The organism is Pseudomonas sp. GM_Psu_1, from assembly GCF_026544185.1.
GTDB lineage: Bacteria > Pseudomonadota > Gammaproteobacteria > Pseudomonadales > Pseudomonadaceae > Chryseomonas > Chryseomonas oryzihabitans.
In genome coordinates this window covers 221,546-279,216 of sequence record NZ_JALNUX010000001.1, presented here as the reverse complement: position 1 = coordinate 279,216, position 57,671 = coordinate 221,546, and the positions used below count along the sequence as shown (strand labels likewise).

Annotated in this window: 47 protein-coding genes and 1 tRNA gene (2 of these 48 running past the window's edge); 21 read left to right on the top strand and 27 right to left on the bottom strand. The window is 60.4% G+C overall.

The window, feature by feature from the left end; all coding sequences use genetic code 11:
• A protein-coding gene (locus tag OXS31_RS01305; RefSeq protein ID WP_044342499.1) for a sigma-54-dependent transcriptional regulator crosses the window boundary here: on the bottom strand, nt 1–1,268 show its 5' portion. Its footprint begins 250 nt before the window's first position; 1,268 of the gene's 1,518 nt are visible here — the first part of the coding sequence; its start codon is at nt 1,266–1,268; its stop codon lies beyond the left edge, outside the window.
• 88 nt (nt 1,269–1,356) lie between these two features.
• Here OXS31_RS01305 and OXS31_RS01300 point away from each other — a divergent pair, with 88 nt between their 5' ends.
• From OXS31_RS01300 to OXS31_RS01290, 3 genes are all read left to right on the top strand, one after another.
• A complete protein-coding gene (locus tag OXS31_RS01300; RefSeq protein ID WP_027597356.1) occupies nt 1,357–1,791 on the top strand; it encodes a MarR family transcriptional regulator in 435 nt (144 codons plus the stop codon).
• A 145-nt stretch (nt 1,792–1,936) separates the two neighbouring features.
• Nucleotides 1,937–2,353, top strand: coding sequence for an organic hydroperoxide resistance protein (locus tag OXS31_RS01295; protein ID WP_027597355.1), 417 nt, complete (start codon nt 1,937–1,939; stop codon nt 2,351–2,353).
• Nucleotides 2,354–2,421: 68 nt separating this feature from the next.
• The gene (locus tag OXS31_RS01290; protein WP_027597354.1) at nt 2,422–3,447 is read left to right on the top strand and encodes an alpha/beta hydrolase; all 1,026 of its coding nucleotides are present in this window, start codon (nt 2,422–2,424) and stop codon (nt 3,445–3,447) included.
• A 56-nt stretch (nt 3,448–3,503) separates the two neighbouring features.
• On the opposite strand, the gene OXS31_RS01285 is transcribed toward OXS31_RS01290, so the two are convergent.
• Entirely contained in the window at nt 3,504–4,412 is a 909-nt protein-coding gene (locus OXS31_RS01285) for a LysR family transcriptional regulator (RefSeq protein WP_267397351.1), read from the bottom strand.
• A gap of 105 nt (nt 4,413–4,517) precedes the next feature.
• On the opposite strand from OXS31_RS01285, the gene OXS31_RS01280 reads away from it, so the two are divergent.
• The 3 genes from OXS31_RS01280 to nfsB are packed head-to-tail and all read left to right on the top strand — an operon-like array spanning nt 4,518 to nt 7,339.
• A complete protein-coding gene (locus OXS31_RS01280; RefSeq protein ID WP_042134713.1) occupies nt 4,518–5,525 on the top strand; it encodes a zinc-binding alcohol dehydrogenase family protein in 1,008 nt (335 codons plus the stop codon).
• Nucleotides 5,525–6,673 carry an L-dopachrome tautomerase-related protein gene (locus OXS31_RS01275; protein ID WP_267397342.1) on the top strand — a complete coding sequence of 383 codons (1,149 nt, stop codon included), beginning with the start codon at nt 5,525–5,527 and terminating at the stop codon, nt 6,671–6,673. Before OXS31_RS01280 ends, OXS31_RS01275 begins: the two co-directional genes overlap by 1 nt.
• 18 nt (nt 6,674–6,691) lie before the next feature.
• Complete coding sequence (gene nfsB, locus OXS31_RS01270; protein WP_027600607.1) at nt 6,692–7,339, top strand: oxygen-insensitive NAD(P)H nitroreductase; 648 nt, start codon at nt 6,692–6,694, stop codon at nt 7,337–7,339.
• Nucleotides 7,340–7,782: 443 nt separating this feature from the next.
• Here the strand turns inward: nfsB and OXS31_RS01265 are convergent, their stop codons facing one another.
• Together OXS31_RS01265 and OXS31_RS01260 are read right to left on the bottom strand one after the other, a co-directional pair.
• Complete coding sequence (locus tag OXS31_RS01265; RefSeq protein WP_267397337.1) at nt 7,783–8,784, bottom strand: LLM class flavin-dependent oxidoreductase; 1,002 nt, start codon at nt 8,782–8,784, stop codon at nt 7,783–7,785.
• Nucleotides 8,768–9,178, bottom strand: coding sequence for a helix-turn-helix domain-containing protein (locus OXS31_RS01260; RefSeq protein WP_044342493.1), 411 nt, complete (start codon nt 9,176–9,178; stop codon nt 8,768–8,770). Before OXS31_RS01260 ends, OXS31_RS01265 begins: the two co-directional genes overlap by 17 nt.
• Nucleotides 9,179–9,373: 195 nt before the next feature.
• Here OXS31_RS01260 and betI point away from each other — a divergent pair, with 195 nt between their 5' ends.
• The 3 genes from betI (at nt 9,374) to betA (ending at nt 13,529) form a co-directional block, all read left to right on the top strand.
• Nucleotides 9,374–9,961: a transcriptional regulator BetI gene (gene betI, locus OXS31_RS01255; RefSeq protein WP_007159951.1), complete on the top strand. Its 588-nt coding sequence runs from the start codon at nt 9,374–9,376 to the stop codon at nt 9,959–9,961.
• 263 nt (nt 9,962–10,224) lie between these two features.
• Entirely contained in the window at nt 10,225–11,697 is a 1,473-nt protein-coding gene (betB, locus tag OXS31_RS01250; RefSeq protein WP_267397324.1) for a betaine-aldehyde dehydrogenase, read from the top strand.
• 89 nt (nt 11,698–11,786) lie between these two features.
• Nucleotides 11,787–13,529, top strand: coding sequence for a choline dehydrogenase (betA, locus tag OXS31_RS01245; RefSeq protein WP_027597346.1), 1,743 nt, complete (start codon nt 11,787–11,789; stop codon nt 13,527–13,529).
• A 149-nt stretch (nt 13,530–13,678) separates the two neighbouring features.
• Here betA and OXS31_RS01240 read toward each other — a convergent pair whose 3' ends face one another.
• On the bottom strand, nt 13,679–14,026 hold the full coding sequence (locus OXS31_RS01240) for a hypothetical protein (RefSeq protein WP_144954514.1): 348 nt from the start codon (nt 14,024–14,026) through the stop codon (nt 13,679–13,681).
• A gap of 117 nt (nt 14,027–14,143) precedes the next feature.
• Here OXS31_RS01240 and OXS31_RS01235 point away from each other — a divergent pair.
• The 3 genes from OXS31_RS01235 (at nt 14,144) to OXS31_RS01225 (ending at nt 18,472) form a co-directional block, all read left to right on the top strand.
• Nucleotides 14,144–14,219, top strand: a tRNA-Thr gene (locus OXS31_RS01235).
• A 123-nt stretch (nt 14,220–14,342) separates the two neighbouring features.
• Nucleotides 14,343–16,334: a DUF4214 domain-containing protein gene (locus tag OXS31_RS01230; RefSeq protein WP_267397318.1), complete on the top strand. Its 1,992-nt coding sequence runs from the start codon at nt 14,343–14,345 to the stop codon at nt 16,332–16,334.
• Nucleotides 16,335–16,471: 137 nt separating this feature from the next.
• On the top strand, nt 16,472–18,472 hold the full coding sequence (locus tag OXS31_RS01225; RefSeq protein WP_260984947.1) for a DUF4214 domain-containing protein: 2,001 nt from the start codon (nt 16,472–16,474) through the stop codon (nt 18,470–18,472).
• A gap of 58 nt (nt 18,473–18,530) precedes the next feature.
• Here the strand turns inward: OXS31_RS01225 and OXS31_RS01220 are convergent, their stop codons facing one another.
• The 11 genes from OXS31_RS01220 to OXS31_RS01170 all read right to left on the bottom strand — a co-directional run bounded on the left by OXS31_RS01220 (nt 18,531) and on the right by OXS31_RS01170 (nt 35,906).
• Entirely contained in the window at nt 18,531–19,922 is a 1,392-nt protein-coding gene (locus OXS31_RS01220) for a TolC family outer membrane protein (protein WP_258196411.1), read from the bottom strand.
• Between the two features lie 7 nt (nt 19,923–19,929).
• The gene (locus OXS31_RS01215) at nt 19,930–21,249 is read right to left on the bottom strand and encodes an HlyD family type I secretion periplasmic adaptor subunit (RefSeq protein WP_267397314.1); all 1,320 of its coding nucleotides are present in this window, start codon (nt 21,247–21,249) and stop codon (nt 19,930–19,932) included.
• Nucleotides 21,246–23,012, bottom strand: coding sequence for a type I secretion system permease/ATPase (locus OXS31_RS01210; protein ID WP_108581671.1), 1,767 nt, complete (start codon nt 23,010–23,012; stop codon nt 21,246–21,248). Before OXS31_RS01210 ends, OXS31_RS01215 begins: the two co-directional genes overlap by 4 nt.
• Nucleotides 23,012–23,923 carry a DUF1796 family putative cysteine peptidase gene (locus OXS31_RS01205; protein WP_267397310.1) on the bottom strand — a complete coding sequence of 304 codons (912 nt, stop codon included), beginning with the start codon at nt 23,921–23,923 and terminating at the stop codon, nt 23,012–23,014. Before OXS31_RS01205 ends, OXS31_RS01210 begins: the two co-directional genes overlap by 1 nt.
• Nucleotides 23,924–25,279 (bottom strand): polysaccharide pyruvyl transferase family protein, encoded by a 1,356-nt coding sequence (locus OXS31_RS01200; protein ID WP_267397308.1) that lies wholly within the window; start codon nt 25,277–25,279, stop codon nt 23,924–23,926.
• A gap of 74 nt (nt 25,280–25,353) precedes the next feature.
• Nucleotides 25,354–27,438 (bottom strand): glycosyltransferase family 1 protein, encoded by a 2,085-nt coding sequence (locus tag OXS31_RS01195; RefSeq protein WP_267397306.1) that lies wholly within the window; start codon nt 27,436–27,438, stop codon nt 25,354–25,356.
• Nucleotides 27,428–28,924, bottom strand: coding sequence for a glycosyltransferase (locus tag OXS31_RS01190; RefSeq protein WP_267397304.1), 1,497 nt, complete (start codon nt 28,922–28,924; stop codon nt 27,428–27,430). The genes OXS31_RS01195 and OXS31_RS01190 overlap by 11 nt, the downstream gene beginning before the upstream one ends.
• Nucleotides 28,914–31,289 (bottom strand): glycosyltransferase family 2 protein, encoded by a 2,376-nt coding sequence (locus tag OXS31_RS01185; RefSeq protein ID WP_267397302.1) that lies wholly within the window; start codon nt 31,287–31,289, stop codon nt 28,914–28,916. Before OXS31_RS01185 ends, OXS31_RS01190 begins: the two co-directional genes overlap by 11 nt.
• The gene (locus OXS31_RS01180) at nt 31,282–33,780 is read right to left on the bottom strand and encodes a glycosyltransferase family 2 protein (RefSeq protein ID WP_181084811.1); all 2,499 of its coding nucleotides are present in this window, start codon (nt 33,778–33,780) and stop codon (nt 31,282–31,284) included. The genes OXS31_RS01185 and OXS31_RS01180 overlap by 8 nt, the downstream gene beginning before the upstream one ends.
• Nucleotides 33,781–33,884: 104 nt before the next feature.
• Nucleotides 33,885–34,997, bottom strand: coding sequence for a DUF4214 domain-containing protein (locus OXS31_RS01175; RefSeq protein WP_144954547.1), 1,113 nt, complete (start codon nt 34,995–34,997; stop codon nt 33,885–33,887).
• Between the two features lie 24 nt (nt 34,998–35,021).
• On the bottom strand, nt 35,022–35,906 hold the full coding sequence (locus tag OXS31_RS01170; RefSeq protein WP_258196410.1) for a cell wall-binding repeat 2 family protein: 885 nt from the start codon (nt 35,904–35,906) through the stop codon (nt 35,022–35,024).
• A gap of 322 nt (nt 35,907–36,228) precedes the next feature.
• Here OXS31_RS01170 and OXS31_RS01165 point away from each other — a divergent pair, with 322 nt between their 5' ends.
• Nucleotides 36,229–37,335, top strand: a complete 1,107-nt coding sequence (locus tag OXS31_RS01165; protein WP_144954553.1) for a glycosyltransferase — start codon at nt 36,229–36,231, stop codon at nt 37,333–37,335.
• Nucleotides 37,336–37,345: 10 nt separating this feature from the next.
• Here the strand turns inward: OXS31_RS01165 and OXS31_RS01160 are convergent, their stop codons facing one another.
• Genes OXS31_RS01160 through OXS31_RS01130 form a run of 7 tightly spaced genes read right to left on the bottom strand, consistent with a single transcriptional unit; the run spans nt 37,346 to nt 46,397 of the window.
• The gene (locus tag OXS31_RS01160; RefSeq protein ID WP_267397847.1) at nt 37,346–38,482 is read right to left on the bottom strand and encodes a glycosyltransferase family 1 protein; all 1,137 of its coding nucleotides are present in this window, start codon (nt 38,480–38,482) and stop codon (nt 37,346–37,348) included.
• 5 nt (nt 38,483–38,487) lie between these two features.
• Nucleotides 38,488–39,384 (bottom strand): NAD-dependent epimerase/dehydratase family protein, encoded by an 897-nt coding sequence (locus OXS31_RS01155; protein ID WP_144954559.1) that lies wholly within the window; start codon nt 39,382–39,384, stop codon nt 38,488–38,490.
• Nucleotides 39,385–39,398: 14 nt separating this feature from the next.
• Nucleotides 39,399–40,430, bottom strand: a complete 1,032-nt coding sequence (gene gmd / locus OXS31_RS01150; RefSeq protein WP_144954562.1) for a GDP-mannose 4,6-dehydratase — start codon at nt 40,428–40,430, stop codon at nt 39,399–39,401.
• Between the two features lie 57 nt (nt 40,431–40,487).
• Nucleotides 40,488–43,016, bottom strand: a complete 2,529-nt coding sequence (locus OXS31_RS01145; RefSeq protein ID WP_267397287.1) for a glycosyltransferase family 1 protein — start codon at nt 43,014–43,016, stop codon at nt 40,488–40,490.
• Complete coding sequence (locus tag OXS31_RS01140) at nt 43,016–44,392, bottom strand: FkbM family methyltransferase (protein WP_144954568.1); 1,377 nt, start codon at nt 44,390–44,392, stop codon at nt 43,016–43,018. Before OXS31_RS01140 ends, OXS31_RS01145 begins: the two co-directional genes overlap by 1 nt.
• Nucleotides 44,389–45,606 (bottom strand): ABC transporter ATP-binding protein, encoded by a 1,218-nt coding sequence (locus tag OXS31_RS01135; protein ID WP_144954571.1) that lies wholly within the window; start codon nt 45,604–45,606, stop codon nt 44,389–44,391. The genes OXS31_RS01140 and OXS31_RS01135 overlap by 4 nt, the downstream gene beginning before the upstream one ends.
• The gene (locus OXS31_RS01130) at nt 45,603–46,397 is read right to left on the bottom strand and encodes an ABC transporter permease (RefSeq protein ID WP_144954574.1); all 795 of its coding nucleotides are present in this window, start codon (nt 46,395–46,397) and stop codon (nt 45,603–45,605) included. The genes OXS31_RS01135 and OXS31_RS01130 overlap by 4 nt, the downstream gene beginning before the upstream one ends.
• A 480-nt stretch (nt 46,398–46,877) precedes the next feature.
• Here OXS31_RS01130 and OXS31_RS01125 point away from each other — a divergent pair, with 480 nt between their 5' ends.
• Complete coding sequence (locus OXS31_RS01125) at nt 46,878–48,590, top strand: DUF4214 domain-containing protein (protein WP_144954578.1); 1,713 nt, start codon at nt 46,878–46,880, stop codon at nt 48,588–48,590.
• Nucleotides 48,591–48,600: 10 nt separating this feature from the next.
• Here OXS31_RS01125 and OXS31_RS01120 read toward each other — a convergent pair whose 3' ends face one another.
• The 4 genes from OXS31_RS01120 to OXS31_RS01105 all read right to left on the bottom strand — a co-directional run bounded on the left by OXS31_RS01120 (nt 48,601) and on the right by OXS31_RS01105 (nt 51,077).
• Entirely contained in the window at nt 48,601–49,059 is a 459-nt protein-coding gene (locus tag OXS31_RS01120; RefSeq protein ID WP_144954581.1) for an Lrp/AsnC family transcriptional regulator, read from the bottom strand.
• A 60-nt stretch (nt 49,060–49,119) separates the two neighbouring features.
• Nucleotides 49,120–50,451 carry a VOC family protein gene (locus tag OXS31_RS01115; protein ID WP_144954584.1) on the bottom strand — a complete coding sequence of 444 codons (1,332 nt, stop codon included), beginning with the start codon at nt 50,449–50,451 and terminating at the stop codon, nt 49,120–49,122.
• Between the two features lie 107 nt (nt 50,452–50,558).
• A complete protein-coding gene (locus OXS31_RS01110) occupies nt 50,559–50,807 on the bottom strand; it encodes a hypothetical protein (RefSeq protein WP_144954587.1) in 249 nt (82 codons plus the stop codon).
• Between the two features lie 69 nt (nt 50,808–50,876).
• Nucleotides 50,877–51,077, bottom strand: a complete 201-nt coding sequence (locus tag OXS31_RS01105; protein WP_027597328.1) for a hypothetical protein — start codon at nt 51,075–51,077, stop codon at nt 50,877–50,879.
• 198 nt (nt 51,078–51,275) lie between these two features.
• Between OXS31_RS01105 and OXS31_RS01100 the strand changes: the two genes are divergently transcribed.
• From OXS31_RS01100 to OXS31_RS01070, 7 genes are all read left to right on the top strand, one after another.
• Complete coding sequence (locus tag OXS31_RS01100) at nt 51,276–53,090, top strand: ATP-binding protein (RefSeq protein WP_074583222.1); 1,815 nt, start codon at nt 51,276–51,278, stop codon at nt 53,088–53,090.
• Nucleotides 53,091–53,121: 31 nt separating this feature from the next.
• Nucleotides 53,122–54,555, top strand: coding sequence for a sigma-54 dependent transcriptional regulator (locus tag OXS31_RS01095; RefSeq protein ID WP_042135133.1), 1,434 nt, complete (start codon nt 53,122–53,124; stop codon nt 54,553–54,555).
• 84 nt (nt 54,556–54,639) lie between these two features.
• Nucleotides 54,640–55,650, top strand: a complete 1,011-nt coding sequence (locus OXS31_RS01090; protein ID WP_223855485.1) for an SIS domain-containing protein — start codon at nt 54,640–54,642, stop codon at nt 55,648–55,650.
• A 221-nt stretch (nt 55,651–55,871) separates the two neighbouring features.
• Complete coding sequence (locus OXS31_RS01085; RefSeq protein WP_027597324.1) at nt 55,872–56,498, top strand: LuxR C-terminal-related transcriptional regulator; 627 nt, start codon at nt 55,872–55,874, stop codon at nt 56,496–56,498.
• Nucleotides 56,495–56,878 carry a curli production assembly/transport protein CsgE gene (gene csgE, locus OXS31_RS01080; protein ID WP_027597323.1) on the top strand — a complete coding sequence of 128 codons (384 nt, stop codon included), beginning with the start codon at nt 56,495–56,497 and terminating at the stop codon, nt 56,876–56,878. Before OXS31_RS01085 ends, csgE begins: the two co-directional genes overlap by 4 nt.
• Entirely contained in the window at nt 56,875–57,282 is a 408-nt protein-coding gene (locus tag OXS31_RS01075; RefSeq protein ID WP_027597322.1) for a curli assembly protein CsgF, read from the top strand. The genes csgE and OXS31_RS01075 overlap by 4 nt, the downstream gene beginning before the upstream one ends.
• Before the next feature lie 15 nt (nt 57,283–57,297).
• A protein-coding gene (locus tag OXS31_RS01070; RefSeq protein ID WP_017641598.1) for a CsgG/HfaB family protein crosses the window boundary here: on the top strand, nt 57,298–57,671 show its 5' portion. The gene runs 466 nt beyond the window's last position; the window shows 374 of its 840 coding nt (coding positions 1–374); it begins with the start codon at nt 57,298–57,300; its stop codon lies off the right edge, out of view.

Sequence of the window (57,671 nt, the reverse complement as noted above, 5' to 3'; positions counted from 1 at the left end):
AAGAGGATGTTCTGCAATTGCCGCACGTTGCCCGGCCAGGCGTTGCCCAGCAGCACGCCATAGGTGGCCGGCGCCAGGCGGCACGGCGGTCGGCCGATCTGGGCGCAGGCCTGCTGCAGGAAGTGCCGTGCCAGCAGCAGGATGTCCTGGCCCCGCTCGCGCAGTGCCGGCACCTGCAGGCTTAGCACATTGAGGCGATAGAAGAGGTCTTCGCGAAAGGTGCCGGCGGCGACCATGGCCTGCAGATCGCGATGGGTGGCGGCGAGGATGCGCACATTGACCTGGGTTTCCTGGGCTCCGCCAACGCGGCGGAAGGTGCCATCGGAGAGAAATCTCAGCAGCTTGGCCTGCAGATAGGGCGACATCTCGCCGACTTCGTCGAGAAACACCGTGCCCTGGTCGGCCAGTTCCAGCAGGCCCGGCTTGCCGCCGCGCTGGGCGCCGGTAAAGGCGCCCGGGGCATAGCCGAACAATTCGCTCTCGGCGAGGCTTTCCGGCAGAGCCGCGCAGTTCAGCGCCAGAAAGGGCGCCTCGCGCCGCGCACTGGCCGCATGGCAGGCGCGCGCCACCAGTTCCTTGCCGGTGCCGGTCTCGCCGAGGATCAGCAGCGGCGCCTCCAGGGCGGCCAGGCGCTGGGCGCGGGCCTTGAGGGTGCGGATGGCGGCGCAGTCGCCGAGCAGCGAATCGAAGCCCTCGGGGGTGTCGTGGCGCAGCGCCGAGAGGCGGCCACCGATACGACTGGGGGCGTAGAGGGTCAGCAGGCCACCGGCCAGGCCGCCCACCGGTTCGCCGATGGGGGTGGCGTCCAGCAGCAGTGCCTGGCCGCGCAGCACCACCTCGCGCAGCGGCAGGCGAAAGCCCTGGTCCAGCAGTTCGGCGGACAATTCGCCGTCATTGAAGAGTTCGGCCAGGGTGTTGCCGGCGCCTTCTCCGGCCAGGGCGGCAAAGGCCGGATTGGCCAGCAGGATGCGGCCCTCGCCGTCCACCGCCAGCACCGGATCGGCCATGGCGGCGAGCAGGGCGTCGAGCTGCAGGGAGCGGCGCTGGCCGGGCAGGATGTCCACCACCCGCACCGCCTCCACCCCCACCACGGTCAGCAGGGCGGCGCGCAATTCCTCCAGCACCGTCGCGCTCAGGGTCGGCGCATCGATGTAGACGTTGGGCGGCACCATCTCCACGGCGTCCAGGTTGAGATTGCGGGCACCGAGCAGCGCCAGGACTTCCTGGGTGATGCCGACACGATCGATGAACGACACATGGATACGCATGGAAACCCTGGGGTCTGAGTGCGAAAGGACTAATGCTACCCAAATGCTCGGGGTAGAATCATTTCTCATTTACCCAGGCGGGAACGCGATGAACAACAAAGACCCCCTTCTTCTCGATCAGCAGCTGTGCTTCGCGCTGTACTCCACCTCGCTGGCCATGACCAAGGTGTACAAGCCGCTGCTCGAAGAGGTGGGCCTGACCTATCCGCAGTACCTGATGATGCTGGTGCTGTGGGAAAACGATCGGCTGCCGCTCAAGGAGCTGGCGCGCCGGCTGCACCAGGACTCCGGCGCCCTGACCCCGGTGCTCAAGCGCCTGGAAGCCGAGGGCTACGTGACCCGGCAGCGCAATGCCGAGGACGAGCGCAACCTGTCCATCGAACTCACCGAGTCTGGCCGCGCCCTGCGCGAGCGGGCCCGGGAGATCAACGGCACCATCAGCAGCTATTGCGCGCTGGGCGATGCCCAGATGAATGCCCTGCGCGAAAACCTGATGACCCTGAGAGCCAAGCTGGAGCGTTAGCCCCCTTCGCTGCCGCTGGTCGGCTGCTCCTGAAAATATATTTGCGCGATAACTAATATCGCGATAACTTAAATCCGTACCCGGACGATTCCTTCGGTCAACGTCCGAACAATCAGTTATCGCGATACCTAAACAGGAGCACGCCATGAACATCCTCTATACCGCTTCCGCAACCAGCACCGGTGGCCGCGACGGCCGTTCCATCAGCAGCGACAAGGTCCTGGACGTGCAGCTGTCCACGCCCAAGGAGCTCGGCGGCGCCGGCGGTGCCGGCACCAATCCCGAGCAACTCTTCGCCGCCGGCTATTCGGCCTGCTTCATCGGCGCGCTCAAGTTCGTCGGCGCCAAGGAAAAGATCGCCGTTCCGGCGGACGTCAGCGTGACCGCCCAGGTCGGCATCGGCCCGATCCCCACCGGCTTCGCCCTGGACGTCGAGCTGGTCATCAGCCTGCCGGGCCTGGAGCGTGCCGTGGCCGAAGACCTGGTCGAGAAGGCCCACCAGGTCTGCCCCTACTCCAACGCGACCCGCGGCAACGTGGACGTGCGCCTGACCCTGGCCTAAGGGTCGCGGTATTACCCAGGCGCCTCCGCCGAGGCGCCCGGTCCTTCCCGTTCGAGGAGTCATCTGTCATGCGTACCGTCTCTCGCCTGCTTGGCCTTTCCGCGCTCAGCCTGGCCCTGGGCAGCGCCTTCGCCGCGCCCCAGCCCGATCCGCATCTGGAGCGCACCACCCAGGGCTTCGTCGATGCCCTGAACGGCAGCGGTGGCAAACCCCTGGAAACCCTGAGCCCCAAGGACGCCCGCGCGGTGCTGGCCGGCGCCCAATCCGGCGTCAAGGTCGATCTCTCGGGGGTCAAGACCCGTGAAAAGACCATCCAGGTCGACGGCAAGCCGCTGCAGCTGACCATCGTCCGCCCGGCGAACGCCAAGGGGCAGACACCGGCCTTCATGTTCTTCCATGGCGGCGGCTGGGTGCTGGGCGACTTCCCCACCCACCAGCGCCTGGTGCGTGACCTGGTGGTGGCCTCCGGCGCCACGGCGGTGTTCGTCAACTACACCCCGAGTCCGGAAGCCCACTTCCCGGTGGCCATCAACCAGGCCTATGCCGCGACCCAGTGGGTGGCCGAGCACGGCAAGGACATCGATGTCGACGGCAGTCGCCTGGCGGTGGCCGGCAACAGCGTCGGCGGCAACATGGCCGCGGTGGTCAGCCTGATGGCCAAGGACAAGGGCACGCCCAAGCTGCGCTACCAGGTGCTGTTCTGGCCGGTGACCGATGCGAGCTTCGACAACGGCTCCTACCAGACCTATGCCGAGGGCCGCTTCCTGACCCGCAACATGATGAAGTGGTTCTGGGACAACTACACCACCAGCGACACCGAGCGCGCCAACGTCTACGCCTCGCCGTTGCGGGCCAGCGAGGCCCAGCTCAAGGGTCTGCCGCCGGCGCTGGTGCAGACCGCCGAGAACGACGTGCTGCGAGACGAGGGCGAGGCCTATGCCCGCAAGCTCAACGCCGCCGGCGTCGATGTCGTCCAGGTGCGCTACAACGGCATGATCCACGACTATGGCCTGCTCAATGCCCTGGCCAAGGTACCCGAGGTCCAGGCTGCGCTGACCCAGGCCGGCCAGTTGCTCAAGCAACACCTGCAGTAAGGCAGGCGCGGTACCCGAGGGGCTGGCTCCGTTCGCGGCGCCATCCCCTTTGCGTTTCAGGGCTGCTCGCCCAGGGCCGCGAAGCGTTCCGCCAGCCAGCCGTGCAGCTGCCGCACCGCCGGCGAGAATTGCCGCCGGTGCGGGCAGAACAGCTGCAGCGGCAAGGGCTCGCCGGGCTGCTCGGGCAGCAGCCGCACCAGCCGACCGCGTTGCAGGTCGTCGCGCATGTCCAGCCAGGACTTGTAGACGATGCCCTCCCCGGCCACCGCCCAGCGCCGCACCACCTCGGCATCGTCGCTTTGCAGGGGTCCGCTGACGGCCACCTGGCGCAGACTGCCGTCGGCCTGTGGAAAGCTCCACTTGTCATAGGTGCGCCCATGCAGCTGGTAGAGCAGGCAGGCATGCCTGGACAGGTCGTCCAGGCTGCGCGGCGCGCCCTGGCGGGCCAGATAGACCGGCGCCGCCGCCAGCAGCCGGCGATTGTCCGGGGCCAGCGGCAGCGCCACCAGGCTGTCGTCCTGGCTGCGGCCGTAGCGGATGGCGATGTCCACCGGATCGCGATAGACGTCGGCCTGCTGGTCCGAGACGTAGAGCCTGAGGGTCAGGCCGGGATGGCGCTGACGAAACTCGGCCAGCCAGGGCAGCAGGAGATTGCGCCCCAGGTCCGAAGGCGCCGCCACCTGCAGCACCCCACGCAATTCCGGGCTCTCCCCCTGCAACCGCTCGCGCCCTTCGCGCAAGGTCTCCAGCACCTCGCGGGCATAGGGCAGATAGGCCTCGCCCTCGGCGGTCAGGCGCAGGCTGCGGGTCGAGCGGGCGAACAGGCGGATGCCCAGTTCGCGCTCCAGCCGGCCGATGGCGGCGCTCACCTGCCCCGGCAGGAGGTCTGCCTCGCGGGCGGCGCGGGAAAAGCTGCCGAGGGCGGCGGAGCGGACGAAGAGGCCGAGGTCGTCGAAGCGGATCATTTTCACTCCTGCAGTGAAGGTGCTATCCGATTCTGCCGCTTTTTCCGGTCGAGCATGAAGACGACCATGGGCTCACGTCTTCTTATCGTACAAAGGAACCCGCCCATGAAAGCCATCGTTCACGGTGACACCACCCTGCCCGCCAGCGATCCCCGTGCCCTGCAGGACGCGGTGCTGCCCGACCCCACGCCCGAGGCCCATGACCTCCTGGTAGAAGTCCGCGCCGTGTCGGTCAATCCAGTCGATACCAAGGTGCGCCAGGGCCTGGTGCAGCGCGAGTCCAAGGTACTGGGCTGGGACGTCTCCGGCGTGGTCCGCGCCGTGGGCAGCGCCGTCAGCCGCTTCGCCGTGGGTGACGAGGTCTACTACGCCGGCGAGCTGTTCCGCCCCGGCTGCAACAGCGAACTGCACCTGGTCGACGAACACCTGGCCGGGCACAAGCCCAAGAGCCTGGATCATGCCCAGGCCGCGGCCCTGCCGCTGACCGCCATCACCGCCTGGGAACTGCTGTTCGACCGTCTCGGCGCGACCGAAGGTGGCGGCGCCGGCCAGCAGCTGCTGGTGATGGGCGCGGCAGGCGGCGTCGGCTCCGTGCTGGTGCAGCTGGCCCGCCAGCTCACCGAGCTGACGGTGATCGGTACCGCCTCGCGCCAGGAAACCCAGGACTGGGTGCGCCAGCTGGGTGCCCACCACGTCATCGACCATCACCAGCCGCTGCGACCCCAGCTCGAAGCCCTGGGTCTGGATGGCGTGACCCTGGTGGCCAGCCTCACCCACACCGATGAGCACTTCACCCAGCTGGTGGATGTCCTGCGGCCCCAGGGTCGCCTGGGCGTGATCGACGATCCGGCGCAACTCGACGTGGTGCCGATGAAGGCCAAGTCGCTGTCGCTGCACTGGGAACTGATGTTTACCCGCTCGCTGTTCCAGACCCCGGACAAGGTGCGCCAGCACGAGATCCTCGAACGCGTCGCCGGACTGATCGACCAGGGCACCCTCAAGACCACCCTCGGCGAACACCTGGGCCGGATCGATGCCGCCAACCTGCGCCGCGCCCATGCCCAGCTGGAAAGCCATCAGGCGCGCGGCAAGCTCGTGCTGGAGGGGTTCTGATGCCTCGCTTGAGTGCCCTGACCCTCGCCGTCGCCCTGGCCGTGGGTAGCCTGACGGCCCAGGCCGCGCCGCTGCCCCAGGAGCGCACCCTTGGCCAGTTGGAGCCGGTGTTCGCCTTCCAGGACGCCATGCCCACCGGCGTCACCGTCAGCGAGACCGGGCGGATCTTCGTCAACTACCCGCGTTGGGGCGACGCGGTGCCCTTTACCGTCGCCGAACTCAAGGACGGCAAGGCCGTGCCCTACCCGGATGCCGCGCTCAACGTCGAGACCCCCGGCCAGCCGGGCAAGGGCTTCATCAGCGTGCAGAGCGTGGTGGCCGATGGTCGCGGGCACCTCTGGGTGCTGGACACCGCCGCACCGGGCTTCGCGGCGCCCAAGGCCGGCGGCGCCAAGCTGGTGGCCATCGACCTCAAGACCAACAAGGTCGCCAGGACCCTGGTCTTCCCGGCCGCGGTGCTCGAACCCAACAGCTACGTCAACGACGTGCGCTTCGACTTTCGCGTCGGTCGCGCCGGAGTGGCCTATGTCACCGACTCGGCGCCTCCCGGTGGCCTGATCATCCTCGATCTCGCCACCGGCCAGGCCCAGCGTCGCCTGACCGGCGCGCCCCAGGCCAACGTCGACCCCAGCTTCGTCCCGGTGGTGGAAGGCGAACCGTTGCTGATGCAGCGCCCCGATGGCAGCAAGGTCCGACCGGCCATCGCCAGCGACGGCATCGCCCTGTCGCCGGACGGCGGCACCCTCTACTTCAGCCCGCTGTCCAGCCGCCACCTCTATGCCGTGCCCACCGCCCTGCTGCGTGATCCCGAGGCGAGCGAGGCCCAGGTGCGCGCCGGGGTGCAGGATCTCGGCGAGAAGGGTGCCTCCGACGGCCTCGAAGTCGATGCCCAGGGTCGCGTCTATGCCGGCGACTACGAGCACAACGCCGTGCGCCAGCGCCAGGCCGACGGCAGCTGGAAGACCCTGGTCCACGATCCGCGCGTGCTCTGGCCCGACACCTTCAGCATCGGTCCGGACGGCTACCTCTATTTCACCGCCAACCAGCTCCATCGCCAGGCCCAGTTCCACGGTGGCCAGGACCTGCGCCAGAAGCCCTACAGCCTGTTCCGCGTCAAGATCGACGCCCAGCCGGCCCCTACCCACTGATCCGATCAGGAGTTATCCATGCAGCTGTCCCAGATCGCCCGCACCCGCTACACCACCAAGGCCTTCGACGGCTCCCGCAGCATCCCGGCCGAACAGGTCGAGGAATTGCTGGAGCTGCTGCGCCAGGCGCCCTCCTCGGTCAACTCCCAGCCCTGGCACTTCGTGGTCGCCGCCAGCGCCGAGGCCAAGGCGCGCATCGCCCAGGGCATGCAGAGTCCCTACAACGAACCCAAGGTGCTGCCGGCGTCCCACGTCATCGTGCTGTGCACCCGCCTGGAAATGACCGAAGGCCACCTGGCCCAGGTGCTGGAGCAGGAAGCCCAGGACGGCCGCTTCGCCAAGCCCGAGGCGCGCGCCACCCAGGACGGCACCCGCCGTCACTTCGTCGACCTGCATCGTCATGAGCGCAAGGACGTGCAGCACTGGATGGAGAAGCAGACCTACCTGGCCCTGGGCACCCTGCTGCTGGGCGCCGCCGCCCTCGGCATCGACGCCACCCCCATGGAAGGCTTCGACGCCAACAGCCTGGACCAGGAACTGGGCCTGCGCGAGCAGGGCTACACTGCCCTGGTGGTGGTCGGCCTGGGCTATCGCGGCGAAAGCGACTTCAACGCCGCCCTGCCCAAGTCCCGCCTGACCCGCGAGCAGGTCTTCACCTTCCTGTAATGCAGACCTGCGTAGCGTGGATAACGGCGCAGCCTTATCCACAGTACGAACCGGTAGCCGCCAGTGGAAAACGCTGGCGCGGTTTTCCACGCTACGCAGGCGTAGGTTGGTTTGAGCGCAGCGAAGCCCCACAGCAGCACCCATAAAAAAGCCGACCGTCGCGAGACGGTCGGCTTTTATTCGCGGCCATGCCGGTGCGCCGTAGCGACCGCTCCTACGGACATGGACCTGAGCGCCGGCTCAGGAAGCCTCCTGTGGAAAAAGCTACGCCGTTTTCCACGCTACGGTTCTGATCACAGCCATGCCGGTGCGCCGTAGCGACCGCTCCTACAGGGGCGATGCTTTTCATGCTTTCGTAGGAGCGGCCGCATCGGCGGACCGCCATGGCCGCGATAAATCCGGGTTACGCCGAGCCCAACGAGGCCCAACGCTACCTATCCCCATCAACCGCCCTTCAGATCCGCCAGGATCGAGAAGGCGCGCAGGCGATCCGCCTGCTCATAGACGTCGCAGGTAAAGATCAGCTCGTCGGCGTCGGTCTTCTCCAGCAGCAGCTCCAGGCGCTCGCGGACCTTGTCCGGGCCGCCGATCACCGCCATGCCGAGGAAGCTCGACACCGATTCCTTCTCATGGGGCAGCCAGACCCCCTCCATGCTGCGTACCGGCGGCTGCAGGCGCAGGCTGTCGCCGCGGAACAGGGCGAGGATGCGCTGGTAGACGGTGGTGGCCAGGTAATTGGCTTCGTCGTCGCTGTCGGCCGCCACCAGCGGTACCCCGAGCATCACATAGGGGTGATCGAGCACCTTGGACGGCTTGAAGTTCTCGCGATAGAGGCGGATGGCCTCGTGCACGTAGCGCGGCGCAAAGTGCGAGGCGAAGGCATAGGGCAGGCCCTTGGCCGCCGCCAGCTGGGCGCTGAACAGGCTCGAACCCAGGAGCCAGATCGGCACCTCGGTGCCCGCACCCGGCATGGCGATCACGCCCTGCCCCGGCTGTTGCGGCCCGAAGTAGTGCTGCAGCTCTTCCACATCCCGCGGGAAGTCGTCGGAGCTGCCCAGGCGATCACGGCGCAGGGCATAGGCGGTGCGCTGATCCGAGCCCGGTGCGCGACCCAGGCCGAGTTCGATGCGGCCCGGATACAGCGAAGCCAGGGTGCCGAACTGCTCGGCCACCACCAGCGGCGCATGGTTGGGCAGCATGATACCGCCCGAACCCAGCCGCAGGGTGCTGGTGCCAGCGGCCAGATAGCCCAGCAGCACGGCGGTCGCCGAACTGGCGATGCCGTCCATGTTGTGGTGCTCGGCGACCCAGTAGCGGGAAAAGCCGAGTTGCTCGACGTGGCGCGCCAGATCCAGGGCGTTGTGCAACGCCTGGGCGGCATCGCCATCGTCACGGATGGGAGCGAGGTCGAGGACCGACAGGGCGGTCTTAGCGAGACGGGTCATCAGAGAACTCCTCGGCGACCTGATCGTAGGCCGCCCTGTGGCGCTGAATGAGAGGCTGCTTCGCGGAGGCCCAGGCGGCCAGGGCGCCCACCGGCACCATCAGGCTCTGGCCCAGTTCGGTGAGGGCGTATTCCACCTGGGGCGGCTTGGTCGGCGTCACCGTGCGGGACACCAGGCCGTCGCGCTCCAGCTGGCGCAGGGTCACGCTGAGCATGCGCTGGGAAATGCCGTCGACCCGCCGGCGCAATTCGTTGAAGCGCAGCGGACCGGGTTCCAGGGTAAAGAGCGTGAGCAGGGACCAGGCATCGCCGATCCGGTCCAGCACGTCCCTGATCGGACAGGCGTGGGCATGCAGGCGGCGACGGCTGGAGATACGACTGACCACGGCGTCCATGGCGATCCTCGAAGCAGAACTGGCTTCCAGCCTACGCCTTTCGGGCGGTTATTAAAAGTAACCACCCGTCAGGACTGGTATTGCCGTCTGGGCCAGGGCACAATCCAGGAGGTCGTGACCTTTTTTATTGATTGAACGTTCAATAAAAAATAGTTACCCTCCGAGGCTCCTTCCGCTCTGTCCAGGAGATGCCTCGTGCCCAAGGTCGGGATGCAGCCCATCCGCCGTTCGCAGCTCATTGCCGCGACCCTCGAAGCCGTCGACGAAGTCGGCATGGGCGATGCCAGTATCGCCTTCATCGCCCGCAAGGCCGGCGTCTCCAACGGCATCATCAGCCACTACTTCCAGGACAAGAACGGCCTGCTCGAAGCCACCATGCGGCATCTGATGAATGCCCTGCGCCAGGCCGTGCGCGAACGCCGCGCTGCCCTGCCCGGTGACGACCCAGCCGCCAACCTGCGCGCCATCATCCAGGGCAACTTCGACGATACCCAGGTCAGCGGCCCGGCCATGAAGACCTGGCTGGCCTTCTGGGCCACCAGCATGCACCAGCCCAATCTGCGCCGGCTGCAACGCATCAACGACCTGCGGCTCTATTCCAACCTCTGCTGGCAATTCCGTCGCCTCCTGCCCCATGAGCAGGCCCGCGCCTCGGCCAAGGGCCTGGCCGCTATCATCGACGGCCTCTGGCTGCGCGGCGCCCTCTCCGGCGACACCTTCAACACCCAGCAGGCCCTGCAAATCGCCTACGACTACCTGGACCTGCAGCTGGCCAAGGCCTGACCCCCTCTCTCGCCGCCCAGGCCCCGCCCCGTCCACTCGGCGCGGGGCTCTCCTCCCGCGTTTCCCGCTCCCTCCCCGCTTCGACAGAACCGCTCTGGGCCGCCCATCGCCCCGTTTCGGCACGCCTGTGAATTTTTCATTGATTGAACGTTCAATAAAAATTAAGTAGACTGGATTCATCGCTGGCGCAGAGAGACCTTTCTTTCGCGCCCCCTGTGTTCCTTGCGGGTGCCACGGCGCCCGCCCAGATTGGGAGAACGTCCATGGCCCGTTTCGCCGAACAGCAGCTGTACATCGGTGGCCGTTATGTCGCCGCCACCGGTGGTGCCACCTTCGAAACCCTGAATCCCGCCACCGGCGAGGTGCTCGCCACGGTGCAGAGCGCCAGCCGCTCCGACGTGGACAAGGCGGTGGCCGCCGCCGCCGATGGCCAGAAGGTCTGGGCCGCGATGACCGCCATGCAGCGCTCGCGCATCCTGCGCAAGGCCGTGGACATCCTCCGCGAGCGCAACGACGAGCTGGCGCTGCTGGAAACCCTGGACACCGGCAAGGCCCTGTCCGAGACCCAGGCCGTCGACATCGTCACCGGCGCCGACGTGCTCGAGTACTACGCGGGCCTCGTGCCGGCCTTGGAAGGCGAGCAGATCCCGCTGCGCGAGACCTCCTTCGTCTACACCCGCCGCGAGCCGCTGGGCGTGGTTGCTGGCATCGGCGCCTGGAACTACCCGATCCAGATCGCCCTGTGGAAATCCGCTCCGGCCCTGGCCGCCGGCAACGCCATGATCTTCAAGCCCAGCGAAGTCACCCCGCTGAGCGCGCTGAAGCTGGCCGAGATCTACACCGAGGCCGGTCTGCCCGATGGCGTCTTCAACGTGGTCAATGGCGTCGGCCCGGAGGTCGGCGTGGCCCTGACCGAGCATCCCGGCATCGAGAAGATCTCCTTTACCGGCGGCGTCGCCACCGGCAAGAAGGTCATGGCCAGCGCCGCCGGCTCGACCCTCAAGGAAGTCACCATGGAGCTGGGCGGCAAGTCGCCGCTGATCGTCTGTGACGACGCCGACCTGGAGCGCGCCGCCGACATCGCCGTCATGGCCAACTTCTTCAGTTCCGGCCAGGTCTGCACCAACGGCACCCGCGTCTTCGTACCCCAGGCGCTCAAGGCCGACTTCGAGGCCAAGGTGGTGGAGCGGGTCAAGCGCATCAAGCTGGGCGATCCCCTGGCCGCCGAGACCAACTTCGGGCCGCTGGTCAGCACCCCGCACATGGAAAAGGTGCTGGGCTACATCGCCCAGGGCCAGGCCGAAGGCGCCCGCCTGCTCATTGGTGGCGAGCGCGTCACCCAGGGCGAACTGGCCAAGGGCAACTTCGTCGCCCCCACCGTCTTCACCGATTGCCGTGACGACATGGCCATCGCCCGCGAAGAGATCTTCGGCCCGGTCATGAGCATCCTGGCCTATGCCGACGAAGACGAGGTGGTGCGTCGCGCCAACGACACCGAGTACGGCCTGGCGGCCGGCGTGGTCACCCGTGACCTGGCCCGTGCCCACCGCCTGATCCATCGCCTGGAAGCCGGCATCTGCTGGATCAACACCTGGGGCGAATCCCCCGCCGAGATGCCGGTGGGTGGCTACAAGCATTCCGGCGTCGGTCGCGAAAACGGCCTCACCACCCTCGGCCACTACACCCGCATCAAGTCGGTGCAGGTCGAGCTGGGCGACTACGCCTCGATCTTCTAAGCCGCTTCAGTAGCGCTTTTCTCCCCTCTCCGCTGGAGAGGGCCCGGGGCTGGGGCCAGACCCCACCCGCCGTCAGGAGGAGAATCTTCATGGCACACGAATTCGATTACATCGTCATAGGCGCCGGCTCGGCCGGCAACGTCCTGGCCACCCGGCTGACCGAAGACAAGGACGTCACCGTCCTGCTGCTGGAAGCCGGCGGGCCCGACTACCGCCTGGACTTCCGCACCCAGATGCCGGCCGCCCTGGCCTATCCGCTGCAGGGCAAGCAGTACAACTGGGCCTACCAGACCGAGCCCGAGCCGCACATGGACAACCGCCGGATGGAATGCGGTCGCGGCAAGGGCCTGGGCGGCTCCTCGCTGATCAACGGCATGTGCTACATCCGCGGCAACGCCCTGGACTATGACAACTGGGCGCAACTCGACGGCCTGGACGACTGGACCTACCTCGACTGCCTGCCCTACTTCCGCAAGGCCGAGAAGCGCGATGCCGGTGCCAACGACTGGCACGGCGGCGACGGCCCGGTCTCGGTGACCACCGCCAAGCCGAATACCAATCCCCTGTTCGAAGCCATGGTCGAAGCCGGTGTCCAGGCGGGCTATCCGCGCACCGAAGACCTCAACGGCTATCAGCAGGAAGGCTTCGGCCCGATGGACCGCTTCGTCACCCCGAATGGCCGTCGCTCCAGCACCGCGCGTGGCTATCTGGATCAGGCCAAGGGTCGCCCGAACCTGACCATCGTCACCCACGCCACCACCGATCGCATCCTCTTCGAGGGCAAGCGCGCCAATGGCGTCGCCTACATGAAGGGCGATTCGCTGGAAGCCATCACCGTGCGCGCCCGTCGTGAAGTCCTGCTCTGCGCCGGCGCCATCGCCTCGCCGCAGATCCTGCAGCGCTCCGGTGTCGGCCCCGCGCCGCTGCTGCGGCGCTTCGACATCCCGCTGGTCCACGACCTGCCCGGCGTCGGCCAGAATCTGCAGGACCACCTGGAAATGTACCTGCAGTACGAGTGCAAGCAGCCGGTTTCGCTGTACCCGGCGTTGAAGTGGTACAACCAGCCGCAGATCGGCCTGGAATGGATGCTCAAGGGGACCGGCCTGGGTGCCAGCAACCACTTCGAGGCAGGCGGCTTCATCCGCTCCAGCGAAGAATTCGACTGGCCCAACATCCAGTACCACTTCCTGCCGATCGCCATCAATTACAACGGCACCAACGCCATCGAGGCCCATGGCTTCCAGGCCCACGTCGGCTCCATGCGCTCGCCCAGCCGTGGCCGCATCGAACTGACCTCGCGCGATCCGCGCCAGCACCCGAGCATCCTGTTCAACTACATGAGCACCGAGCAGGACTGGCGCGAATTCCGCGACGGCATCCGCCTGACCCGCGAGATCATGCAGCAGCCGGCGCTGGATCCCTATCGTGGCGAAGAGATCAACCCGGGCCGCGATTGCGTGACCGACGCCCAGCTGGACGCCTTCGTGCGCTCCCATGCCGAGACCGCCTATCACCCGTCCTGCTCCAACAAGATGGGTACCGACGACATGGCGGTGGTCGACGGCGCCGGTCGTGTGCACGGCCTGGAAGGCCTGCGCGTGGTGGACGCCTCCATCATGCCGATCATCGCGACGGGCAACCTCAACGCCCCGACCATCATGATCGCCGAGAAGATCGCCGACAAAATCCGCGGTCGCGCCCCGCTGCCGCGCAGCAACGCCGCCTACTACGTCGCCAACGGCGCGCCGGTACGAGGTACCCCGCTGCGTGACGTCAACGGCCAGCGCGCCGCCGAGCCGGTCCCGCAGCGCCGCAACCAGCCGGCCGCCTGATCCCAGGCAGCCGAACGCAAGAAGGGCGCCCGAGGGCGCCCTTCTTGTATCTGGCTTCGAATCGCCTGGCAAAAGCTCGGCAAGACAGCCCGCTCTTCCCCCGCTCCCTCGGGGAGAGGGCTGGAGTGAGGGCCGCCCAGCCCCTCACCTCACAGACAATCCTTCACCGCCGTCAGAATGGTCCGCGGCCGCAGCGGATTGTTGGCCATCTGCTCGCGCAACTGGATACGGGTACCGCGCGACGCCGACCCGATGTCGATGATGGCCGCCGTGGCGCCCGGCACCTTGCTATCCACCAGCACCCGCTGCCCACTGCTGCCCTGCGGCTGGACCAGCACATGGCGGCCGTCCTTTTCCAGACCGGTCACCAGGCAGGTGCGATAGTCCTCGGCACTCTTGCCGGTGCGCAGCTCCATGGGCGGATTGCGTTCAAGATTCGCCTGGCTGGTGCAACCGGCCAGGGCAGCGGCCAGGAAGGCCAGGGTTTGGGTTCTCATCAGCGGCTCCTCGCAAGCTCTTTGCGCCATTTTAGCCGCCGCTGGCTTACGCCAGCCTTAACCGCCGCACATCCTTGGTTTACAAGGGCTTTCCCATGGCTATAATGGCCTCCCCTTGCCGGTATAGCTCAGCTGGTAGAGCAACTGACTTGTAATCAGTAGGTCCCGGGTTCGACTCCTGGTGCCGGCACCATCTATATCTCCCGCCGTTCCCAACTGATCGCTCACGTCAGTTCTCCTTCCGTCGGATCTACCCGCTACCGTCATACGCTTGCCTCTGTATGATCCATGGTCATCACTGCAAATGGACCGGACCATGGCCCAAGTTACCGACCGTAGCGTTTCGCCCTACAAAGAAAGCTGCTTCGTTCAAGCTATCTATGCCGACGGGACAGTACTGCGTGGCTCTGGGACGGTGGTGGGTACCAACGATGTGCTCACTGCACTGCACGTGATCTACAACGCCGATCACGGCGGGTGGGCAACTTACGTCAGCGTGACGCCCGGAGCCCTGGTCGGTAGCAATGGCTTTTCCGCGCCTCTTGGTACCTACTCGGCGGAAAGTTGGACGGGATACTCTTCGAACTGGGATACCAACAACGATGGAATCCCCAGTCTTGCCGAGTCCGGCCATGACTTGGGCTTGCTCAATTTCGATCTGAATCTGGCCAGCCTGACAGGAAGTCTGCAGGTTACGAACAGCCAGCAAAATTTCACTGGCACCATCGTTGGCTATCCTGCACGCGGCTCCAGCGTGATGCAGGAAACCGTGAATGCCACCTACCTCGCCAATGAGTCCGTATTTCGTGTCGATGGCGCCTTGGGTGTAGGAGCTTCAGGCGGAGCGCTCGTCGATTCCAATCACGGCTTCCCTACCGTCAGCGGAGTCCTGTCTGCAGGAGACAGCGCTTACACCTACGCCATCTACGCAGCCATGACAGGCGCCAATCTGAACTGGTACCAAGCGGCGGCTGCCGCTAATGACGTCCTGCTCGATGTCAGCAGCGCTTACCGCCCAATGGGAGCGGGTATTTCCAGTGGTAGCGATCACGATGATCGCCTGTTGCAGTCACGCCTCGCTTACGATGCCAATAATACTGCCAAGGTCTATGGATACAAGGGAACCGACACGCTGGTCATGCAAGGCGCATATGCCCAGTACGGCTTTGCAAACAAGGACGGCGGCCTCGTCGTGACAGATCATCGCCTCGGCGCGCAGCTCGAGCTCTACGATATCAATGTTCTGAGTTTCCAAGATAGGACGCTTTATGTAGTTAGCGAAGAGCAGGCGCAGATCGCGCGGCTCTACAATGGCTTTGGACGAATTCCCGATACTGGCGGCCTTCAGGGGTGGCTGGATGCCCAGGCGCAAGGCCTCTCCTTCCAAACCATCCTGAACAGTTTCGCCAGCTCTCCGGAATTCAACGCCCTTTACGGCCAGAGTACTGATAGCCAGTTCATTTCCACGCTCTATACCACTGTTCTAGGTAGACAAGCCGACTCAAACGACATAACACACTGGGTTCAGCAACTGGAGACAGGACTCAGTAGGCCGGATGCTCTGCGGGCCTTCACCGAGTCCCTCGAGAACAGAATTCGTAGTGAGGGTGATGCGGGCTATCTACAGGTAGTCGCGCACACGGCGTGGTCCAGCCACGACGTGGTCATTCAGCCTGGATTGGTACTTGGTACCCAATCCGGCGATCGTCTTTACGAACAGACGCTGCATTCCTCATCGAACAAGTCCCTGATTTTTGCGGATCAGGGTATCGATGTGCTGCAGCTGCAGGGATCAGCAGGCGGTTATCTGCGCAATGCAGGTGCGTCGGACACCACTGGATTCACCTTGATCAATCTCTCTACCCACCTGGATATGGAGCTGAGTGACGTAGAGGTCCTCAGTTTTAGCGACAAGGATATATTTGTCCTGACGCCCATTCAGGCGCAGATCGCCCGACTTTATACGGCCTTTGACCGGACTCCTGACCTACAGGGCTTGCATGGCTGGATTGATGCGTTGCGCCAGGGTGTAGATTTCGCCGCCATTACCCAAGGCTTCACCCAATCTGGTGAATTCGCGCTTCGCTATGGCAGTTCATCTGATGCGGAATTCGTCCATTCTTTGTATGCCACGATACTGGACCGCCCTGCGGAGGCGCACGGTGCGGCCTACTGGGTCGATCGCATGCAACACGGATTAAGCCGAGCGGATACGCTGATCGCCGTTACCGACTCGCTGGAAAATCAGCAATTGACCGAAGGGCCGAACGGTTTCATTCAGCTGGTCGGTCAGGCGAGTTGGGCTTGAAATCGCTTTAGTTCTGCCAAGAAGTATCCTGACGGATACACATCGACGAGCTGTCGTTTCGATGGCTTGAGTGTCACTCAACGGCTATCGAGCGGGGCTATCATAGGCTTCTCATATCATTTCATGGATGAACCGTGATGCAGTTGATCAGTGACCGCTCCGTTGCTCCCTATAAACAGGTCTGCTACATAGAGACCTATTTTCCAGATGGCACGATCTCGCGAGGCTCAGGCAGCGTCGTGGGGATCAACGACGTTCTGACCGCACTGCATGTCGTGTTCGATGCTACCCACGGTGGCTGGGCAACCAAGGTAATGGTCACACCAGGCGCTTTCGTGGACGAAAGTGCTGGCAGCTTCTCAGCGCCCTTCGGGACCTATTCCGCCAGCAACTGGGTGGGTCGGACCACCAACTGGGACACGGATGGCGATCATCTGCTGACGATCAAGGAATCCAGCCAGGATCTCGCGCTCATCGGTCTAGATATCAACATCGCAGCAGCAACAGGTGGCGTGCTGACCGTAGGTAACTCTACCAGCAGCTTCCAGGCTACCTTGCTAGGGTACCCTGCTGACCAGCACGGGCTCATGCAGACCACCGGATACGCCTATACAGACTTTCCGACCAATTCCGCATACGACGTCACGGCTGCGCTCGGCCCAGGTGCCTCTGGTGGGCCCTTGTTGGATACGAGCTCGGGTAGCCCTGTTGTCAACGGCGTCCTGTCCGCCGGTGACAGCAGCGGTTCCTACTATGCTTCCACGGGTGGCTTCAATGCTGTCTGGTACGCACAAAGCGTATCTGGAAACAACAATCTATTGCTCGAGGGCTATCAATATCGCCCTGCGGGAGCGGGGGTTGCCAGTGGCAGTGATCACGACGACCTGTTGTACGAATACCAGCTGTCTTACGTTAACAAGACGGCATCGGTCTATGGTTACAAGGGTGCTGACGCCCTAGTAATGAACAGTTCCTACAACAATTATCAGATCACGGTGGACTCGGCCAACGGCGGTCAGGTGCATGTCACCAACCTCGTCAGCCAGACGCAACTGTCACTCAACGACGTCAATGCGCTAGCCTTCAACGATTGGGTGGTCTACCTCATGACTGAAGATCAGGCGCAGATCGCCCGTCTTTATACGGTCTTTGGCCGGACACCTGATTTCCAAGGCTTGAAGGACTGGGTCAACGCTTACGAGCACGGGACCTCCTTCAGCACAATCGCTTCGAGTTTCTCCAGTTCTCAAGAGTTTGCCAATCGTTACAACGCCGTGGATAACCAAGGCTTCGCCTCGCAACTCTACAGCACCATCCTCCAACGCTCCGCGGATGCCGATGGATTGGCGCACTGGACACAGTTGCTCAACCAAGGCATGACCCGTGGTGACGCCATGATTCAGTTCACCAACTCCCAAGAGAACATCAACTCCACCTCAGCTAGCGACGGCTTTATCAAGATTGTCAGCCACAGCGCCTGGACTGACGCCGGTGTAGTTATACAAGATGGTGTAGCCTTTGGCAGCGCCTTCAACGACCGCGTCTATGAGAGCCAACTCGACTTCAACAGCAACGGGACGGCCGAGCTCTTTGGCTACAAAGGCGGAGATATCTTCTATCTCGAAGGGGCTTCAGGCAATTACCAACGCACCCAGGTGGATAGAGATACGCTCAGCTTGAGTAATACGAGTAGCGGAGAAAGAATGCTGCTCAACGATTTCAACATGCTGAGCTTTACCGACAAGAACGTATTCGTCCTGAGCAACACTCAGGCGGAGATCGCACGTCTTTATACGGTCTTTGATCGGGTACCTGACTTCAATGGCCTACAGGACTGGCTGAATGCCAGTGCTCACGGCATGACGTTCAACGCTATTGCGAATACCTTCTCGCAGTCCCAGGAGTTCGCCAATCGCTACAACGCCGTGGACAATCAGGGCTTTGCCAATCAGCTCTATCAGACGATCTTGGGGCGCGAGGGCGAAGCCGCGGGTCTGGCCCATTGGACCCAGCAACTCGACGGTGGACTCAGTCGCGGCGATGCGATGATCAACTTCACCAACTCTCAGGAAAATCACAACCTGACCGAAGGTGCCAATGGCTTCATTCAGCTGATTGGTCAGAGCGACTGGGTCTAGTCGATCCCGCGTGCAAAAAAGCCCGCCATTCGGCGGGCTTTTTGATCAGGGGTGATGATCAGCCTTTAGCGACCTCTCCTTCCTTTACTCCGGTCTTGCGCTCTTCACCCGGCGTGGGCACGGCCAGCCAACCGTTGATCTTCTGGATATCGGTATCGCGGAAACCGCCACTCCAGCGCAGCAGCACCAGCTGGTTGGTGACGAAGTCATATTGAGCCTGCAGATAATCCCGTCGTGCGCTGTACTCCTGCTGCACCGCGTTGAGCACATCCACGGCAGTCGCCACGCCCAGGCTGAGCGATCGCTCACTGGCGGCGCGGGACTTGATCGCCGAGTCCAGGGCATTACGCGACGAGCCGATCTTGGCCAGGTCTGCAGCGCTCTTCATATAGGCCGTGCGTGTTTCCTTCACCACCTGACGGCGGATCGATTCGTACTCCTGCTCCGCGGCATCGCGCGAGCCATAGGAGCTGGCGACACGAGCGCTGGTCGAACCGCCGCTATAGAGCGGGATCTGCACGCTGATGGTGGCTGAGTAGGTGTTGATCGCGGAGGAGGCGATGACGTTGTCATAGGCGAAGTCGCTGCGCTGCGCGCCCAGGTTGAAACTCAGGGTCGGCAGATGACCGGCCTTGGCCTCGGAGATACCGTAGTTGGCGGCATCCACGGCGCGCTGCTTGGCCTCCAGTGCAGGGTTGTTCGCCACTGCCGAATGCACCCACTGTTCTTCGTCACCTTGCGGCATGGCCAGTTGGGCTTTTTCGTTGAGGCGCTTGAGCGGCTGATAGACCGGACGGCCGATCAGCTCCCCCAGTGCCTCGCGGGTCACCTGGATCTGGTTGCGTGCTTCAATTTCCTGCGTTTTCAGGCTATCAACCTTGGCGGAGATCTGCAGCACGTCGGTGACCGTGCTCATTTGCTTGTCGAACAGCGCCTGGGCACGATCCAGGTTGCGCTGCGTCGCCTTGCGTTCAGCCGTGACCAGTTCGAGCGTGTCTTCAGCCGCCAAGGCGGCGAAATAGCGCTGGACGAGGTCCGCGGCCGACTGGGTCTTGGCATCCTCGTATTGGGCACGGTACTGCTCGGTCAGTTGCTCATAGCGCTTGAAGCCGCGCCAGGCGGCAGCGTTGTAGAGTGCCTGACTCAGGGTCAGGTTGTAGCTCTCGCCGTTGTAGTTGAGAGTCTGCATGCCCTCCTCGCGCCGAACCCGACTGGTCGAAGCCCCACCGCTCAACTGCGGCAGCACTTGGCCGAAGGCGGCGCGCTCCTGGCCCTCCAGATTCTTCACCTGAGCCTCGGCACCACGAATACGGGGGTCCGACACCGCGCTGTCCTGATAGAGCTTCCAGAGGTCTACGTAATCCTGTGACCTAGGCGCGACAGGCGTCTGAGCCTGTACCCAGCCAGGGCAGCCCAACACGGCCACCAATGCAAGAAACTTGGCGTTCATGTCTGCTCTACTCCTCGATCATCGAGCGAGCCATAGCATTGCGCGCTGGCTTGAGCAGGTATTGCAGCATGGTGCGCGAACCGGTGTTGATCAGCACGTCGGCAGGCATGCCTGCCACCAGCTCCCGATGCCCGAGATCCTTCTTGCCCTGTTCGGTCAGTTTTACCCGGCCCAGGTAGTAAGGCGTGCCATCACGCTCATTGGTGATGCGGTCGGCCGATACATAGACCAATTCGCCCTCGATGATGGGCGTGGTGGCATTGCTGAAGGCACTGAAACGAACCTCGGCCTTGGTCCCCAGTTCTACCCGATCGATGTCCTTGGGCTCTATATGCACCTCGACGATGAGCTTGGCCGCATCCGGCACGATATCGAGCAGATTGGTACCGGATTGCACGACGCCCCCGATGGTATGCACCGCCAGGTTCATCACCATGCCGCTGACCGGTGCCTTGACCTCGGTCCGGTTGTATCTGTCCTGCAAGGCGCCGACCCGCTCGCGTGCCTCGTAGACTCGCGATTGAGCATCGGCTAATCGACTAGCCACGTCGGACTTGAATTTCTGGGTAGTCTGCAGGATCTGCAGCCGCGTCTCGCCGATCTGGACTTTGGCTCTTGCAACGGAGGATCGCTGATCGGCAATTTCTGCCTGCAACCGCGACAGGTTGCGCTCCTGATCGCGCAGGCGTTCGTTGCTGACGAAACCCTCCTTCAAAAGCCCGGTGAGATCCTTAATTTCGCTGGCGTAGGATTTGGCAAGGCTCTCCTTACTGGCGATGATGTCGTTGTAGCCTCGGATCTGCTGTTCGAGCTCGGCAGCACGGTTTTTCAGCACATCGATCTCACCACGCCGCGCATCTCGACCCGCCAGAAAGATCTGCCGCTCACTCGCACGAGCCTCTTGGACACGCTTGTCCGCGGTTGGAAAGTCACTGGCACCGAAGATGATGTCATTGGCGTCGTCGCGCTCAGCAATCAATCGAGCCTCCTGTGCCTGGACGGCAATCAGCTGACCACGAGTCGCTTCCAGTTCGGAGCCTGCCTGGGTGCTGTCGAGTACGATCAGTACGTCACCGGCTTTTACTTCATCGCCGTCGTGTACTCGTACCTCGCGGACGATCCCGCCTTCAAGATGCTGGACGGATTTGCGGTAGCTATCTACAGCCACTACGCCAGTAGCGACAGCGGCACTGTTGAGCGGCGCCAATGCTGCCCAACCACCGCCGATTCCGAATACCACGAAGAGAATGATGAAACCCAGTCGACGCACAGGTGCATCATTGACCTTCAGGCCCGCGGCCTCAGCTTCCATGTAGACGTCTTTCATGCGGGCGCTCCTCCTGCACTACCAGGCTTGGGCGGCAAAGGGGTAACCGAACCCGGGTTGGCCACTGGCTGCGGACCACCAGACTGCTGCGCCTTGAGCTGAGCGAGCACCTGATCACGGGCTCCGGACATCACAATCTGGCCTTCGCTGAGCACCAGGAGATTATCCACATAGGCCAGAGCGCTGACCCTGTGGGTGATGATGAACAGCGTCGTACCCTTTTGCTTGAGCTTGATCAAGGCTTCGCCTAGTGCTCGCTCACCCGCATCGTCAAGATTCGAGTTGGGCTCGTCGAGGATCACCAGCTTGGGATCGCCATAAATGGCACGTGCAAGACCTATCCGCTGCCGCTGCCCACCGGACAACGCACCGCCATGGGCCCCAATAACGGTGTCGTAGCCCTGGGGTAGACGCAGAATCATCTCGTGAACGCCTGCAACTTGTGCGGCCTCCACGACCTTGGTGGCGTCCACTTCTCCGAAGCGGGCAATATTGTCGGCGATGGAGCCTTCGAACAGTTCGATGTCCTGGGGTAGATAACCCAGGTGCGGGCCCACGGCAGCGCGATCCAGATGGAACATGTCTGCTCCATCCAGCCGCACCTTGCCACTTTGCGCAGGCCAGATGCCTAGGAGCGCGCGTGCGAGAGTCGATTTACCGGCAGCACTCGCCCCCAGCACGCCGACAGAGGCTCCAGGCGGCGCGCGGAAGCTGATGCCCTTGATGACAGGTGAATGAGCACCTGGCGGGGTGACAATGATCTGTTCTACGGAAAGATCCCCTTTGGGAACAGGTAGAGGCATCCGCTCTGGATCTGCTGGTATTTGTTGAAGCACATCGTTCAGGCGAGCGTATTGCCCACGCGCAGCGACGAAGCCACGCCAATTTCCAATCATTTGATCAATAGGGGCCAAGGCTCGACCAACAAGAATGGAAGCAGCGGTCATCAAACCAGGAGTAATCTCATTATTTATAACCAGATAAGCACCCAGTCCAAGTACAAATGACTGAAGCAGCATCCTCCAGGTACGAGATGCATTTGAAATGGCACCCCCTTTCTCACTGGCTCTAGCCTGCAGAGAAAGCACTCTGTATCCCCGAACCTTCCAGCGCCGCAGTAGGCTGGGCAGCATACCCATGGAATTGATCACTTCCGCATTTCGTAGGCTGGCATTCACCATGCCCAAAGCCGCAACGTTCTCACGATTCGCTTCAGACAGTTGTTTGCTAGTTGCCCATTCATTAGCGAGGGCAAGCGCCACTGCGATCAAAGCGCCTATTACCGTCAACCATCCAAACCACGGGTGAAAGTAAAACATCAGCCCTATATATACCGGAATCCAAGGAATATCAAAAAAAGCAAATAATCCGCTTCCTGTAAGGAATTGTCTCAGACCAGAAAGATCGCCCATGGGCTGCGCTGAAATGCCTAACCCGCTGGTAAAAAGAGATTGCTTGAAACTCGCATTGAAGACGCGCTCGCTGAGCATCAAATCCAAACGAGTTGAGATACGGACCATCATGCGCGAGCGTATCCACTCTAGCATGCCGTAAACTGTCATTAAAAAGACCACTATTAATGTCAGCATAATCAAAGTGGTAACACTACGACTACTGACAACGCGGTCGTAAACCTCCAACATATAAAAAGATGGAACCAGCAACAGCAGGTTAACGAAAAGACTGAAAAAGCCAACATACAAGAAGCTTTTTTTTGACGATAGCAGAGCGCTTTCAAGCTCTGTCTTAGGCTTTTTGCTCATCATGCACCAGATAGGCTACGCGTAGAAAAATCACATGAGTCGAGAGTCTTGACTCTTTCCCGAAAGATACCGCAGGCAAAAAGCTTGACTATGTAGGCAAAAAAGAAATTGTCCAAACCATCAGAAAACTCCAGCGCGCCGAGCGAGCTATGCGGAAAAAATCTGACTATCGTTGTGGCCTGCCCGAGTCGTTGAAATTCGAATTGCGGCATGACCACCGGGCCGCGACAGCATACTTCAAACACAAGTACTTGACACTTTTTCTTGGAAAATGCGCACTCGACTGACTGAATCTCGCTCGCAGAAAGGTTCTTGCCCATGTAGACCAAAATCGTCTTGTCGCAATCCAGTGCAACTGTAAATCTATCCACACATCGCACAAAGTGCTCATAAACAGATTGAGTCAAAGGATTGTGATGATTGAATACGCGTTCAATACCGAGCTTTTTTTTAAAATACTCATGATCGTAAGCGTCGGAACAACCACCTTGACTCAAGGATGACGGGGCTTCTTTATAATAACTACGATCAAGGAAATGACAAAATGCATCAGCCACACACTCCAGCACCATAGGGATACTGGTAAAAAGCCAGTCAAAGGGCCCCGAAGACGTTCTTAGGCCAAATTTTTTAAGTAGGCTAGCAGTCGCACAATGATCTCCAATACTGAAGAAATTAAAATCCTCTACTGGGATCAAAAGAAGCTTTTCCAGAAAAAACTCTTCAATCACCAATTTTCTATATTCTTGGCTCCTAGCAAAGCCGCCCGCCAAACTCGCCAACTCCCTTTCGCCGGGCATCGGACTCATACCAGATAAGTTATTTCGTAAACCGGCAGTATCTGCAGACCTACCTAATACTTCTTGGTATAAATTTTCGAGAAATCTAACTTTGTCGAAATGATCAACCATTTAGCTCTCCTTGAGAAAAATGGCTTCGAACGACTTTGTCATCTTTGAGTACTGATTCGAAAGCTTCAAGGCTACCCCAGGCCTTATCTGCGAAGCTTTGAAAGCTGACCAATCCGCTTTCTCAATTAGCCTCAACAATTCCGAAACATCGCCTAACCAATAGCTATCTGCCAGGCCTATTTCATCAAAAAGATCCTTGATTTTTTTTGAGCCGAATCCCAGTAACGGAAGACCGTATTTAATCGCAGGAGCGCACCCATGAAATCTCATGGAAAGTACCGCGGCGCTATCTCGAATTTCAGCGCCCAGATCGTCTACAGAAGAACAAATTATGTGACCAGGAAACGCCGGCAACAACTCCATTTCGAGAGGATTAAACGGCTCTACGAAAATAACTCGAATGTCATTTCTGCTGGAGCTTGTATAGATACTCTTCAACCCGTCTATAAATTCCCGATGCTGATCATCCAGCGGATATCTCAGGATTATATCGAGCCTCTTACTTATCTGTGGTGAAGCGATAGCCTCGTCGATACAGCGCTTAATGACTGGATCGCATACCTTTATTACATCATTACGAAATCGACTCAGAGCCAGTACGGATTCGTTATCGCGGGCACTTACACCCTGACATCCATTCAATAATGCCAAATACGAGTCATGATAAAAGGGGTCATTGACGTGCACCCTACTGGCACCTACCGCCACGAGAAAGTAGGGTGTACCCGCAGCTTTTAGCCCATCAATCCAACGAAGATCGGTCAGTGGATAATGCTCGACACCAAGCAATCCACCCCCGCCGATTAAAATAGCGCTAAAAGAAGACAGGAGTTCAAAATCAAAGAGACACTCTCGGGGAAGCTTTTTACCTATAAATGGATAATCTGAAGTCGACTCCCAAGACACTGAAAAAATTTGCTCTCCTGAAAGACCAATATCTAGCAGGTAGCTGGCTAAAAACTGAGCCTGATCACTGTCTCCCATATTTCCGTTGCCGTAGGCCCCTATCAATAGAACACCACTACGACAACCAATCTTTCTACCGCCATTTAAAATCTTTTTTTCTGATCTTTCAGAAAGATGAACCCTATACTTTTTTTCAAAAAACTCTTCTGAGTCGAGAAAATTTTCAAGAGTAGCCTCGAGAGACTCCAACTTCATTTTCTCGGCTACTACCTCATCATTTTCTGGGGGCCTCCTCAAAAGATATTCATATAGATACAGAACATCTTCCAAAGAGGCTTTCCTTTTCCACTTATTGGTCGAAAGAAAACCGTCGACTACCGATATAGCTTCGTCGGATGCTAATAGTCTGGATCGAGCATCATCAAAATCTAGACCCACAAGCTGATCCACGACATGCTCGCTTTCAGGCTCACGACCTAAAATGCACTTATACAGGTAGAAAACGTCTTCTCTCGACACGCTCATTAAAAGCCCCTAACTTTAGCCTTGCTAACGCTGGTAACCTTGCCGAACGACTCAACGTATTCAAGGCGCGCTAATAGATCGTCGCTTTCGCATACCATGATGGAGACCAGCCCCATGCCAATGGTTCTAAGGTCTGCCTTGTTGGTTTCTACGCTCAAGTCTGTCAACTGCTGGTTGTTGAATTCGATCCGGAGGCAATCATTGCTGTCTCCTTTGAAAGTAAACTTGAAGATTTCTTCGCTTTCAGAAAATTTGACCTTATCAAACTCCTGCCCATTGATGCGGGTGCCGAAAAAGGAGCCGTGCGAAGGTCGTGCACACTGAACATAGATCGATAGATCTTTTTCGGTAGGCTGAAGAGGAATATTCAGCACAGCCTTCTTTTGCAGGCTCCAAACGCCCCAATTTTCCAAAGCACCCCACCCTTGGCCAACCCTGAAAGTACCACTATCCAAAATATACTTATCAAAGTAGAGATTTACATTCTTTTGGAACTTATACAGAGCGCCAAATTCGAAGCGTAAAAGGTCCTTGGTAGCTGCCAAGCCAGATGACTCAATGTCTTTCAATGAGCCTAGAATAGCGAGAGCAACGTCAAGCCACGTCTTTTTCCTGAACGTAGAGCCAATGCCTTGCTCTTTTTCTCGAAGAAAACGAACGTCGAGTAAAGATTTAAATTTAGCTATGTAGTCCGATCTATTTCCCGACTCGAAGTAGATCGCTAAATCACCACCTGCCTCGGTCAGAGAGGTATTATCTGCAACCAGCGGAACCTTACCACAGGCCAAACTTTCACTGACTGGCAATCCCCAGCCTTCATAGTAAGAGTTATAGGTTGTAAATCGGCAGGCTTTATAAAGCACAGCCAACTCTGAATCGCCGATATTGGAAAGAAGGCGTACTTTGCGCTGAAGTATTTCGCTGTTTTCAAACCTCGACATTGCAGCTTCATTCAGCCAGCCGATCTTGCCGACGCAAACCAGATTAGGAACATTGTCAATTCCTAGGCCTCTTACCATCTCAAGCCAAGCATCGAAAACAAATAGATGATTTTTTCGACTTTCAATAGTGCCCACGAAAAGAACAAAGGGCTCTTCCAAAATTTCCATAATTACGTCGGAACACACTATGTTTTTTTCTTGTGTTTGCTCCAAGAAAGCAGGAATTGCATCTAGCGTGCAGACGTGAGGCGATATTTTACGTCCATGTACTTGTAGCGCCAGAGCGCTCAGATCGGAAGCTGTTTGTTTGGAATTTGCCAAAAAGTCATCGGCATACAAGATGACGTTGTGAATCCAAGATATGAAATCTTTTACTAAACCCTCTGAGCAATGTTCAGGCACCTTCAACGGAATAATATCATGAATATAAGGAACGTATTTTATGTTATATTTTCGCTTGGCCTCTGCCACAGTCGAAAAATAACTAGGGATCCACCAGGATGTCCCTAGATTCACCACCACGGCTCCTTTTTCGAAAGAAGCCTCCTTGATCCGCATCAAATAATTTTCTAATTTGTTCAGGATGGCTCGCCAAGCGGGATCATCCACCTCAGATGATGTGCCTGCCAATGCGGTCATCTCTTTGAACAGTTCTTTCGGAATCGACTTCCAATTAGCGCCATCTGCCTGCATGGAAATTATCGAAACTTTTGAATCTTCGATAAGAGCACTCACAACCTCGATTTGGACGCGCTGAATTCCCGTTGGCGCTCTATTGTGCTGGAAGTATTGGACAAGATCACTGATATCAAAGCAGACACCGGACAAAGGCGCGCCTGCGCTTCCAACAGCGAATTCAAGCGAACCACCGTTCAAAATATACCCTGAGCTTTTCTCTACAACGTCAATCCGACCAGACAGCTGGTTAGAAGGAATAGGCAATTCAAAGCCATATGATCCAGTCCCTATATCATTATCTTTCAAATCTTGACGAAATATAGTTGCCTCTGCAGTGGCTAAGATCTGGCCATTTTTCTTCGCCACTACCGTGCAGGAAGACCCTAAATCGCTTCTATTTACCAACCAACCGGTGACCTTGCCAGCCGAATAACCATCGACATGACCGTAGTACTTACTGCTCATGATCAACCCCCACAGCTAAATTATTAAAGATAAATTCCAGGCGCCTCTTATAGCGCTCTTTACATTGACTCAACGAAAACGGAAGCTCGCCGACGCTGGTATCTTTCTTAACGCCCTCGAAGAACAAATCCTTCATCTTTTGTGCAGCATCAAGCACATCAACCTCAGCCCAGCGCCCAAGAGCATAGGCATATTCACCCTCTTTTACCGGCTCAAAGGTATGACGAGGAAATATAGTATTTTCAGAGTTACAAAATTCCATATTGCCAGAATGACCTGTCGCTATAACGTGCAATCCTAGCTGTAGCGCTTCCGCAACGTTTCTTCCATAACCTTCAGCTCGGTGAAATGATAAAAAGCAGTCACAACTCCTGTAAAGCTGGCACAGGCGCTTCTTAGTGAACGTCTCTTCTATTATGAAGATTCTTTTGTCGCTACTAGCAGCCGACTTTACGTCCTGCCATATTTGATCGAACACTTTTGGAGCGTGGACCTTTATGACCAACCCGACCTCGCCTGGAGAGTATAAAGACGGAGGGAACGCTGCCCAAAAGGCTTCCAAGCAAGACTTGGGATTCTTCCGATAGGATGACGAGCCCAGATCGAATACGAAAACAAATAAAAATGCCGTACTTGGAAGACCGAAATCGTCACGAGATACTTGTGTATACTCGGGAATTGTCACATTCAAAGGCATTATCATAACAGGCTTCTTTGAAGTATGGGCCACCGCATCATAGATGTATCTAGATGACACCCAAATCTCGTCAACGAGATCGATATACTTCAGCCATGCTGCTGGCCAGGCTTCCAGCTCCCATGGCCAATAGCCCACATTATAGTGACCTGAAAAAATATCTTTTTCGGAAGATACCAATTGTCTGGCTGTTTCTGGAGCGGTCATGCAAAAGATGTTGACCGCCAAGGAAGGATCGTAAGCGTCTGGCTTAGAGTACTCATCAAAATCCTGCGGATGGTTTGGGCCAGGATCGAAATTTACTCCGGCAACAGAAATCCCGGACTCCTTGAGCGCTTTATAGGTGCTTCGAAAATCCTCACCTATACCTGAAGCACCATATGCATAGCCAAACACATTCACGCCCTTTCTTTTAGGGCCGACGCATTTTTTTTCTTCTTTTGCCTCGTACAACCAGCCGAAGTCATACTCTTTCAGCAAGTGATGAGAAAACCACAGAAGAAGCTCCGCCCTGCGGCTTGGCAAGGGAAAGACATCCTGAAGATCACGCCTCGATGCGTATACGATTTCCTCGAGATGCGTCAACCCGCAAAGCTCTGGCTTTTTTTCTAAAAGCTTTTTTTTGAGGCTATTGCTACGCTTTAGCGATGGGTACTCGTTGACACCATTGAATACCAGCCACGCCAAGAATTCTGTAGACCATTCATTGTGAGCAACTGCGAACGTATCTTTCAGATCGGGACGGATATCAAAGAGCAGCGTGATCGGGTCCATATCTTCAGTCTGCATCAGACGACTGACGACCAATGCTCACGCCACTATAAGTACCCAAGGCCCAATCGGCGTTCAGGGAAGGGCTGTAGCAGAAATCAAACTGGTATTTGACTCCCCATCGATTCAGTAGCAACTGCTGCTCTCTCTTGGATCGCGCAGCCTTGTCCGCCGTGGAGTCCTTCCCCCGACTTGCCGATTCCGCATGGATCAACTCGGCGAACGGCGTCCAGAGGATCTTCAGACCGAGCTCATTGATGCGCAGGCACATGTCCACATCGTTGAAGGCGACGGGGTGGCGTACCTCGTCCATGCCCTCGATCTGCAGATAAAGGTCGCGGCGCAGAATCAAACAGGCGGTGGTGCAGGCGCTCTGACGACGAGCAAGATGGTTGAAGCCCAGATAGCCGGGATCGTTGCGCAGCCAGTTGTTGCCCGTATGGGCGGCCAGGCCGTTGATGCCGATGACGACACCGGCGTGCTGGACCATGTCGTTCTTCCACAGCAGCTTGGCGCCTACCGCTCCAACATCAGGTCGTACGGCCAGACTCATCATTTCCTTGAGCCAGTCGGGATGCAGGATCTCGATGTCGTTGTTGACCAGCCCTATGTATTCCCCCGTGGCGAACTCGACACCGACATTGTTCAGGGTGGCGTAGTTGAAGGGATAGGGGTGCGGCAGGATGCGTACACCGCGGGTCTTGAGTTCGTCGAAGTACTCCAGGGTCTGGGGATCGCTGGTCTGGTTGTCGACGATGATGAGTTCCAGATCCGGGTAGTCGGTCTGGGTCAGCAGACCTTCCATGCAGGCATGCAGGAGCTTGTAGGCATCCCGGGTGGGAATGATCAGGCTGACCTTGGGCAGTCGCTCGGGCAATGGCCAGTGGGTGCGTAGCGCACCGGGCAATTTGGACTGGCGGCTCAGACGGGTACCGGGACGCAGCTTGTTCACCAGCCAGGTCAAGCGCTCAAGACGCTGCGGCTTGCCGGCATCGCAGGCGGCCGGCGTTGCGGGACTGTTGGCACTGCGATGGCTGAGCACCTGGGTCACGCGGGCGACACCCAGGTTATCTTGCTCGGTGGCCAGGATAAGGGCGGCGAGTACACCTTCGTGATCGCGTGGCAGCTCGGGCGCTGCGTTCAGCAGTCGGACGGCGCGCTGGATGATGTCGCGGCCAAACAGGGCGCCGGCGGTAAAGAGATCGGCGCCCAGGTAGAGGTCCAGATCCCAGTTCGGTTTGAACCAGGGGTTGCTACGTAGGCCATCCGCTCCGTCCTGATCGCTATCAGCGAAAGCCCAGGCCGCTTGCTTGCCTGCCTCTTTCCGTTGCAGAGCCAGCGCCAGTTGATCGAGGGCGTGGGGCAGTAGGCGGCTGTCCAGTGGCTGGAGCAGCACGGCTTCGGCCCCCTCCTCCAGCAGCAGCTGCAAGGAGGTAGACACATCAGCGGGATCGGCGACGGCCTGGGTGAAGGGTGGCAGGCGTTGTTGGCTCAGGCTGTCCAGGCAAGCCTGCCGCTCGGTTTCATCGGCGTCCCCGTGGAGCAGCACGGCGATCCGGCTACCGGTCACGGCTTCAGGATACTGAGGTGCGCGCTGGTAGTGAGCGAACCATTGAGGATAGTGACCGAAGCCGGCGCTACGTGGACAGCGCTGATCGTAATCGCGCGCCAGGCGAATGAGCAGGTCGCGGGGTGTTGGATCGGCCTGCTCCGGCCAGTGAGCGGCTACCAGTGCGCCGAGCCCATCGGCGTGGCAACAGACGGTGATGGGGCTACCCTGCAAGGGGCGGCCCTGGTCGTCTTCGATATGCACTTCGCGACGCTCGCCGTCCCCGAATTGCCAGGGCAGCTCAAGGCTGTAGCCATGATCGGCATCGGCGCGATAGATGAGGGCGGGATGGTGCAGATCCGCCAGGCAACGGGCGACGATCTGATCGCCCAGGCGCGCCCTCACCTCGACGTGACGGCCCGGGGTGGTGTCATCCCAGACCCAGCCGCCCACGGCCAGACCACCTCCATACCAGACCTGACTGCCCGGTACCTGAGCCTCGGCCTTGCGCGGCTTCTCGTTGGGCAGCTCCAGCGGTTCACCGATCCACGGGCCTTCGTTGGCCAACCGCACGGCGATACGCCGAGCTCCACTGAGCCAGGCCGGCTGCAGCTGGAGAGCGAAGCCGTGAAAGCCGTCACCGGCCAGCGGATCGTGCTGATAGGTGTCCGCACGTACCAAGGCTACGGGAGCCCCATCGATGACGACCTCCAATGCCAGACGCAGATCAGGCTGCGCAGGATCGAAGGCCCAACCCTCCAGTACATTGCCGTGAAGGCCTTGGATCTGACCTTGCACAGTGACCAGGGCGGGAGCTTGAGAGAGTTCAGTCATGGAGAAACCTGTCGGGAAGGGCGTCGCCTAGCAGGGCATTCAGGGGCGCGGGCAGCAGACTGAGGGGATGGGCGCCCGCTTCGGTCGCGACCGCACCTGCGGGTGCATAGAGGGGCAAAGCGGTATGCCCGGCAATCTGAGGGGCAAACCAGGCACTGGCCGGTGCGGCCTCGAGACTCAAGGCCAGGGTACAGCCAGCCAGGGCAGGTATCCGGGACCGGGGGACACCGGGTAGCTCGATCAAGGGGCTTACATTACCGCTGGCGAGCAGGCTCTTTTCCCAGGGCGTGCGCTCGAGAAGCAGGAACCGGCAGGCCAGGCCCTGCCGCCGGCTTAGGCGAACCAGCTGCAACCAGGCCTGGGCCAGGCGTGGATCCGCCAGGGAATCGGCGATCAGGATATGGTCGAGGCGTTGAGCCGGTGGTTGGTCGAGCGACGCAAAAGGTGCGCCCGCCGCCACAGGGACCTGGGGATTGCTCATCAGCAACGTGGTGGCGAGCGCGGCGAAGGTCACACGCTGTTCGCCAGCTGCCTCGTGGAAGCCAGCAGCTTGGAAGAAATCACCAGCGACCGGATCGATCAAGCGATAGGGTACGCCGATCCGTGCGGCCAGGGTCTGCAGCAAGGTGGGACAGCGCTCCGGCTGAATGTAGTCCAGGGCGCTCGGCTGCAACCGCTGCAGGTCTGCGATCAGCTGCTCCACGTCCGCGGGTAGACGGTAGTCCAGGAGCACCGGCAACCCCTGGCCATGAACCTGAAGGCTGACCTTCAGCTCGGCGTCCGTCTGCCGAAAGGCCAGTACAAAGGCAGGTGCGTCGCCGCCCAGCGCCGTGAGGAGATCAAGTCGATCAGCCGTGATGATGGCTGCGCCAATGTTGGCTGTCGCCAGCTGTGCACCGAGCTCAGCAAGTCGCTCGCGCTGCAGGTGCTGGCGGTAGGGCTTGAGCGGATCGTGACGATAGAAGCGCTCGAAGGCGCGCTCTGCACCAGGATAACGCTGGCGGAGAATGGCGTTGTTGAAGGCCACCCGCTCGAGCTTTTCCGCACCGAAGGAAACACCGCCCCGATGCGCAACGAAGGCCCGCTGTGCTGCCACGTGCCGCCAACCCTGGGCCTTGGCCCTCAGGCACCAATCGGTTTCTTCGCCATAACCTCGCTTGAGCTGGATCTCGTCAAGCAGGCCGACCTGCTCCAATGCACGACGCTTGATGTAGAAGCAGAAGCCACAACCCACCTCGATCTCGGGCGGCGCCGACAGGTCGCTGGCTGCCTGGCGATGCAGGGCACGCTGTTCGTCCAGCGTGGGCATGACGTGGCTCTTGCGGCTTTCCGGAAAGCTGAGCAGCTCGCCGTTGTTGCTGAAAGGGGTGGCAGTGGCTACATCGGCTGCGGAGTAGGCTGCCTCGCGCAGCCTGTCCAGCCAGTCATCGCAGACACGCGCATCAGCGTTCAACCACACCACATCGCGCCCGGGATGCAGCGCCATACCCCGATTCATGTTGCGGATAAAGCCCAGGTTGGCAGGGCTGCGATGGAGCTCGATCCGACCCGCCTCGGCCAGTTCGCGCAGCGCCTGACTCAACTCAGGCTCAGGACTTTCGTCGTCCAGCACCACCACGTTCATAGGGGTCCGGTTGGCGTCCAGGCTATCGAGCACGCCCTGGATACAGGCGAGCGAGGCCTCACGCCCGCGGTAGATGGGAATGAGCACATCCACGAGCTGTTCGATGGACGCTACCGGTGTTTCAACCGGTATGGGCCGCAAGGGCTCGACGGCCGCCAGAGGGCTGCCCAGAACCTCGCTACCATCCGCCCAGCACAGGCGCACACGCCCCAGGGGAGCAGGCAGACGGATGCGAATGCCACCATGACGCCCGCCATTGACCGCCTTGGCCAACAAGGGACTGAGCAGGTTGGCGACGATGGTCTGTTGGCGATCACCCAGTTTCAAGGTGAGCTTGACCGGGGTCTGCGGATGACGGGTATCCAGCGCCCAACCCCGAATTTCCTGGCTGGCCGGATCGAATTCGACGTGTCCCCAGCGCCGTGGCGGCAGTTGCTGCAACAGCACGGCCAGTTCGTCGGCGCTATTGACGTAGGGCAGCTGCTCGACCAGTTGCGCGGGTTTGACGCCCGGTAGCGCGATGAGCGCACGCAAACGCAATAGCCGAACCGCGGGAGTATTACGGGCGGGATTGGCCGGGTCGGCGAGAAAATCGTAGGCGGCTTGGGACTCGCCCTTTTGCAGGAGCACATGAGCGAGCAACGCAGCCGTTTCACCCTGCCGGGCCAGACTGGTATTGGCTTCGGCCAAGGCCAGGAAAGCCTGATCCAGCGCGCCTCTATTGAGCGCCGTAAGACCAGCGGAGACCAGCGCTACCGGGCGCTGGTCGGGAATCTGAAGTGCCAGTTCGAGACGACGTTGAGCCTCTTCTGGCTGTCCGGCCTGGAGTAGAGCCTGATAGTGCTCCATGAGTGTCGATTGGCTCATGGGCATCGGTCTCCGCGAAAAGCCAGGTGGATCAGAGTACTACCGTTTAAAAAAGACTTCCGGCCCTAAGGCCGGAAGTCTTGTCTCAGGTCAGCGAAGCGCTGTTAGACCTGACCGGTGACCACGATGACGCCAGAGCTGTGGTTCTGAGCCTCCACGGAGCCCACGATGCCTACGGCGACATCAGCACGGGTTTGGCCGGTAGCCAGTTGCTGTGCCCAGTAAACCAGCTCCTCGGCACCAATGGCGCCGTTACGATCCAGGGCGTTGTTGTACAGGCTCTGGATGAACTGGGCGTCGGTTTGGTTGCCGTGGGTAGCACCGTACTCGGCGGAGTTCAGGAAGCCGTTGGCGATCTGGGTCAGGTTGTTGCCATTGCCTGCCAGAACACCAGTCCAGGTCTGAGCACCGGTGGCGTCCGCGTCGCGATTCAGCAAGGCCTCGTACAGACGCAGGGTGGTAGCTTCAGCGTTGTTGGAGGCTACGGCCAGGGTATCAGTGCCGGTAGAATCCTTGATGAACTGGACGTTGGTCAGGTTGAGGCTGCCAGTGCTGCTAGTCAGTACGACCGCGCCATTGGAAGTGGATACGGCATAGTCCGAAAGGCGACCGCTGACCTGTACCACGTCGAAGCCGGAGCCGGCATCGACTTTATCATTGCCATTACCGGTGTAGATCAGATCTTCACCTGCTCCGGTGCTGACGGTGTTGTTGCCCCCATTGAGGATGACCACGTCGTTACCACCGGCGGTGGTAATTTTGTCGTTGCCTGCACCAGCGTCCACCAGCGTGTTGACGTTATCGGTCACGGTGATGGTGTCATCGCCCGAACCACTGATGATCGCGCGAGCGATACCGCTGGCATCGACAGTAGCCTGAGTGGTGACGGCATTGCCAACGGTGAAGGTAATGTTTGCTTCCGAGTTGATCAGGAATACGGATGCATTGGCCAGGGTCGGACCAACCGGGATAGTGACGTTGGTACCAGCGGCACCTGCGACGTCCAGGGAGACGAATTCCGGGGTCTGCAGAGCGCCAGTCACCGGATCGACGGTCAGACTCAGCGACTTGCCGTTGTAGCCTGCGGCAGCAACAGTGGAGCTGGAAACGTCCAGATCCAGGATGTCGGCGATAACGCTCTTGGTCGTGGCGTTCAGCGAAGTTGCGTCCAGAGCGGTGGTGAAGGCGGAAGCGGTAATGGCGGCATCGTATTGCATGAAAAGAATCTCCTAGGTCGCGCGTCAGTTCGTGACTTGCGCGGAATGAAGCGGGGCTTGGGTGAGATCTTCCCTGGGAGACTGGTAGCGGGCAGCGTTCATCTCGATGCGGGGGGTGATCGATACATGTAGAGCAACTAGCTTGGCCTGCCCTTGTTGGGCAGTAACTTCCTGGCCGTCCACGAGGTCCTGCGGAGGGCATCCGGCAAAGACCGCCTGGGCGTCCAGAACGTATTCGGCGCGGCGCGGCCCGACCAGAGCCATGGCCACCGCGGTGATGGGTGCGCGCTTGCCGCGCGAACCCGAAAAATTGCCGCTTAGAACGGCGGGCTGCAGGACATCTGCGACCTTGCAGCTATAGGCGACGTCCACGCCCTGAGGCTTGTTGGGCCAGACGATGGCAAATCCTTCAAGACGGGCCTCTTGTTCGACATTACCGACCCATTCGCTGGCCGTAACATCACCTTGGGCCTGAACATGGCCGATCAGCTTGAGCACTATAGGATTGCCGTGACGCTCGACCCGTGCGGCGGTCGCCAGAGCCTTGCTGGCCACGACCGGAGCCTTGCGCTGCTGTTCGGAGCGAATGATGTCAGCGGAGGTATCGATCCGATCGACACGCAGATCGACCTGGCGCACCGGGAGGTCGGCACGCTGGTATTCGGTGATAAGCAGGGTTCCAGCGCCGTTCTTGACGCGCACGATCAGCGTATCGCCAAGACGGGAAAGGGTATTGCGGACGACCGTTTCGCCAGGAAAGAAGTCGACCGAGCTCTTGCCGATGGGAGCAGGCTGGAGACTGATAAGGCAAGGTTCCTCGGCGATCTCCTGGGAAGCATATCGAACGATATACATGCCGGGCTCGAGAGTGAGCAGCCGAGTCTTGAAGGTGAAGGGTGAATCGTCCATTTGATCCATAATGCCCGTGACCGATTTCCTTAACAGTCCCGGATAGGTGCATCCGAGCCTTGGTCAAGCGCCAACCCTATCACACTTCTTGTGTGACGGTGCCAGCTTCTTGACGAGGTCAGAATAGAAGAATTTCATTAAATCTCAACGTCAAAACGCAGAAGACCACTACCGTTCGGTAGAAAAGTTCAATGTCCTTGATAGCAAAATGCCACAAAAAAGGGTGCACCGGCCCACAAGTCTGGAATCCCTAACACCAGAACCGGAAACTGCATACTAGACACCTGTGCTAGGGTGCGTTCCTTTTGAGCTCAGATCGATCATGCGCATTCTGCATGTCTTCAAGACCTATCTACCTGACACCCATGGCGGAATCGAACACGTCATTCGCCAGATGTGCCTGGCTACGAGAGGCTTTGGAATCGATCACCGAATCCTGACGCTCAGCAAGCATCCTGTCCCGGAACGTCTGGAGGTGGATGGCATTCCTGTCCGCCGCGTCAAGCAGGATGTCGACTTGGCCTCGACGGGTCTTTCCTTGACCGCTTTTCGAGCCTTCGCCAAGGAGGCCCGCGCTGCCGACCTGGTGCATTTCCATTTTCCCTGGCCGTTCATGGACGTCTTGCAGCTGCTGACGCGACCCGGCAAACCCTATGTGGTGAGCTATCACTCCGACATCGTCAAGCAGCGCCATCTGCTCAAGCTGTATGCGCCCTTGATGCAACGCTTCCTGGGCAACGCGACCTGCGTAATAGCGGCCACCGAACCCTATCGCCAATCCAGTCCGACCCTGCAGCGTCTAGGTACGAAGGTCCGGGTGATTCCCTATGGCCTCGATCCTGACAGCTATCCAGAAGCTGATCCGCAGCGGCTCACGAGCTGGCGCCAGCGCCTCGGACCGCGCTATCTGCTGTTCGTAGGGGTGTTGCGCTATTACAAAGGTCTGCATCTGTTGCTAGAAGCGCTCCAGGGGCTGGATTACCCCCTGGCGATCGTGGGTGCCGGCCCGGAAGGTGACGCGCTGCGGGCACAATGCGAGCGGCTCGGCCTCAGAAATTGCCATTTCCTGGGACGCCAGAGCGAAGAAGACCTGGCAGCGCTCTACGCAGGTTGCGAGAGCTTCGTGTTTCCTTCGCACCTGCGTTCCGAGGCCTTTGGCATGGCGCTGCTGGAAGCAGCCATGTACGGCAAACCCATGCTCAGTTGCGAGATCGGCTCGGGCATGAGTGAGATCAACCTCAACGGGCAGACAGGGATCGGTGTGCCACCGGAGCCTGCGGCTTTGCGCGAGGGGCTGATGACACTGTGGGAGGATGCCGAGCTACGGTCCCGGTACGGTCAAGCCGCTCGGGCACGCTTCGAGACGCATTTTCGCAGCGAGATCATGGCCAGCAAGCTTATCGAGGTCTATCGCGAGGCCCTAGCCTGAGCTCGCTAGCCTAACGACCTTGCAGGGCGAGGCGATACACCTCTAGCGTCCGAGCAGCGCAGGCGTCCCAGGTGTAGTCACGAGCCCGGCGCTCGCCCTCTTCCACTCGCTGGCTCACGGCCAGAGGATCGTCGAGGACTTCGAGCATGGCCTGGGTTATGGCCTTGGAGTCGCGTGGATCAGCCTGCAAGGCCGCATCGCCGACCACTTCCGGCAGCGACGTCGTGTTGGAGCAGATCACGGGGCAACGCGCGGCGAAGGCTTCGATAGCCGGTAGTCCGAAGCCTTCGAACAACGACATGAACACCACAGCCGCCGCACTCTGCAGCAAGGCGATGACTTCATCCTGGGGCAGATACTCCAGCCATTTGCCTTCGCCCCTGGCCTCCAGCGCACGCAGTTCTTCGACCAGGGCCTCGGCACGCCAGCCATTGCGTCCGATGACGACCAGGGGATGCCGCTTGCGCAGCGCCTCGGGTAGCTGGGCATGAGCCGCAAGGACAGCCGCAAGGTTCTTGCGCGGCTGCAGGGTGCCGACAAAGAGGAAGAAGCCTGGCTCCAGGCCATGCTTGTGCAGTGCCTCCTGGCGCGCGGCGTCGGATTGCCGGCTGAAGTAGTGCGCGTCCACACCTAGTGGCGTGACGTGAACCCGCTCTTCCGCGATGCCCAGCAGCCTGACGATGTCTCTCTTGCTGTACTCCGAGATGGTGATGACCTGATCGGCCCAACCCACGCTCTGATTGAACAGCCAATTCTTCAATCTGCGCAGCTTGAGCGTGACCCACTCGGGGTGAATCTGCGGAATCAGATCCATCACGCTCGCCACCATCGCCACATTCTTGAGCCGCGGAATGTGATGATCAGGCGCGTGGAAGATATCGACTTCGTTCGCTAGTCGCTGTTCGACTTGGCGATCAGCGCCCCACAGTGCGTTCTTCAGGACGAACTTGGGGAAATGCGGCGTCAGGCTAACAGGTACGCCGCAATCCAAAGGTGGGGTGTCTACGCCAAAGGTGTAGGGGCGAATCCGGACGTCTGAGCGGCTTGAGAACGCTTGGGTTAAGGACTGGGTATAGATGCCGATCCCGTCGAGATGCCCCTTGGCTACTCCAGAAGACCAGACCGTGCTGCCCAGCCCGATTTTCAATACCGTCAACGGACACCCCCCAGAGATTTGTACAGGTCATCAAGCGTCCGCTCCAGCGAGAGCAGTTCCCTGGCACCGACGATCTTGCGCAAGCGTACATCGCTGCCACGGAGCGTCGGAATCTCGTTAGCCCGAACGAAGGCCGGATTGACCCGGACCTCTATCGAGTAACCGGCGATACGCACCATCATCTCGATGATGGTGCGTAGCGCCGTTGCCCTGCCCGAGCAGACGTTGACGGGACTGGAGCGGTGGTCGCTGTCGAGCAGCCCCAGGTAAGCCTGCGCAAGGTCGCGAACATCGGAGAAGTCCCGACTCACGTCCAGGTTGCCCAGCTCGATCACGCGTTCGCCGCGAGCAAAATGGCCAACGATCTTGGGGATGAGAAAGCGCTCGTCCTGGCCTGGCCCGGTGTAGTTGAATGGCCGAGCGACGACGATGGGCAGACGGTCGTACCAGGTAGCGACCATATGTTCCATGGCCAGTTTGCTGCAGGCGTAGTGATTGACCGGCGCCGGACAGACCGACTCATCGATCACTTCGATGCCCGGAGTTCCATAGATGTTGGCGCTACTGGCAATCAGCACCCGCTGGGGTTGACGCTCGAGAGCGCCCAGCGCCTCAAGCAAATTCAAGGTGCCGAACAGGTTCACCCGGTAAAAGGCTTCCTGATCGGCATGCCCGACAAAGGCCAGCGCCGCCAGATGGACGACCCAGTCCGGTTGCGCCTGACCTACGGCAGCGACGACCGCTGCCTTGTCGGTGAGATCGCATGCCAGGGTGACATCCGCATCGGTAGTACCACTACCGAATCCGACTACCTTGAATCCCCGCGCCTTGAGCGCCTGGATCAGATAGCGTCCCGTAAAACCCGATGCGCCTGTGACCAGAGCGGTTGGCATGCCTATCCCCTTAGTTAGAACGAGAAGCCTTGTTCGTTGCGACGCAGGTCAGCCTCGACCATCATCTGGCAGAGCTGCTCCAGGGTGGTCTTGGGCTCCCAACCCAGCTCGCGCTTGGCTTTCTCGGGATTGCCGATCAGCAGATCCACTTCAGCGGGACGGTGGAATTTCGGATTCACGGCCACGACCTTCTTGCCGCTACGGGTGCAATAACCTTCTTCCTTATCGCCTTCGCCCTTCCACTCAAGCTGGATATCCACGGCCTTGGCCGCCAGGCTGACGAAGTCACGCACGGTCTCGGTGCGGTTGGTGGCCAGTACATAGGTGTCCGGCTTGTCGGCCTGCAGCATGCGCCACATGCCCTCGACGTATTCCTTGGCGAAGCCCCAGTCGCGCTTGGCGTCGAGGTTGCCCAGCTCCAGCACGTCCAGTTTGCCCAGCTTGATCTTGGCGATGCTGTCGGTGATCTTGCGGGTCACGAACTCGCGGCCGCGCAGCGGGGATTCGTGGTTGAAGAGAATGCCGCTGGTGCCGAAGATGCCGTAGGACTCGCGGTAGTTGATGGTCATCCAGTGGGCATAGAGCTTGGCCACGCCGTAGGGGCTACGTGGATAGAAGGGCGTGCTCTCGATCTGCGGGATCGCCTGGACCTTGCCGAACATCTCCGAGGTGGACGCCTGGTAGAAGCGGATCTTCGGATTGACGATGCGGATGGCTTCGAGCAGGTTCACCGGACCGACGCCGGTGATCTCGGCGGTGGTCACCGGCTGGTCGAAGGAAACGCCCACGAAGCTTTGGGCAGCGAGGTTGTACACCTCGGTCGCCTCGGTAGCCTGCAGCAGACGGATGCTGGCGGACAGATCGGTCAGGTCATACTCCACCAGGTGCAGGTTGGGATGGCCGGCGACACCTACTTCTTCGATGCGCCAGAAGTTGACCGAGCTGGTACGGCGATAGGTACCGTAGACGGTATAGCCTTTCTCCAGCAGCAGTTGGGCCAGGTAGGCGCCGTCCTGGCCAGTGATGCCGGTGATGATTGCTTTCATTTCATTTCCTGTCGAAGTTCATTACGGTCGATAGTGTCGGAGAATCGGTCTAGTCACTCAAGGCCAAGCCTTGTACCAGACGTCCTCGATGATAAGGCTGGCCAACTGGTCGGCACTCTGACGCCAGGTCAGCCATGGGATCTGGCTTGAGTCGGGTACCTGATCGAGCCCATGCAGTCTGAGCCATTCGACAACGGCTTCAGCCAAGGGCTTGCCACCGGCGCCATTGAAATACAGGGCATGAGGCCCCGCCACTTCTTTGAAGACGGGTAGGTCTCTGGCAATGATGGGCAGGCCATACTTAGCCGCTTCGATCAAAGGCAAACCGAAGCCTTCACCCTCGGAGGCGGCGATGAGACAGGAGGATGCGTCATATAGCCGCTCAAGGTACTCGTCGCTAGCCGATGATATCCAGAAGAGGCGATGACCAAGCTCGGGATGGGAGCTGATCTGAGCAGCGAGGGAGTCAACCATCCAACCGCGCTTGCCGACAATGACGAGGTTCGCCTGGACACCCTCCCGCCATAGCTGCTCAAACGCCACAAGAACTTGGTGGTGACGCTTTCGCGGCTCCACCGTACCAACCATGAGAAAAGTGGGTGATGCCGCAAGAAGCCCCAGCACTTCATCAGCCTCTTCAGGCAGTCCTCGGGAAGGCGCCGAACCGTCGATATCTGCTCCAAGGTGAAACCAGCCGATATGGAACGGCGTGATGCGCTCGCGCAGGGTGGTCTCCAACCAAGCTTCCAATTCGTCGGCAACGCTTTGAGAGATGCACAGTGCCCCGTCGGCCTCAGTAACCGTAGTCAACCACTTTTCAAAATTAGTGCGCGCTTCCGGGGGGAAATTTCCACTGCAATTGATGGGTAGCAGGTCATAGACAACAAAATAGGTTGTGACTCCCAGCGCCTTGAGCTGTGCATAGTAGCTGCGCTTGGAATCAACTAGTAGATCGTTGAGATCCAAACCAAGGAAGACGTCACCTGCACGCGGATCTATCGGCTCACCTTCATCAACGGAGCACTGTCGCGAAGAGGTATAGCGAGTAGTGTGGCGATAGCAGTCCGTCATGCTTGCATAGACCGGTGCTACCTCGAAGCCCTGAACTCCAGAATCGGCCCAGACGTTTATGATACTTCGCACCACTCGTTGTATCCCGGTACCCGCATCCTTGCGATACAACTCCGAAATATCGATGTACAGATACCGCGTGGCTGTCAGGCGTGGTAATACCCGATTCGCACACATCGCCACGGTAAGCAAATCGTCCTCGCTGGTGGCGGAAGACGTCAGTTCAACTAGAGCCTGGGTCAGCCGGTGCTCAAGGTCATCGGGCACAACGGAAGCGACGCTCGCTGCAGGCTTATCCGTGAAAAATTCCGCGAAGGCATCGAGAGCCAGACGTGCCGAGCCGTCCCAAGAAAACCGAGCGGCCTGCTTGAGCGCGTGTTGTTCGAGGCGTACCCGATAGTCGGTATCGGTCAGAACTCGTTGCAAAGCATCTCTGATGGCTTCTACCGAGAAGGGGTCGAACAGCGCCTCCGGATTACCTATCACCTCTGGAATACTGGTGGCATCAGCACCAATGACGGCCTTTCTACAAGCCATGGCCTCAAGGGCGGGAAGGCCGAACCCCTCATGATAGGAAGGAAAGACATAGCAGTTGCAATGGCAATAGAACCAAAGCATCTCTTCGTCACTGATATGTCCCGAGAAGATGACATCCCCAAGATCGAGCCCATTGATCCGAACATGACTTTCGAGACTCTGACGATGTTCGGCGGGCATACCCCCAGCTATCAACAAGTGGTATGCCTTTCGGACATCGGCAGGCAAGCGTCCGTAGGCATCGATGAGACGATAGATATTCTTCCGCGCATCCGAAGCACCGCTGTACATTATGAACGGCTTACGGAGGGAGAATTTGCGCTGCATCGAGCTGGAGAACGTTGGAGTGAACTCTCTCGGCGTGAAGCTGGGATCAATGGCCGCCGAGACATTGAAAACTCGCTCTTCGGGTAGCGAAAGCTTCTCAATGCCTTCGCGTCGCGAAGACTCCGAAATCGCCAACCAGATGTCCGCGCGTTTCAGATGCTCCATTTTTTCCGCATACCAAGCTTTCGCCTGATCGGACTGCAGGTAATCGTCAGGGTAGAACAGGGGAATCAGGTCATAGAGGATGACCGCTGTCGGCGTCCGGGTATCGAAGGTATGGATACTGGTAGCGACATTTTCGGTAGCCCCTTCAACCAGACTGGTAAGCAGAATGAGGTCCGGCGCGCAGGACTCAAGAAAAGCCTCGCGAATAGCCTCCGCGGATAGGCGGCGCCAATCGTTGTCGGCATCCAGAAAGGCAATAGGGCCTGCCCCATGCCACACGACGATATTGCCGTGATCGACCAGATCGGCAAACAGGCCACGAATAGGCTCGATGGTATCGGGATAAAGTCCATTTAGAGCCAGAACGAATTCGTGCTCAGCAGGAGCATTGCGTACCAATGCCTGAACGAACGCGACGGTATAACGACCAATTCCTCGAAAACGACTGCCACTTTGGGCGCCCTGCATATCGACTACAATGCGCATTAATGGGCTCTCCGATCATTGGCCGCCTTCAGGGCGTGATAAATTTGCTGCGCTCTCAAGGGAAGTTGCGATAGTTGCAATACCTGCCCCTGACTCTGGAGGACAGCGACCTGCTCCGAGGGAGTGCCAGGAACAAGTTGTGCATTCACTGCAATACGACGCAGCGTTTCCCTCAATCGAGGCTGCTTCGCCAAGAAGTCCTGACTGAGTCGCCGAACCTTGCCTAGCCGCGGATGCTGGATAACCAAACGCATGGAGCGAACGACGGCCGGGCGAAAGAAGTGCTTGGCAGCATGCTTGAGATTTCGCTCCTGCCGATAACGACTGATGGCCATGCGCATCGGCCCACTGATCCGCCAGAATGTACTGCCCTCGATAGCTGAAAGCTTCTGCTCTCTGGCTTGGGCCTCGCTCCACCAGTGGTGGGCATTTTGCAGTGAGTCGTGCAACTCGCGCTGCAATTGTTGCAGCTCAACGGACTGTCTTTCGTATTGTGCGCGTTGACGCAAGTGCTCGTTCACAGACTTCTGAAAGCGTAGCTCCGCTTCCAATTTCTCTACTTTTGCCGCTTCGATCTGAATACTCAATCGATCTACTTCTAATTTAAAGCTGGACAGTTTGGAGTTCTGCGCTAGCAATTGCGTCATTTGGCTCTCGAGCTGCTCTCGCTCTTTAATTGCTTGCCAGTGGTCCGCCAAGATGAAATCGTCGAACACGTTTGGCGGAGCTTTGAAGCGCGAGGCGCGCTCAGCATGTTCAATCGCCAGATAATACCGATTGAGCCCATCGAAATAGACATAACGGTAACTCTGACTGGTAATGAGCGTTTCCCAAACCTCATGATCTTCGACCTGGGTGTTAGGGAGAGTCGATTCAACAATCAGTATCCAGGGCCTATGCTTACTCAAATCAAGCCCTTCTAGAACTGCTTTTTCCGTACCCTCGACATCAATTTTAAGAAAATGAATGACATCTATCTGAAAGCGCCCTAAGACGTTATTCAGCGGATTGACCTTGACGTCTAATTCATTTTTTGAAAAACCTTTATCACGTTGATGTCGATCGGCGATTTCCGCTACTGAGGTCGATAATCCTGTATCCGGCAATTCAAATATTTTCAGTAGACCCGACTCGGCACCAGCCGCTTCCTGCAGATTTATATCACGAGGACGCCGAGCTGCGAGCCGGTCATGCCAGTATGGTACTGGCTCAAGATTGATCCCGCTCCAGCCTTTCTCATAGAAAAGCTTGGTCACCGAATCTACGTCTGGATCATTGGCACCTACATCTACATAAAAGCCTTTTTCCACATCGCACAGCACACGCCACAACAAGACGTCTTCAAAATTCTGCGCATAAGATATAATCTTGCTCATCGCAACACCTTGATATTTTGCTGCAACCAGTTACAACCTACAAAACCTGGCTTATTGGCGTTGTATACCGAGAAGACTAAGGCCAGATCCAGCCACTCATAATTCTTAGTCAGGTGTGTATCGCTGTCGACCAGTGCCGTTTGGATGGAATAGCTTCCTGCACCGAAATTTGCTTCAAATTCGACGCTATAGGTTAATTCCTCACCCGCACAAACGTCTTCCTCTATCTGCTTGGTATGCCATGTGTTGGTACCGAACATAACCTGCCCCAAGCGATCCTTGATGCCATAGCCAAAGACCAGATGACTAATATTCTCAAAGACTTTTACAGTAACTTCCAACCTCAGAGTTTCCCCTACAGCCACATGCTCGACAGGCTCCGACCTACTGTTCTTCAGCACCACGCTTGTGACCCGGGCCTCACCCGTTCCAGAAGTGATCTTCTTTCGTCCATCTTCACGGGTTTCGATCTCGACGGTATTGTTTTCCTTCTCCGCAATAATGGCATTGTAAAAATCCATTACTTCTTCGGGTGCGCCATCTTTGGCAACTCGGCCTTTTTCGATAAGAATGGCCCGATCACACAACGCCTGGATAGAGTTTCGATCATGTGAAACGATGAGCAACGAAGTACCCAGCCTTTGAAACTCTTTTATCCTATCGAAGCTTTTATGCTGAAAATAGGCGTCGCCAACGGACAGGGCTTCGTCGACAATGAGTATCTCCGGACGGAAAGCAGTGGCAACGGCAAAGGCTACCCGTACCTGCATGCCACTTGAATAGGTGCGTACCGGCTGGTCGAAATACTCGCCGATTTCGGCGAATGCTTCGATATTGTCCATTTCCTTGTGAACCTGCTCCGCGGAAAACCCCATCAAGCCTGCGGCATAAATGACATTCTGCCGCCCTGACAGCTCTGGATTGAAACCCATGCCTAGTTCAAGAATGGCAGCGATGCGACCATTGATCTGCACCCGCCCCGTAGTCGGCTGCAGTGTACCGGTGATCATCTTTAGCAACGTACTCTTGCCTGCTCCGTTCTGACCGACGATGCCGACCGCCTGTCCAGGCTGGATATCGAAGTCAATATTACGCAGGATCCAGTGTTCTTCCACTCGACCCAGACTAATACCAAACCAGCTAGCGAAACGCTGCCACTCGGAACGATAAGACCGATAGGCTTTGCCCAAATTCTTGATGGAAAGAATGTTCATAGCACATCAACCATTTCAGGACTGGCTCTTCGAAAGATGAAGAGACCGAAGGCCAGCAACACTACTGCGATCAGTAGGACTTTGAGAATCTGTAAACCATCAGGCTGAGTCCCATATACCAATACCCTGTGATAGGCATCGATGATAGGCAACATCGGATTCCAACTGAGATAGGGCTTAAGCCAAGACGGAATTATCTCTGCCGGATATACGATCGGCGTAAACCAAAACATCAACTGCAATAGAATGGGAACTACCTGGCCTATATCCCTGACAAATACGTTCAAAACGCCCAGGATCAATCCAATCCCGATGCCCAACGAAATGACAGCCGCGGTCAGCGGAACGAGCCAGAGTACTGAAAGACCAGGATAATGCTGCAGCAAGGCAAAGACGAAGAATGCTGATATGATCAGCAAAAAATTATTAAGTATGGAAGAGCCTGCAACGATCACAGGAAGCGTAATCTTTGGGAAACGCATCTTCTTCATTAAGTTGCCTTGCTCAATGAACAGGTTGAGACATCGGCTGACAATTTCCGAAAAAAGAGACCAGCCAATCGTCCCGGCTACCAGATAGATGGCATAGGCGTATTTATTATCTATGCCTGGAAGCTTCGCAGCTAGCACATTGGATAGAATCAGTGCATATATCGCAACCTGCACTAATGGATTGATAATCATCCATAGGCCACCCAGTTTGCTTCTCGAGAACCTTGCAGTGAATTCGTTTTTGATCGAATTTTGAATGAAACTTCGATAGAGAAGAATGCTTTTCAGCATGCTCAGCATGGTATCTCCCTTGGGGCTGGTGCACGGCGATATTCGAGGCAGTGCGTAGTAGGTGCCGGAGCGAAATTCTCCGATGCGAAACGCTTCGAAAATCCAGCATGGCACCGGCCTTCAGGAAAAACGGCATGGATCCATACGTTGGAAGGGGAGGCGCTCGGCATGGCAGGGACGGTAGGTTCGTAGCGGTAGCGGGGGCGCAATGTTAACTCACAGAAGCCATCCGAGGATTCGCACATCAGTAGGGTGAGATACATTTCAGATCTGGGGTTGTGAGACGCCCGCCAGGTTGAAAGGTTTACCCCTGCAATGCCTCTCCCGCCACCGTCCTTTCCCAGCCTCGTGCGCAGTACCCACAGGTACCACTTATCATTTGCCCCTCAAGATTTCCCGCTCGTCGACAGATACCCGTGGACAGCTGTGCGCCCCTTAGAGCGTTGCCTCTGATTCCGCCGTTCCATCTCGTCGAGTCACCGAATCGTCATGACCCTCAAGATATCGTTTATTCACAGCACCCTAGGCCTATGGATGCTTGGGCTGATGCTGGGACTCACCCAGGCCAGGGTCCACGCCGAGCCCGTTCACCTCGTTGGCCTCAATCTCTCGGGGGCAGGCTTCGCAGCCCAGGTGCTGCCTGGGATCAATGGCACCCATTACATCTTTCCTACTGAAGGCTATTTCAGTCAGTGGAATGCCCGAGGCGTAAAACTGATTCGCTTCCCGATCATCTGGGAACGCTTGCAGCCAGCTCTAGGCGGCGTGCTGGATCCTACCTATGCAGGTCTGATCGATCGAACCTTTGGCTACGCCGACAAGTACGGCATGAAAATCATCCTGGATCTGCATAATTACATGCGTTATCGGGGTGTGGTGATAGGTACAGGCAACGTTTCCTATGCCCATTATCAGGACGTCATGACCCGTATCGCCCAGCGTTGGAGCGGCCGCCCTTCGCTTTTTGCCTATGATGTGATGAACGAGCCTCACGACGCCGTGGCGCAGTGGGCGATAGCTGCGCAGTACGCAATCAATGGCGTACGCAGGATCGACTCGACCCGGCCCATCATGATCGAGGGCAACGGATGGGCCGAGGCGACTCGTTGGCCACAATGGAACGACTCGCTGCTGGCGCTGAAGGATCCTGCCGATAATCTGATCTTCCAGGCGCATACCTACTTCGATGGAGAGGGGGGTGGCGGCAACTACGCCGTGACCAGCGCAAATGCTTATCCCGACGACTACGGCATACAGCGGGTCAAACCCTTCGTGGATTGGCTCAAGAAGAATGGCAAGCGCGGCATGATCGGCGAATTCGGCATCCCTGATAGCGATCCGCGCTGGAACGTCATCATGGGCCGTATGCTGGCCTACCTGAAACAAAACTGCATTCCAGCGACTTATTGGGCGGCAGGGCCGGGCTGGGCGAACTACAACCTCTCGGTCGAACCGATTAATGGAGTGGAGAGACCCCAATGGGCCACCCTGAAGGCCTATCTGAGTGACTCGAGCTGCACGCAGATCGGGCCACTACCTGGTACGAATCAAGTCGCTACCGCCGTGGACAATTCCGCCTATGCCAGTGCTGTTGCAGGCGTTTATCGTGACTATTTGGGTCGAGATACCGATCAAGCTGGCCTGACGTACTGGTCAACCCAGATGGCTAACGGCATGACGCTGGCCAGCGTCATCAATGCCATTATGGCTAGCCAGGAGTATCAAAATCGTACCGCCGTCGAGCGGCTTTACCAAAGCTATCTGGGCCGCAGTGCGGACAGCGCAGGCCTGAGCTACTGGGCTGCTCAGCTGAACAGTGGCGCCATGACGACCAATGCCGTAGCCGCAGCTCTGATTGGTAGTGCCGAGTATCAGGGAAATCTCCAGGGCACGGTCAATCAGCTCTACAAATCCTACCTGGGTCGCGAAGCAGATCAGTCAGGCTTGAACAGCTGGGTAGGACAGATTTCCAGTGGGGCCATGAACATCGTGGGTGTGAAAGCAGCTATAGCCGGCAGTGCCGAAGGCCAAGGTTATGCCCGCTCGATGATCCAACAGCTGTACCGCAACTATCTCGGTCGTGAAGCCGACATGGGTGGTCTGAATGGCTGGATGGGCCAGGTCACCAGCGGCTCTATGACACTGGATGATGTGGTGACAGCCATTAAAGGCAGTGCCGAATACCGCAGCAGGCAATCCTGACTAGGCGTTTCTAGGCTGCGCCCGCCCCACCCCGCCGATCGATCTTCCGATTCAGGATGATCGACGTCTGGGTCTGCTTGACCCCGTCCAGGTTGCCGATGCGGTCGAGCAGTTCGTCGAGCTTTTCGTGGGTGGTGCAGCGCAGGAAGGCCAGGTAGTCGAACTGGCCGCTGACCGAGGAGACTTCCTCGACCTCGACCATCTTTTCCAGGGCGCGGATGACGCCGGCGGTGCTGCGAGGCAGAACGCTGATGGCGCAGTAGGCGCGCACGGCAGCCTGTTCCAGTTCGGAGCCCAGGCGCAGGCCGTAGCCCTGGATGATGCCGTCGCGTTCCAGGCGGGCCAGGCGGGTGACCACGGTGGTGCGCGCCAGGCCCAGCTGGCGGGCCAGGGTGGCGTTGGAGGCGCGGGCGTTCTGTTGCAGCAGGTGGATGAGCTGCCAGTCGGTCGGATCGAGTTTGGTGAACATCGTGGCTGCCTGCCGGGAGCGGGCGTCGGGGCCTAGAATGCCGACGCGGGAGCCGCCATTCTAGGCGGGGCGGCCGAGGGCAGCCAGGGCGGCGTCCAGGGAGTCCTGCTGCTGGCGCTCGTACAGCGCCATCTCGTCGAGCACCGGCGCACCCAGCGCGGCTTCGAAGGCCGCGCGATTGCCGCCGCTCTGGTATTCCTGCTGGCTGCCGGCACCCAGGTTGGACTGGAAGATGCCCGCGGCGCTGACCGGCAGGAAGTCTTCGTAGGTGATGGGATCGGCGAGGAGTTGGCCGGCGGCGATCAGGGCCTCGGGATCGCGGCTATCGCTAGCCGCCTGGCTACCGGGCGCAGCGCGATAGCGGAACCAGGCCAGACCCTGACGGCGCAGCTCGTCCCAGTTGTCGGGCAGCGCCTGGAACACCTCGGCCAATACCGTTGCGTAGTCACTGCCGGCCGCCTTGCTGCGCTGGCGGACCTCTTGCAGCAGCCCGTCGTAACGCTGGCGACCGGCCGGCGTGAGGGCGATGCCCCGCTGTTCGATCTCGCCGAAGCGCGCCGTGTGCGAGCCCTGGACCTCGCCCTGGAACAGGATGGGCTCTTCCAGGGCCTTGAAGCTGGTCTGGCGCAGCAGGATGGGGCACTGGCGGCGGGGCGGGCCTTCGATGGTTTCCTTGGGCGCGATGCCATGGGCGGGCATCTGCGCCTGGACGGCGTCGATGTCGAGGGTGCGCGGGGTCAGGTGGTTGATGTGCGGTCCCTTGAAGCAGACCACGTCGGCGATCAGTCGGTGGGCAGCGTGCAGGCGCTGGTAAAGACTGGCGTCGACATTGGCCTCGCGGTGCCAGCGAAAGGTCTCCAGGGCTTCCTGGACGAAGGCAGCGGCCTCGGCATCCGTCAGCCCGCCCTGGGCTTCGGCGCGCTCGATCAACTCCAGTGCACCCGGGGTGAAGATGCGGCGCGCGTTCAGCACCCCTTCGGCCAGCTGGCGCAACTCGGCGTCTTCGATCAGCTCCAGGCGCAGCAGCGAGGTGAAGACGCGGAAGGGGTTGCGCTGCAGGGCGGCCGGCTCCACCGGACGGAAGGCGGTGGAATGCACCGGCACCCCGGCCACGCTCAGATCGTAGTAGCCGACCGGCTGCATGCCCATCACGGCGAACAGGCGGCGCAGGGTGGCCAGCTCGGCGGCGGTGCCGACGCGAATGGCGCCATGGCGCTCCAGATCCAGGCGCTCCGCGGAATCTCCGGCGAAGCCCGGTTGTCCGGCGTTCACCTCGGCGACCAGTTCCAGCAGGGTGCCGTACTGGGGCACCTCCTGGCGGTACATCGCCGACATGGCCTGGGAAAAGCGGGTGCGGATCAGATCCGGGGAAAGCAGCGACGCGGCGGTCATGGGAGCGGCTCCTGGCTCAGGCTAGAAGCCGATTTCGACATGCCCGCACGGGCTGCTCAAGCGATCTTTGCTCATTGGATCATTCCCCGAGGGAATGGGCGGATGCCTCAGTGATCCTTGTGCTGGCTCTTGGGCTTCTTCACGTGATCGGTGCCGGTATCGCTGCCCGAGCCGCTGCTGGAACCGTTGTCGGCCGCGCCGACGCCAGTGCTGGGCGCCTTTTCCATGCCATGGGTGCTGGTGGGATCGGGTCGCGCGGGGGTGGCTGGGGGATTGGTCGGACTGGTCTGGGCCAGGGCGGCGTCGGACAGGCTGAGGCCCAGGATCAGGGCGCAGAGCAGGGAAGAGGTACGCATGGGAGGACTCCTCTGGACGGATGCACTCCCTTTAGGCACCTCCCCCGCGGGGAGGTGCCGCGCCGCGGATCAGCTGCCGCTGGTGCTGGCCTTGTGGACCTTCTTGTGCGCCACCTTCTTGTGGTGGGTGGTGGTCTGCTTGCCGGTCTTGGCCGGGCTGCTGCTCGTCGCGGCAGGCGGTGCCGCAGGATCGGCGGGCGCCGTCTGAGCGAAGGCGGCGGAGGTGGCCAGCAGGCCGGCGAGGGTCAGGCAGAGGGTGGTGCTTTTCATGGAAGTCACTCCTTCGGTGGCTGATTGCAGCCCCAGTTAGCCGCCTTTCGCCCGGCAAAACCGTGTCCCCTTCCACAGCCAGGGCCATTGGTAACAAGATATTTCAATCGACTGCCAAGGCGTTAACAGTCTGGCAACCCCTTCGTCAGGGGCCCGGCTTGGGCATAATGCCGAGACGCCCCCTTACCGTAGCCGCGTATGCCCAAGAGTCCTCATCTCCCCAAGCGCCCCCGCTGGAGCAGCCTGCTGCTGCTGGCCCTGGGCCTGACGCTGCTGCTGATTCCGCTGCGCTATGCGGCCCAGCACTATTACGAGGCGCAACTGGCTGAGCAGAACGGCCAGACCCTGGACCTCTATGTCGCCAACCTGCTGGGCACCCTGAGACGCTACGAGGTGCTGCCGGATCTGCTGGGCGATCTGCCGGTGCTGCGCCATGCCCTGGAAGGCCAGCGTGACGGCGGCGCCCAGGACGCCGCCAGCCAGATGCTGGAAGACATCCGCCAGCGCACCGGGGCGGATGTCATCTACCTGATGCAGGATGACGGCACCTGCCTGGCCAGCTCCAACTATCGCCAGGCGGACAGCTTCGTCGGTCGCGACTTCTCCTTCCGGCCCTATTACAAGGCGGCCATGCAGGGCCAGCCGGGGCGCTTCTTCGGCCTGGGCACCACCTCCAGCAAACGCGGCTACTATTTCGCCGCCGCCGTGCGTGACGGGGCGCGCGCCATCGGCGTGGTGGTGGTCAAGGTCGATCTGGACAGTGCGGAAAAGCTCTGGGGCAACGCGCCCGAGCAGTTGCTGGTGACCGATGATCTGGGCGTGGTCATCCTCACCTCCCATGACGCCTGGCGCTTTCGCGCCACCCATCCGCTTGACGAGCGCCAGCGCGAGCAGGTCAACGCCAACCGGCCCTACCCCACCACCAATCCGGCGCCCCTGACCCTGGTGCCCGGCGACTGGCTGACCCAGACCCGCAATCTCGACGAAGTGGGCTGGAACGCGCAGATCCTGGCGCCGCGGGAGATGGTCGAGCGCCAGGTGCGCAGCGCCCTCTATGTCGGCGCGGCCACCCTGCTGGCGCTGCTCCTGCTGCTGGTGGTCATGACCCTGAGACGGCGCCACTTCATCGAGCGCCTGGCGCTGGATGCCCGGGCCAAGCGTGACCTGGAGCTGAACGTGGAGGAACGCACCCGTGACCTGCAGACGCTCAACGCGCGGCTGCAGCAGGAGGTGCACGATCGCGAGCAGGCGCAGCGCGAACTCATGCGCGCCCAGGACGAAGCCGTGCAGGCCGGCAAGCTGTCGGCGCTGGGGACCATGTCCGCCAGCATCAGCCACGAACTCAACCAGCCGCTGGCGGCCATCCGCAGCTACACGGAAAACGCCGTGGTGCTGCTCGACCACGATCGGCTGGACGATGCCCGCGGCAATCTCAAGCTGATCGGCGAGCTGACCACGCGCATGGCCAACATCATCGCCCACCTCAAGGCCTATGCCCGCGGCGCCCGCCGCGCGCCGGAGAGCGTGGTGCTGCAGGGCGCCCTGGAAGACGCCCTGGCGCTGGTCGCCGCCCGGCGCCGGGCCATGCAGGTGGAGCTGATCCGCGACCTGCCCGATGCGCCGCTGTGGGTGCAGGCCGGCGAGACCCGCCTGCGGCAGATCATCAGCAACCTGCTGAGCAATGCCCTCGACGCCCTGGCGGAAAAGACCAGCACCCGCCGGCTGTGGCTGACCACCAGCATCGACGAGCGCGGTGTGACCCTGATCCTGAGGGACAACGGACCGGGTTTCTCCAGCGAGGCCCTGGCCCGCGCCCACGAACCCTTCTTCACCACCAAGGCTACCGCCCAGGGTCTCGGCCTGGGTCTGGCGATCTGCGATAACCTGTTGCGGACCCTAGGCGGTCACCTGCACCTGTCCAACCATCTCGACGGTGGCGCCGAGGTGCGCCTCTATCTGCTGCACGGCAAACCCGGGGTCGCGTCGGTACCCCAGGAAGAAGTCCGCGGTTGACCGTGCAGCCCCTTACCTTAGGTTCCTTGCCATGAGCGCCCTGCCCCCCTTCGACCCCGCCAGCCAGATCCTGTTGATCGACGATGACGCCCACCTGCGCCTGGCCTTGAGCCAAACCCTGGACCTGGCCGGCTTCAAGGTGACGACGCTGGCCGATGCCCGCGACCTGGAAATGGCCACCGTGCGCGACTGGCCCGGCGTGGTGGTGAGCGACATCCGCATGCCCGGCATCGATGGCCTGGAGTTGCTCGCCCAGTTGCACCAGCGCGACGCCGAATTGCCGGTGGTGCTGATCACCGGTCATGGCGACGTGCCCCTGGCGGTCCAGGCCATGCGCGCCGGCGCCTATGACTTCCTGGAAAAGCCCTTCGCCAACGACGCCCTGATCGACAGCGTGCGCCGCGCCCTGGGCGCCCGCCACCTGGTGCTGGAAAACCGCAGCCTGCGCCTGGCCCTGGCCGAACGCCATGAGCTGCAAACCCGGCTGATCGGCCAGACCCCGGGCATGGCCCGGCTGCGCGACCAGATCGGCGCCCTCGCCGCGACCCAGGCCGATGTGCTGATCCATGGTGAAACCGGTGCCGGCAAGGAGGTGGTGGCCCGTGCCCTGCACGACCTGTCGAATCGCCGCGACGGCCCCTTCGTCGCCATCAACGCCGGCGCCCTCGCCGAATCCGTGGTGGAAAGCGAACTCTTCGGCCACGAACAGGGCGCCTTCACCGGCGCCCAGAAAAGACGCATCGGCAAATTCGAATACGCCAGCGGCGGCACCCTCTTTCTCGACGAGATCGAGAGCATGAGCCTGGATGTCCAGGTCAAGCTGTTGCGCCTGCTGCAGGAGCGCAAGGTCGAGCGCCTCGGCTCCAACCAGCAGATCCCGCTGGATATCCGGGTGGTCGCCGCCACCAAGGAAGACCTGCGCCAGGCCGCAGACCAGGGCCGCTTCCGCGCCGACCTCTACTACCGGCTCAATGTCGCCACCCTGCGCATCCCCGCCCTGCGCGAGCGCAGCGAAGACATCCTGCCCCTGTTCCGCCACTTCGCCCTGGCCGCCGCCCAGCGCCACGGCACCCCGCTGCGCGAACCCGATGCCGAGCAGCGCGCCGCCCTGATCGCCCACAGCTGGCCGGGCAACGTGCGCGAATTGCAGAACGCCGCCGAGCGTTTCGCCCTGGGGCTGGAGCTGGCGCTGGACAACAGCGCCTATGCGCCCCTGGCGCCCATGACGGCGACGCCCGTGGCCGCTTCCACGGCGGCGGCACCCGCGGCGGCCGCCCTCGCCGCCGGGCTGGGCGAGCAGGTCGAGGCCTTCGAACGCGAACTCATCCAGCGCGAACTGGCCCGCCCCCACGCCTCCCTGCGCAGCCTGGCCGAAGCCCTGGGCCTGCCGCGCAAGACGCTGTCCGACAAGCTGCGCAAGCACGACCTGCAGTTCACCGGTGGCGCGGCGGACGACGGGGACTGACCAAGGTCGGCTGGTCGCGCCCGGCCAGGAGTGGCAGAGTGCGACCCTAGGCGTTCGCGCAAGGAGACCCTCTTGACCTCGCTCATGCTCGCAGAAGCCGCCGCCAGCGGCGCGGCGGTCGCTCGCCAACTGGCGACCATCGACCAGGCCCTGGCGGCGCTGGCCGACGACCTCAGGGCCCACCCGCCGCAGTTGGCGCTGACCGTGGCGCGCGGCAGTTCGGACCATGCGGCCAGCTATTTCGCCTACCTGGCCATGGCCCACCTGGGACTGCCGGTGCTGTCGCTGCCGCCTTCGCTGGTGACCCTGCGCCAGGCGCCGCTGCGCGTCGAAGGCCAGCTCGCCCTGGGCTTTTCCCAATCCGGGCGCAGTCCCGATCTGATCGAGACGCTGTCCGCCCTGGATCGCTACGGCGCCCGCACCGCGGCCCTGGTCAACGAGATCGATTCGCCCTTGGCCCTGGCCTGCCGCCACGCCATCGGCGTGCAGGCCGGACCCGAACAGAGCGTCGCCGCCACCAAGAGTTTTATCGCCACCCTGGCCGCCGCGGCCCGGCTGATCGCCCACTGGCAGCAGGACGAGACCCTGCTGGCTGCCGGCGCGGCCTTGCCCGAAGCGCTGGATCGCGCAGCCGAACTGAGCTGGGCGCCGGCACTGCCGGTATTGCGCGACGCCGAGCGCTGCATGGTGGTCGGCCGCGGGCCGGGATTCGCCATCGCCCAGGAGGCCGCGCTCAAGCTCAAGGAGACCTCGGCGCTGCAGGGCGAGGCCTTCAGCGGCGCCGAATTGCAGCACGGCCCCCTGGCGCTGGTGGAGCGCGGCTATCCGCTGCTGATCTTCGCCCTGCGCGGGCCCGAGCAGGCCGGTCTGCTGCACCTGGCGCGGGACCTGCGCGGACGTGGCGCCCGGGTGCTGCTGGCCGCGCCGGACGAGGTGGCCGAGCGTGACCTGCCCCTCGCCGTCGCCGGCCATCCGGACCTGGACGGCCTGCTGGCGATCCAGAGCTTCTATCGCATGGCCGCCTTGCTGGCCGAGGCCCGGGGCCAGGACCCGGACCAGCCGCGCCACCTGCGCAAGGTCACCCTCACCCGCTGAGGCGACGATCCTCGGCCCAGGCGCTCCGGCATCCGGCGCGCCTGTTTTCGCGCCTCAATCCGGAGAGCTAAGTCTTTGGAGCTAGCTGCCGCCGGCTGGTCGACGGGTAATCTGCCAAGCGGTCCACAGAGCCGTTAAGTCGCTGGAAATCGGTCAATTTTTTCTTGTCGCTCCCGGCGATTTGTCTCAGCGTTCGCGCAACGGATGATGAGACAGCCCATATGGACATGCGCGCGATACCTGCGAGCAAGGTCTGCCTGACGACAGGAAACGTCCTCCTGGCAGAACTGCTCAAACCCTTTCTGGAAGAACGCCACGGCATCGAGCTGAGTTGCGCCCGCGAGCTGGACGCAGCCGGCGACGCCGGCCTGGTGCTGGTCGATCTCGGCAGCGTGCCCGAGCCGGCGCTGGAGCGCTGGCTGGAAGGCCTGACGCCGGCGGTCACGGTGGCCTTTCTCAATGCCAGCGTCGAACAGGCGCTGCCCTGGGTCGAACGCTTTCCCGCCATCCAGGGCGTGTTCGCCCCCCAGGCCAGTCGCGACCAGCTGCTGCAGGGACTGGGCGCCCTGCTGGCCGGCGAGGACTGGCTGCCCCGCGCCATCCTGGCCCACCTGCTGCGCCGCTCCCGCGAGCGCCCGAGCATCGCCGCCGACGGCCTGACCCGCCGCGAGCGGGAGATCCTCCGGCTGGTCGGTCGCGGGCTCTCCAATGCCGCCATCGGCGAGACGCTGTGCCTGAGCACCCACACGGTCAAGAGCCACATGCACAACCTGCTGCGCAAGACCGGCGCGGCCAATCGCGCCGAGGCGGCGCTGCGCTTCCATGCCGGGCAGGACCTGCCGGGATGAAGGCGGTCTGGCTGCTGTTCGGCCTGCTGCTGGCCGGACCGCTGCGGGCCGAGGGCGAGCTGATCCAGGGACTGCTGGTGGACAACACCATCTCCCGCTTCGGCCACGACTTCTATCGCCATTTCGCCGACCGCCTCACCGACACCACCGACCTGGATTTCAACCTGGTGGTGCGCGAACGGCCCTCGGCGCGCTGGGGCAGCCTGGTCTGGGTCGAGTACGAACAGCGGCTGCTCTATCGCCAGTTCATTCCGCCCAACAACAGCGAACTCAAGGATGCCGCCTACGCCGCGGCGGACCAGGTCCACGAGGGCATCACCCGACGCCGCCTGGAAAATCTGCTGCAGGACACTTTCGACATGGAAAAGGACGAGTTATGAACGCGCACGCCTGGAAGGCCCTGCCCCTGCTCTGCACCCTGGGCGTCGCCCCGGCCATGGCGACCGAACTGGTCTATACGCCGGTGAATCCGTCCTTTGGCGGCAATCCGCTCAACGGCACCTACCTGCTGAACAACGCCACCGCCCAGGACCGCCACAAGGATCCCGATCTGCGCAGCAGCGCCAGCAGCCAGTCGCCCCTCGAGCGCTTCACCAGCCAGCTGGAATCGCGGCTGCTGTCCCAGGTGCTGACCGACATCAAGGACGGCAACTCGGGCACCCTCTCCACCGACCAGTTCATCGTCAACATCGTCGACGACTCCGGCAACCTGACCGTGCAGATCACCGATCGCGGTACCGGGGAGATTTCGGAAATCTCCGTCAACGGCTTCAACCAACCCTGAGCACGGATGCCTGCCATGAACGCCTTTTCCCTGGCGGCGGCCCTGACCGCCGCCCTCGTCCTGACCGGCTGCGTGCGCGATCCCATGCCCGCCGAACAGAACGCCGCGCCGACCCTGACGCCGCGTGCCTCCACCTACTACGACCTGCTGGCGCTGCCGCCGCCCAAGGGCCCGCTGGTGGCCGCCGTCTACGGCTTCCGCGACCAGACCGGGCAATACAAGCCCAATCCGGCCAGTTCCTTTTCCACCGCCGTCACCCAGGGCGCCGGCAGCATGCTGGTGGACGCCCTGCAGGCCAGCGGCTGGTTCGTGGTGCTCGAACGCGAGGGCCTGCAGAACCTGCTGACCGAGCGCAAGATCATCCGCGCCACCCAGAACAAGCCGGACCT

Coding starts and splice junctions, on each gene's coding strand:
- OXS31_RS01295 (WP_027597355.1), top strand. CDS start 1,937: ATGAACATCCTCTATACCGCTTCCGCAACCAGCACCGGTGGCCGCGAC.
- OXS31_RS01165 (WP_144954553.1), top strand. CDS start 36,229: ATGCGCATTCTGCATGTCTTCAAGACCTATCTACCTGACACCCATGGC.
- OXS31_RS01120 (WP_144954581.1), bottom strand. CDS start 49,059: ATGTTCACCAAACTCGATCCGACCGACTGGCAGCTCATCCACCTGCTG.
- OXS31_RS01135 (WP_144954571.1), bottom strand. CDS start 45,606: ATGAACATTCTTTCCATCAAGAATTTGGGCAAAGCCTATCGGTCTTAT.
- OXS31_RS01225 (WP_260984947.1), top strand. CDS start 16,472: ATGCAGTTGATCAGTGACCGCTCCGTTGCTCCCTATAAACAGGTCTGC.
- OXS31_RS01260 (WP_044342493.1), bottom strand. CDS start 9,178: ATGGACGCCGTGGTCAGTCGTATCTCCAGCCGTCGCCGCCTGCATGCC.
- OXS31_RS01185 (WP_267397302.1), bottom strand. CDS start 31,289: ATGACTGAACTCTCTCAAGCTCCCGCCCTGGTCACTGTGCAAGGTCAG.
- OXS31_RS01275 (WP_267397342.1), top strand. CDS start 5,525: ATGCCTCGCTTGAGTGCCCTGACCCTCGCCGTCGCCCTGGCCGTGGGT.
- OXS31_RS01155 (WP_144954559.1), bottom strand. CDS start 39,384: ATGCCAACCGCTCTGGTCACAGGCGCATCGGGTTTTACGGGACGCTAT.
- betB (WP_267397324.1), top strand. CDS start 10,225: ATGGCCCGTTTCGCCGAACAGCAGCTGTACATCGGTGGCCGTTATGTC.
- csgE (WP_027597323.1), top strand. CDS start 56,495: ATGAAGGCGGTCTGGCTGCTGTTCGGCCTGCTGCTGGCCGGACCGCTG.
- OXS31_RS01115 (WP_144954584.1), bottom strand. CDS start 50,451: ATGACCGCCGCGTCGCTGCTTTCCCCGGATCTGATCCGCACCCGCTTT.
- gmd (WP_144954562.1), bottom strand. CDS start 40,430: ATGAAAGCAATCATCACCGGCATCACTGGCCAGGACGGCGCCTACCTG.
- OXS31_RS01145 (WP_267397287.1), bottom strand. CDS start 43,016: ATGCGCATTGTAGTCGATATGCAGGGCGCCCAAAGTGGCAGTCGTTTT.
- OXS31_RS01300 (WP_027597356.1), top strand. CDS start 1,357: ATGAACAACAAAGACCCCCTTCTTCTCGATCAGCAGCTGTGCTTCGCG.
- OXS31_RS01180 (WP_181084811.1), bottom strand. CDS start 33,780: ATGAGCCAATCGACACTCATGGAGCACTATCAGGCTCTACTCCAGGCC.
- OXS31_RS01205 (WP_267397310.1), bottom strand. CDS start 23,923: ATGGTTGATCATTTCGACAAAGTTAGATTTCTCGAAAATTTATACCAA.
- OXS31_RS01195 (WP_267397306.1), bottom strand. CDS start 27,438: ATGAGCAGTAAGTACTACGGTCATGTCGATGGTTATTCGGCTGGCAAG.
- OXS31_RS01210 (WP_108581671.1), bottom strand. CDS start 23,012: ATGAGCAAAAAGCCTAAGACAGAGCTTGAAAGCGCTCTGCTATCGTCA.
- OXS31_RS01095 (WP_042135133.1), top strand. CDS start 53,122: ATGAGCGCCCTGCCCCCCTTCGACCCCGCCAGCCAGATCCTGTTGATC.
- OXS31_RS01230 (WP_267397318.1), top strand. CDS start 14,343: ATGGCCCAAGTTACCGACCGTAGCGTTTCGCCCTACAAAGAAAGCTGC.
- OXS31_RS01215 (WP_267397314.1), bottom strand. CDS start 21,249: ATGAAAGACGTCTACATGGAAGCTGAGGCCGCGGGCCTGAAGGTCAAT.
- OXS31_RS01130 (WP_144954574.1), bottom strand. CDS start 46,397: ATGCTGAGCATGCTGAAAAGCATTCTTCTCTATCGAAGTTTCATTCAA.
- OXS31_RS01110 (WP_144954587.1), bottom strand. CDS start 50,807: ATGCGTACCTCTTCCCTGCTCTGCGCCCTGATCCTGGGCCTCAGCCTG.
- OXS31_RS01280 (WP_042134713.1), top strand. CDS start 4,518: ATGAAAGCCATCGTTCACGGTGACACCACCCTGCCCGCCAGCGATCCC.
- OXS31_RS01085 (WP_027597324.1), top strand. CDS start 55,872: ATGGACATGCGCGCGATACCTGCGAGCAAGGTCTGCCTGACGACAGGA.
- OXS31_RS01090 (WP_223855485.1), top strand. CDS start 54,640: ATGCTCGCAGAAGCCGCCGCCAGCGGCGCGGCGGTCGCTCGCCAACTG.
- OXS31_RS01290 (WP_027597354.1), top strand. CDS start 2,422: ATGCGTACCGTCTCTCGCCTGCTTGGCCTTTCCGCGCTCAGCCTGGCC.
- OXS31_RS01170 (WP_258196410.1), bottom strand. CDS start 35,906: ATGGACGATTCACCCTTCACCTTCAAGACTCGGCTGCTCACTCTCGAG.
- OXS31_RS01190 (WP_267397304.1), bottom strand. CDS start 28,924: ATGCAGACTGAAGATATGGACCCGATCACGCTGCTCTTTGATATCCGT.
- OXS31_RS01285 (WP_267397351.1), bottom strand. CDS start 4,412: ATGATCCGCTTCGACGACCTCGGCCTCTTCGTCCGCTCCGCCGCCCTC.
- OXS31_RS01175 (WP_144954547.1), bottom strand. CDS start 34,997: ATGCAATACGATGCCGCCATTACCGCTTCCGCCTTCACCACCGCTCTG.
- OXS31_RS01100 (WP_074583222.1), top strand. CDS start 51,276: ATGCCCAAGAGTCCTCATCTCCCCAAGCGCCCCCGCTGGAGCAGCCTG.
- OXS31_RS01240 (WP_144954514.1), bottom strand. CDS start 14,026: ATGAGAACCCAAACCCTGGCCTTCCTGGCCGCTGCCCTGGCCGGTTGC.
- OXS31_RS01140 (WP_144954568.1), bottom strand. CDS start 44,392: ATGAGCAAGATTATATCTTATGCGCAGAATTTTGAAGACGTCTTGTTG.
- OXS31_RS01125 (WP_144954578.1), top strand. CDS start 46,878: ATGACCCTCAAGATATCGTTTATTCACAGCACCCTAGGCCTATGGATG.
- betA (WP_027597346.1), top strand. CDS start 11,787: ATGGCACACGAATTCGATTACATCGTCATAGGCGCCGGCTCGGCCGGC.
- OXS31_RS01220 (WP_258196411.1), bottom strand. CDS start 19,922: ATGAACGCCAAGTTTCTTGCATTGGTGGCCGTGTTGGGCTGCCCTGGC.
- OXS31_RS01265 (WP_267397337.1), bottom strand. CDS start 8,784: ATGACCCGTCTCGCTAAGACCGCCCTGTCGGTCCTCGACCTCGCTCCC.
- OXS31_RS01105 (WP_027597328.1), bottom strand. CDS start 51,077: ATGAAAAGCACCACCCTCTGCCTGACCCTCGCCGGCCTGCTGGCCACC.
- OXS31_RS01075 (WP_027597322.1), top strand. CDS start 56,875: ATGAACGCGCACGCCTGGAAGGCCCTGCCCCTGCTCTGCACCCTGGGC.
- nfsB (WP_027600607.1), top strand. CDS start 6,692: ATGCAGCTGTCCCAGATCGCCCGCACCCGCTACACCACCAAGGCCTTC.